Source organism: Bacteroides sp. AM16-24 (assembly GCF_003471885.1).
In the GTDB taxonomy this organism is placed as follows: Bacteria; Bacteroidota; Bacteroidia; order Bacteroidales; family Bacteroidaceae; genus Bacteroides.
Genome location: NZ_QRKI01000004.1, coordinates 1 through 57671, shown reverse-complemented (window position 1 = coordinate 57671; position 57671 = coordinate 1). Strand labels below are relative to the sequence as shown.

Below are 57671 nucleotides of genomic sequence, written 5' to 3'. Positions count from 1 at the left end.
ACTTCCGTTGTTGGAATCCTTATCAGCCCACGGGCCTTTTCCGCCTTTCAGAGCAATGGCATCATCGTTAACCGAGAGATAGCAATTCTTAACCAATACATTGCTACATACATCAATATCAATAGCGTCCGTGCTGGGAGCCTTGACCGGAGCTGCCGGAGAGAAGATGTATAAATTCAGCAATTTCACATTATTACATTTATAAATATGCGTTGTCCAGAACGGAGAATTGATGAGACGTACTCCTGAAATCTGTACATCATTGCTATTGGAAATGTGTACTAGGCGCGGACGCAACTCATCCATATTCGTGCATTTCGGAATAACGGAACGGCGCAACCAGAAAGATTTCCAATAGCGCAGACCGTTACCGTTGATGGTTCCCTTACCGGAAATGGTGAAACCATCTACTTTGTCGGCATTAACCAGTGCGGCAAAGTATTTGAGTGATTGCCCCTCTATGCGGGTATTGATTATAGGGAAGTTGCTGATATCATCGCTACCTTTCAGTACGGCTCCTTCTTCCAGATAAAGATGGGTTTTCGGTTTGAAGAAAAGCGCACCACTCAGGTAAGTACCTTTCGGAATGATGACTACGCCACCGCCTTTGGACGAAGCCTGGTCGATGACGGCTTGAATCTTTTCTGTTTGAATCAGGGTGCTATCATTTACAACGCTATAATCTGTAATCTTGTACTTGTCACCCAGTGTTTCAATACTTACGATTTCGTTTTGTCTGAACCAGTCGGGAATAGGAGTTCCGTCAGGGAAATTCTCTTGTGCGAAAGAGGACAGGCAGAAAAGTAAACTACATGCTAAAGTTACGAATTTCATGGTTTTAATCATTAGTTGGTTAATAGTGCTTGATCGGATAGATTTATCCGTTTGCAAAAATAGGGAATAAAATCCGGATATGATGGGAATGAAAAGGTTCAATTCCTAAGCTATTTGTCAGTTTATATAGGCTTTTTGACTCTCTCTTGTGGAAGGAGAAAAAGAGAAGAAGCAATCATCAGAAGTCAGCCTTTTCCGTGATACGGATGATCCGTCCGTCGGCGGGATGGGTAAATTCGATGGACTCGGCATGCAGGTAGAGGCGTTTATCCTTTCTTCCGTAAAGCTCGTCGCCTATGATAGGACAATGCAGACCTGACGGATGTGCGGCATGTACACGGAGCTGATGAGTGCGCCCTGTATGCGGATGAAAAGCTATGCGTGTGCATTTGTCCCTCCGCTCAAGAACCTGATAATGAGTGATGGCGGGTTTGCCATACTCCATGTCTACCACCTGCCGGGGACGATCCAGCGGATCCGGGCAAATGGGAAGCTCGATGGTTCCCTCGTCTTGGGGAATGATGCCGTCGAGCAGGGCTATATACATCTTTCGGATGGTGTGATTCTTGAACTGGGCTTGCAGGTGTTGATGCACCTTTTTATTCTTGGCAACGATTAAAAGTCCCGATGTAGCCATGTCCAGCCGGTGCACAATCATCGGCCCGTCGGCTTCCGGATAGAGTTGCCTTGCCAGACTATATACGGACTCCTTTTCACCCTTACCGGGCACGGAGAGCATTCCGGAAGGCTTGTTGACTACCAATAACCATTTGTCCTCATAGACTATTTTTAATTTCCCGTAGCCCTGTTCCGGAAGTTGTAGCATAGGATTTTCTTCTACTTCCAACCCTTGAAGCATGTGTTGCAAGATAGGCTCGCACTTACCTTTACAAGCGGGATAATAATAACCATGATGGCGGATTTCGGCTTTGGGAGAGTTGCCCCACCAGAACTCTGCCATAGCAATGGGCTTCCAGCCATGCAGATAGGCTTGTTGCAATAATTTAGGGGCGGCACATTCTCCGGCACCGGCGGGAGGAGTTTTGTGCACGGTTTGGCTGAATATATCACACAAGGTTTTCACCTCCTTCCGGTAGTTCAACATTCTGAATTGCCCGAATAATTGTTGTTGCAGGGCGGCAGAACGGCTTTTGCGTTCCACCTTCAACTCTTGAATTAGCTCTTCCCGGTTATTGATTTCCACTTGCAAAGCGGCTATCTTTTCTTTCCAGGAACGTTCCAGCCGTTTGTATTCCGCTTTTTGAAATTGGCTTTCGCGTATCAGGCGGGCTTCTTCTTCGGTAGTGAGTCCGGCTTCCTTTCTACGCAATTCTCTTTTCTCTTTCGCTTCTTTTAATTGTTGTTTGGCTATGTTCAGTGCTTCCCGGGCTTGTTGGTGGGTCCGGGTGAGCTCGGACAATAAAGAAGTGTATTCCTCGTCCTCTTCCAATTGCTTGATGCGCCGGTTGATGGCGGAGATGTTTTCCTCTTCGACTTTGAAGAAACCTTGCGGTTGCAACAAGTCATATACGGGCGGAACGAAGTAGGAGTGTTGGTTCTTCCCCGCCAATATGCCCGAAAACGCCGCCAGGTAACCAACCTCCCCATTTCCGGTCTGCACCACCAGCACTCCGAACATCTTCCCCCAACTTAGCTCTTCTTTCCATTCATGTTGCCGGTTGAGATAGTGTTGCACCTCTTCCGCCGCCATCACGCATAATGGATGGGGAGTGTAGCAGAAAGGATAAGTAAACCTTTCCGGAAGTGGAATATTTGCTATGGAAGTCTTGAAACGGTGCAACATAATGGCGCAAAGATACTCATTTTTGATGTTTCGGATTTGTCAGGTAATAGCATTGATGGTCATATACATGTCCGTCATAAGTCACTTCGGCCTGATGAAGCGTACCCTCATGCACAAAGCCCTGGCGTTTCAATACTTGTTGAGAGCGCTCGTTATGGGGGTAACAGTTAGCGGTGATAAGACTTAGTTTTAGCGTGCCGAAACCGTAGTTTAGTACCGCTTTTACCGCCTCCGTCATATAGCCTTTTCCCCATTGAGCCTCGTCGAGCCAATATCCCAGCATACGTACTTGCGGGTTTTCGCGTCTGGGGTCGGCGATGATGCCGATGGAGCCAATCAATTGCCCGTTGTCTTTCAGGGTAATGGCCCATACCCCTTTCTGGGATAAGAATACGGAACGAAGTACTTCCCGTGATTCCTCCAGGCTTGCGTGAGGTTGCCAACCCGCATTGTTCCCTATGTTGGGGTTTCGGCAACAGGCAAAGAGGGCCTCTGTATCGTTCTCCACGAAGGGGCGTAGTAGCAACCGTTCCGTTTCAATTGGGGCGTCGGGTTCTTCCGAAGTTTCTTCTTTCCGATAGACACATTCTACGCGGTTTCCGTCAGGATCAAGAATGACGCTTTCGAAATAACCATCGCCTGAAGTGCGCGGTTCTCCGGCTATGGTATAACCGTCTGCCCGGAGTTGTTCAGTAGTCTTGAGTACATCTTCTTTGCTTTGAAAGGCAAGGGCGAAGTGGGTGAGACCTAACCTGTTTTCTTCTATCAGAGTGTTTTGCACGTCCGTGCGGCTCATTAATTCTAATGACGGACCTTCATCAAAGTAGATGAAGTATGATTCGAAACCCTTCTTGGGATTGATGTATTTTTCGTTGCTTTTTCCGCTAAAATAGCGGATATAGAAGTTCCTTAATTCCTCCAGGCGGAAGGTCCAGATGGCGATGTGATGTACTCTCATGATTCCTTTTTCATGCAAATATAGTGATAATTCCCTGTAAAATCGTACCTTTGTGCCGTAATAAAAAGAAATGATGACATTTAAACAGATGAATATTTCGGAGCCGGTGTGCCGTGCGCTCCTCGAAAAAAACTATTCTACTCCTACACTTATCCAAGAACAAGCTATACCCGAAGCCCTGACTGGGCGTGATTTGTTGGGACTGGCGCAAACCGGAACCGGCAAAACCGCCGCTTTCGCCGTACCCATCATCGAGCAATTGCTTGCCGCTCCTATGCCCCAACGCAAAGGTGCCCCGCGTAGCATCCGTGCGCTTATCCTGACCCCAACCCGGGAGTTGGCGATTCAGATTGATGAATCGTTGGCGGACTATACACGCTATACGACCTTGCGCCACACGGTTATCTTCGGCGGAGTGAAACAAAAGTCGCAAACCGATGAACTTCGTGCCGGGACGGACATCCTGACGGCTACTCCCGGACGTTTGCTCGACCTGATGTCGCAAGGCTTTATCCGCCTCGACGATGTTCGCCACTTCGTTCTTGATGAGGCCGACCGTATGCTCGACATGGGATTTATCCATGACGTCAAACGCCTCTTGCCCAAGCTCCCGCCCAAGAAGCAAACCCTTTTCTTCTCGGCCACCATGCCCGATAGTATCGACCGTCTTGCCAAGAGTTTGTTGCACAATCCGGCGCGTGTGGAAGTAACTCCGGCATCCAGTGTTGTGGAGATTATCAGCCAGTCCGTCTACCGGGTAGAGAAACCTCAGAAGAAAGAATTATTGGCTCAATTGTTGCTCGGAGAGGCAGGCCATCAGGTGCTGGTTTTCTCCCGTACCAAGCATGGAGCGGATAACATTGCCCGCTACCTGTCTCGTCGTGGCATTGCTTGCGAAAGCATACATGGAGACAAGTCACAGAATGCCCGCCAACGTGCGTTGAGCAACTTTAAGGAAGGGCGCTCTAATGTGATTATTGCTACGGATATTGCTGCCCGGGGCATCGATATAAAAGGTCTGGACCTGGTTCTCAATTTTGATTTACCTGATGTTCCGGAGACCTACGTGCACCGTATCGGACGTACGGGACGTGCGGGTTGCGAAGGACGTGCCATTGCTTTTTGCTCAAGCGAAGAAGCCCCCATGTTACGTGAGATAGAGAAACTTACGGGTATAAAGCTGGTGCAACAAAAGCACAATTTGCCTTCTTTGGGAGAGCCTGCCGCTTCTCCTACTACTTCTTCTACCCAAAACATTGCACCCAAATCGCAAAGCCGCACTCAGGGAGGAAGACCTCAGAACAATAGGAGGCGGGAGGACAGAAAGAGACCGGTCGAACCAACCGGAAGCACTCAAAAGGCGGTGGTATCTGCCGAAAAGCCCAAGCGGAATAATAACCGTCCCGAAAGACCTCGACCTGTCCAGCAATCCGGGCAAAAGAAGTCGGGTTCAGGGAAGCCGGAGCCGTCACCTAAAAGTCCGGCAAAGTTGCGTTCGCGCTACGAAAACTATGATTGAAAGTTGTAGATGCTTTTGAAGTATTTGTAAAATAAAATAGGCTTCCCTTTATCTTGCTTTGTGTGAAAAGGAAAATATTTAATATTTAAAAACTTGGTAAAAAGTGCTCTATTGTCTTTAAAAGTTTGTATATTAGCGGCTTGAATGCTTGGAGGAAAAAACGAGAATTCGTTCCGAGTAGTCTAAACTTAAGGAACTAAAGATTATATGACCAAAAGCAAGGAAAGTTTAAGTGTATTTCTACTTCAGTTTTTAGAACGGTTGAATGGCCATGAATCTATTGAAAGGAAAATCACGAAGTCGTTGATAGACATTTGTAATTACTATGGATTCAAGAAAGGGTTTGTTTATCAAACGGATGGCTTCCGCTATTTCTTTTTGAAGGAAACCATCGGAAATGAAGGTGGCACCCTGAGGTCTCGTTTTGAAATGGGAGAGATGACTACACAACATTCTGGTCGTATAGAGGCTAAAAAGAGACCTTTCTATGCCAGTAAGGGTGAGAATATTTCTTTGTCTGATATTGATATTCTGGATTTTTATGGAGTGGATTCTTTGCTAATCAGGCAATTCGAAGATTCCGAAGGCAAGATTATCGGATTTATTGGGTTTGCGGATAGGGAAGAAACCTCGATACCTTTCGCGGAAGACGAGCTCCAGATGATTCATCTGATACTGGGCTCGCTCTCCAAGGAGATAGCGGTCAGGGAATATAAGGAAAGAGAAGTGCGGGCAAGCAACACGCTGGGTAGCATTATGAACAATATGGGAGTGGACATTTATGTGAACTCTTTCGATTCTCATGACATGCTATATGCCAATGCGTCTATGGCCGCCCCGTATGGCGGCATCAGGCATTTCGAAGGGAAGAAATGCTGGCAAGCGCTCTACACCGATAAAACGGGCGAGTGTGAGTTCTGCCCTAAAAGGCACTTGATTGATGAAAATGGCCAGCCCACCAGGGTTTACTCCTGGGACTATCAACGCCCGTTCGACAAATGCTGGTTTCGCGTGTTCAGTGCCGCATTCCCCTGGATAGACGGACAAATGGCGCACGTCATCACCAGTGTCGACATCGACCATCAGAAAAAGATAGAAGAAGAATTAAGGATAGCCAAGGAGAAGGCGGAGAATCTGGACCGCCTGAAGTCGGCTTTCTTGGCCAATATGAGTCATGAAATCCGTACTCCGTTGAATGCGATTGTCGGTTTTGCAAGTATGCTCGTTGAGGAAGATGACAAGAAAGAACGTCAGGGGTATATTGAAATCATGCAGGAGAACACAGAGCTGCTCTTGCAATTGATATCCGATATTCTGGATTTGTCGAAGATAGAGGCGGGGACGCTTGACTTCAATATGGGGTATCTGAACATCAAAGACTTTTGTGAAGACATACTTCGCGGTTATGAAATCAAGGAAGATAAACCCGTGCCCGTATTGCTGGCTTCTAATTTGCCCGATTATCGTATTTATACAGATAAGAAGCGTTTGATGCAGGTTGTCACCAACTTTATCAATAACGCCCTTAAGTTTACGAGCGAAGGGCAAATCACTCTTGAGTATCACTTTAAGGAGGATACCAATGAGATAGAATTCTCCGTAACAGATACGGGCATCGGTATTGCTCCGGATGCGGTGGGGCAGGTGTTCGACCGCTTTGTGAAACTTAATACTTTTTCCAAAGGCACCGGTCTGGGATTATCCATCTGCCGGAGTATTATCGAGCATCTTGGCGGCACTATCGGGCTTGAGTCTGAGGTAGGCGTCGGTAGCCGTTTCTGGTTTACGCATCCTTGTGCCGAGTCGGCATAATCAAAACTATTATTCATGAACTAAAAAATTAGTAGACCAATGAAGAACAAAACATGGAAATATTGGGTTGTTGCATCAGTTGCATTGTTGCTGGTAGGTTGTGGCGGCGGTGCAAAGAAACAAACTAATGAGGAAGTAAGTATGGATAGTACAACTATGGCATGTGACGGTTTGAAAACCTTACAACTGGATGGAGTGAAGGTCACCTGGATACAGGATAATGCAAAAGAGCGTCTTATGGAGAGGACGCTTTTCGCCGATGCCAGTGATGAGCTGATAGATAGCTTGAAGTTGGCGGATGGGATACCTTCGTCCATGAGCACTTTTCTGGTAGAAACGGATGGTGTCCGGATTTTGTTTGATACGGGAATGGGAGCGCCGGATAGCCGTTTATTGTCGGGGTTGGCCTCTTTGGGAGTAACCCCCGCTGATATCAAGTATCTGTATCTCACCCACTTCCACGGTGACCACATCGGAGGAATGATGAAGGGAGATAGCATTGTCTTCCCTAATGCCGAGGTGTATGCATCGAAAGTGGAGTATGATGCCTGGCTCAAAATGTCTTCCGAGAGGAATGCGCAAGTGGTGAAGACCATGAACGCTTATAAGGACCGTTTACACCTGTTTGAATTTGGTGAAACCTTGCCGGGGAATGTGGTTACCATGAATGCGGAAGGGCACACTCCCGGCCATACGGTATACCAGGCAGGCAAGCTATTGGTGATAGCCGATTTGATTCACGGGGCCGCTCTTCAATTGGAACATCCCGAAATCTGTGCTGCGTATGATATGGATAAGGATGCGGCGGTGAAGTCACGTAAACACTTCCTCCGGTATGCCAAGGAAAATGGATTGACAATGGCGGGAATGCATTTGCCGCCTCCGGGGTTTAAATAGTACTTTCCGGATGGGATATGATAGGGGGTGTTTCTTCACTCCCTTTTGACTTTTCCTCCGTTTTCGGGCGCTTGGCAGGGGAGGGCTTCTTCCCGTATTTGCGTTCTTTTTCCCAAGCGGCTTTTCTTGCTTCGTATGCTTCGTATTGCTTTTCTAAATAGTTGTCGGCCATGATTTTATTGTTTTAATTAGAGATTGTTCATCGTTGGGTGGGCAATGAAAACTCTTGCCAGTCATATTCCTCTCCGTTCTCGTCGGCTACGGCAATGCGGAAGATGACTTCTCCCGTCTTTATCCGTTCTCCGGCGCTGATGTTGGCGGTGTATTTCACGCCTTCGCGGGGAGCGATTTGTTCTATCATGACGGATGGCGAGATATAGATGTGCTTCATGCCCGTGACTTCCGCCACTACCGGCACCACGTTGAAGGCGGTCCTGTTTCCCTCGTTCATAATTTCGAAGACGACTTTGCAATTCTCACCCGCATTGATTACGTGGTCGCGGCTATCGTCGATGAAACGTATATTGCGTATCTTCAGGTTGTTGATGGCGGAGGGGCGCGCTTCCGGTCGGGAATTATAGGTGGGCTGGGTTCTCTCTACCCGGTAGCTGTATTCTTCCGTTTGTTTGGGGGCGGTGGCGGCATTGGCAATGGCGGCTCCGGCAATGGTTCCCACAATAGTGCCGATGGCAGAACCACGGTAACCTCCTCTCCATCCTCGGTTGTTCTCGCCTATCAGCCCGCCGATGGCGCCTCCTACATTGCCTCCGATGGCGGCTCCCGCCAATACGGCGCCCGGGTCACCCGCCGCCATGCGGTTGGTGCTACATCCGCTACACAATATGGCTAATTCCAATATTCCTATAAAATGCATGCTAATCAGTTTCTTCATATCAAAATCCTATTTAGTATGTATATGTGCATTAGAACTCTGTAAAGGTATGGATAAAATTTTGTTTGCTGAAATGCGGCTTCTTAATATTTCTATATTCATGGTAGATGTTGCGTTTATCATCCGATTTACGACTTTTCACCCTCAACCTTTTCCATTTCACTTAATTAATTTTACCTTTGTAGAAAGTAAGATACTTTGTTTCATTAACTCAAAACCGGTAAGTCATGAAATACAAATTATTAGTTCTTGATGTGGACGGAACCCTGCTCGATAGTGAAAAGAAAATCAGTAAGCGCACGTTGGCCGCCTTGTTGAAGGTGCAACAGATGGGCGTGCGTATCGTGCTGGCTTCCGGCAGACCGACGTATGGCCTTATGCCTATTGCCAAAACTCTGGAATTGGGCAATTACGGAGGCTTCATCCTCTCCTATAACGGCGGGCAGATTATCAATGCCCAAAACGGCGAACTCCTGTTTGAACGCCGGATAAACCCCGAAATGTTGCCTTATCTTGAAAAGAAATCCCGCAAAAACGGATTTGCCATCTTTACTTATCACGAAGACACCCTTATCACCGATACACCCGAAAATGAGCACATACGCCGCGAAGCAGAACTGAATGGACTGAAGATTGTGACGGAAACGGAGTTCTCGATAGCGGTGGACTTTGCCCCATGCAAGTGCATGCTGGTCAGCGATGACGAAGAAGCGCTGGTGGGCTTGGAAAACCACTGGCGCCGGAGATTGAACGGAGCGCTCGACGTGTTTCGTTCGGAACCCTATTTCCTCGAAGTGGTGCCCTGTTCCATTGATAAATCCAATACTCTGGGCGCTTTGCTTGAGAAACTGGGTGTCAGTTCGGAAGAAGTCATCGCCATTGGCGACGGAGTTTGCGATGTCTCCATGATACAATCTGCCGGGCTGGGCATTGCCATGGGAAACGCACAAGATTCTGTAAAGGTTTGTGCCGACCGGATTACCGCATCCAATGACGAAGACGGAGTGGCGGAGGCGGTAGAAAAGGCCATCCTTGCCGAAATCCGCCCCGCCGACGTACCCCTGGAACAACTCAACCAGCGTGCACGTCATGCTCTGATGGGAAATCTGGGCATACAATATACTTACGCTTCCGAAGACAGGGTAGAGGCCACCATGCCCGTGGACGAACGCACCCGCCAACCTTTCGGCATTCTGCACGGAGGAGCCAGCCTGGCACTGGCGGAGACGGTTGCCGGACTGGGCTCGATGATACTTTGCAAGCCGGACGAAATAGTGGTCGGCATGCAAGTCAGTGGAAACCATATTTCTTCGGCTCACGAAGGAGACACGGTAAGAGCGGTGGCGACTATCGTGCATAAAGGCCGTTCCTCACACGTCTGGAATGTAGATGTGTTCACTTCGACGGCTAAACTGGTATCTTCGGTGCGCGTGGTGAATAGCATATTGAAAAAAGGATAGGGATGGACGAATTAGTCAATGGGCAACAAGAACAATTTCAGGAGCTACCACCTGAACCCGGGAAGAAGAAAAGCACCGGGAAAATAGTAAAAAGAACTTTCGTAGGGGCTGGCTTGGCCCTGGCGGTCTACTTTGTGTACTCCATGTTTTGTGTGTTCATCTTGCCCGACCGCAACATTCAGCAAATCTACCTGGTGCCCGAAGATGCGGCATTCATCATTCAATCGTCGGCTCCGATTGATGATTGGGGAAAGTTCAGCAGGAGCGCCACGTGGCAATGCTTGAAGAATGCGAAAGCCTTTGAAGAGGTTGCAAAGAACGTCGAGACGCTTGACGAGGTGGTCCGTAGTAATAAAATGTTATTGTCGCTGGTTGGCAAGCGGGATATGCTGATTTCAATCCATAAGGTGCGTGCCACCGACTGGGATTTCCTGATTGTGCTGGATATGCAGAAAGCCTCCAAGTTGGATTTATTGAAAAGCCAGCTTGAAACGGTGCTGGTGATGGCTGGCAATCAGGTGACGAACCGCATGCATAGTGGCATAAATATCCTTGAGATGCATAATCCCGATACGCAGGATATTTTTTATTGTGCCTTTGTGGACAATCACTTTATAGGTTCCTATACCTCTTGGTTGGTGGAGTCTGCCATCAATTCGCGCAATACGCCTAAAATAGGGCTCGACCATTCTTTTATGGAAGCCCGGAAGTTGGTTTCCGGCAAAGGACTTGTCCAGGTATTTGTCAACTATGAATATCTGCCCCAGTTCATGACTATTTATCTGGGCACCCCGAACGAATATGTGGATATGTTCAGCAAGTCGATGAATTTTGCCGGACTTTATTTTGACATAGATAGACACCGGATGGAGGTGAAAGGCTACACCTTGTGCAAGGACACCGCCGACCCGTATGTGGCGGCTTTGTTAAATTCGGGTAAACATAAAATGAAAGCGCACGAAATTCTCTCCGCACGAACCGCCCTTTACACCAATATCGGCTTTAGTAATCCGGTGACTTTTATGAAAGAACTGGAAAATGCACTTTCCCTCCATGACAAGCAATTGTATGATTCTTATGAAAGCTCACGGAAGAAGATTGAAGGGCTGTTCGGCATATCTCTGGAAGAGAATTTCCTGAGTTGGATGTCGGGAGAGTTTGCCATCACGCAATCCGAGCCGGGCTTGCTGGGGCATGACCCCGAACTTATCCTGGCTATTGGGGCTAAGAACATGAAAGATGCCCGTGAAAACATGGAGTTTATTGAAAAGAAAATCAGGCGCCGCACCCCGCTCCGGATTAAAACGGTTGATTATAAAGGCTTCGATATCAATTATGTAGAGATGAAAGGCTTCTTCCGTTTGTTCTTCGGCGGATTGTTTGATAAATTCGAGAAGCCATACTATACGTATGTGGACGATTATGTGGTGTTTAGCAATAAGGCTTCATCCCTGCTCTCGTTTGTGGAAGATTATGAGCAGAAGAATTTGTTGAAGGACAATCCGGGATTTAAGAAAGCGTTTTCGTATTTGAATTCAAGTTCCACGGTTTTCTTGTATACGGATGTGCAGAAGTTTTACTCTCAGTTGAAGCCGATGGTGAATGCGCTCACTTGGAAGCAAATGCAGGCTGATAAGGAGATTTTGTATTCGTTTCCTTATTGGACCATGCAGATTACGGGAGAGGGCCGGTCGGCCTCCCTGCGATATGTGATGGATTATAGTCCGTACACCCCCCAAGCGGTTACGGCGGTTGATGCCGACGAAGAAGATGAAGCAACGGGGGAAGACTCCATACTGAATGAAGAAGCTGATACCGAGAAGGAAATGATGAGCGAACTGGAGCGTTTCTACGTCGAGAAGTTTGAAGGCAATGTCCTGAGGGAATTCTATCCGGAGGGCGCGTTGAAGAGTGAAGCGGAAGTGAAGGAAGGGAAGCGTCACGGGCGCTATCGCGAATATTATGAGAATGGTAAATTGAAACTCCGCGGCAAGTATTCCAAAAACCAACCTAAGGGGACATGGAAATATTATACGGAAGAAGGGGAGTTTGAAAGGAAGGAAAAATATTGATAAAACTATGTTAGCATATACCTATTTCGAACACGGAAAGTTCGGACTATTAGAGAAGCCGGTTCCCCGGCTCGAAGACGCCGGAGACGCCATCGTCCGCGTGACGCTCGGTAGCATCTGCACCAGCGACCTGCACATCAAGCACGGTAGCGTGCCTCGCGCCGTGCCCGGAACAACGGTTGGCCACGAAATGGTGGGCATTGTAGAGCAAGTAGGCCCCGACGTCACCTCCGTCCGCCCCGGCGACAGGGTCACGGTGAACGTGGAAACCTTCTGCGGCAAGTGCTTCTTTTGCCGGCACGGCTATGTGAACAATTGCACCGACCCCCACGGCGGTTGGGCATTGGGATGCTGCATCGACGGCGGTCAGGCGGAATACGTGCGCGTGCCCTATGCCAACCAAGGCCTGAACCGCATACCGGACACGGTGAGCGACGAACAGGCCTTGTTTGTAGGCGATGTGCTTGCCACGGGCTTTTGGGCTACCCGTATCTCGGAGATTACCGAAGAAGACACGGTGCTCATCATCGGCGCCGGGCCTACGGGAATCTGCACCTTGCTCTGCGCCCTCTTGAAACACCCCAAACGCTTGATTATCTGCGAAAAATCCCCTGAACGGATTCGTTTTGTCCGCCAACACTATCCGCACGTGCTGGTGACCGCCCCGGAAGATTGCCGAGAGTTTGTCCGTAGAAATAGCGACCACGGCGGAGCGGACGTGGTGCTGGAAGTGGCCGGAACCGAAGATACTTTTCGTCTGGCATGGGAGTGCGCCCGCCCCAATGCCATTGTTACTATCGTGGCCCTTTACGACCGTCCTCAGATATTTCCCCTGCCCGACATGTACGGAAAGAACCTGACATTCAAGACCGGCGGAGTGGATGGTTGCGATTGTGCCGAAATCCTTCGCCTCATTGAAGAGGGAAAGATTGATACCACCCCGCTCATCACGCACCGATTCCCGTTGAATGAAATAGAAGAGGCCTACCGCATCTTTGAAAACAAGCTGGAGGGAGTGGGAAAGATAATTATTAATTGTTAATTATTAAATATTAATTGCCGTGCGGTGTGGGGGCATTTAAGTCTTACAGGCTCAGCTATTATGCCGCATGGTAATTAATATTTAATAGTTAATATTTGAAATTTAAAAAGAATGTCTATTATTGAAATATCCTCTTTGACGCATCCCGGAGTAGAAGTGTTCAGCACCCTCACCGAAGCCCAGTTGCGCAACCGCCTTGAGCCCGACAAGGGACTCTTTATAGCCGAAAGCCCGAAGGTTATCAACGTAGCTTTGAATGCCGGATATGAACCTCTGGCCCTCTTGTGCGAGCAGAAACACATCACCGGTGATGCGGCCGATATAATCAGGCGTTGCGGCAACGTGCCCGTCTATACGGGCGACAGGGAACTGCTTGCCACGCTCACCGGCTACGTTCTGACGCGCGGCGTGCTCTGTGCCATGCGCCGCCCCGTGCTTCGGAGCGTGGAAGAAATCTGCCGGGGTGCCCGGCGCATCGTAGTCATCGACGGCGTGGTAGATTCCACCAACATTGGCGCCATCTTCCGCTCGGCGGCGGCACTGGGGATGGATGCCGTATTGCTGACACGTAACTCTTGCGACCCTTTGAACCGCCGTGCGGTGCGGGTGTCCATGGGTTCGGTTTTCTTTGTGCCGTGGACTTGGCTGGATGGCCCTCTCACCACTTTGTCGCGCTACGGCTTCCGCACCGCCGCCATGGCGCTCACGGACGATTCCATCTCTATTGATAACCCCGTCTTAGCCACCGAACCCCGACTGGCCATCGTGATGGGCACCGAAGGCGACGGGCTTCCGCACGAAACGATTGCCGAAGCCGACTACGTAGTCCGTATTCCGATGTCGCACGGGATTGATTCGCTCAATGTGGCGGCCGCGGCGGCGGTAGCGTTCTGGCAACTTCGTGTGCCGGAGGAGTTGAAAGACTGAGTTCCGTACACTTGAACAGGATGCCGGGAAAAACGAAAAAAAGATGGCCGGAACTTAATCCCGACCATCTTCCTTTTACAGACACGCCATGCAACTCGTGACGCCCAGCGTAGTGCCGATGGCGGTGAGTATGGTGACGAGTGCCTGTATCACCAATTTCCATACATTCAGTTTCTTGTTAGTTTCCATAATGAGATTCGTGTTTTGAAGTTGTGTTTTCTCTTCTTCCTTTCTTATCAAGTTTTATCCCAAAGGATTTTCTTCTATGCCGCCATCTCCGCCGCTTGAGCTTCCTCCGCCCGATTTAGTAGCCTCGTATCCTGCCAGTTCCGATAGGCGGCACTTCTTGCGCAATTCCTGATTGCTCCACGTCTTGGTGTTGCGTACATTCAGGTGAACGCTGTCCACGAGTGCGGTGTTCCAGTCCTCGCGTTTCTCCGTGCCCCGTCCCGAAATGCCCAGGGAGAACAGACCCAGTTCGCCCAGGCGTACCGACTTTCCGTCCAGCACCAATTCCTGCAGGCAGGCGAGCATGTCGATGAGTACGCCGTGGATGACGCCTCGCGAGTAGGGCGAGTTGTGCTCGGCCATGTGGGTGACGAAGTCTTCGAATGCTACCGTACGGTCCTGTACGGCGCGTGCGTACCACTTCTGTGCCTCGGAGGGCTTCTGCGGGTTCTTCACCTGAGCCATGCGATACTTTAAAGTTCCGATAGTTGTTGCCATGTTTCTTTTAGTGTTTTAGTGATTAATTTGTTTTTGTTTCTGAGAACAATGCAAAGATACGCCACTCACATCCGGTTGTCAAAAAAGGGTGGGGGATAAGGTGTGAAAATCTGTTAAGGAAGTCGCTGGGCCGGTTCCCTTTTGCTGGGATATGGATAAAATGTGGTAAGGTGGTAAGGTGATAAGGTGATAAGGTGGTAAGATGGTAAGATGGTAAGGTGATAAGGTGGTAGTGGGATAACATTCTGTGATATATAGCGCAGCCACTTTATCATCTTACCACTTTATCATCTTACCATACTATCATCTTATCATCTTATCATCTTATCATCTTACCATATTATCATCTTATCACCTTATCATTCTTTATAGCGCAGCTACTTTACCGCCTTATCACTTTTTTTATAAATCATTTATTTCCGCCAAGGACAACCCGGTGGCTTGCATGATTTGCTCAGGACTCAATCCGATAGATTTCAGGTTCAGGGCTATCTCATGGTTTCTTTTCTCTATCCCTTTCTCTATCCCCTCTTCATACCCTTCCTTATGTCCCAGCTTCCGTTGTCCGCTGGCAATGGCAAGGTTGTCGCGATAAATCTTGATGCTTTCATCATACTTCATGCGCTCCTCCTTGCTCAATGCGGAGATATCGACGATTTTTTCAAGCTCGTCGAACACTGATTTCTGTGCCTTGAAAGGCATTCGTTTTAGCGTTTCCATATTCTTAAGTACATAAATCCATCGTTCAAAATCAGTCTCGCATTCGTCCTCTTCCTTCAGGAAGGAAGGGAGCTCTAAAAAGATGAAACGCATCTTGTCTATAAAAAGTTCGTGCGTTTCCTTGTCCGCCAATATAACATCCTTGCGAAAGCGTCCCTTCTCCGTTCCCAGGTAGAAATTCATGAAGAAGACGCCGTATACGGCTTTTATCTCATACTGCCATTTCGTTCCGCGCTCGCCCTGACGCACTACCGCTTGGGACAGGTAATACAAGGAGCGTTCCTTGAAGCGGTCTTGGTATTTGTTCTGCATCTCCACTATGATATTTTCACCGGTCTCGGTGGTGCAGTAGATATCGTATATCAGTCCGCGGTCGCCATCGTAAATGGGCATTTGTTCCTTGTCCAGAAATGTGATGTCCTTTATCTGTTTTTCTCCTTTCAGCAGGTCGTTCAGGAAGTCAATCAGCAGGCCTTTTGTTACCGACTGTCCGAAAATTTTCTTAAACCCTATGTCTGTAAAAGGATTAATGAATTTGCTCATTGCTTTGTTCGCTTTTGTTTTGGTTATTACAAAGGTAAGGTTTTATTTGAGAAGACAGAGCGTTATTGCAGAAAATAACGGCTTTTGCCATTTTATTCTTTTCTGACCGCCTTATCACTCTTTTTCCTCTTTTCGGCTATGAATAAGAATTTCTTTTGATGTGCTTGCCCTGAAAAAAACATAGAGATGTTTCTTGCAAAACTATGTTTTACACAACGTAAAGCATAGTTCACCACAGAGGGTCCTCTGTGTCCTCTGTGGTGAATCCCTCCGTGACGTGTGACGATTGTGACAGATGACAAATCAAGGAGTGTGCGAACAGAAATATCTTATATTATATATTTATATATAATATAAAGTTTAGTAAGACGTTTACTCAGCTTTTCCCGGATTGTCATTTGTCACAATCGTCACACGTCACGGGGAGCAAAGCTTGTATCTTTTGCCGTTTCTCTCTCTTGTTTTTTTTGACTTTCCATGAGTTTTTTCCCTGAAAAGCATTATCTTTGCAAAAAATATATACGCCCTCCCGCAAAAAGGATAGCTATACATAAGAAAAATAGAATACGGGTTTTTATCCTGATCCCGATAATCAGAAAATAGACGATACATCAATGGTGACATTTTCAATATACACCTACCCTTTTTCCTCCGTAGCGGAGGCGGAGGGTGTGACATTCTTTCCGGACGAGACCGACCTCCGGAGCCGCTATGAAATGAGGCACAGGGCTTTTAGACGAATTTCTCCTATCCCAACATGCCGGAGATTAGCGACCGTATCCGTCACTTCGAAGAGATAGCCCGCGAAACGAACAGCGAACCGGAACTGATTCTGAAAGAGCAGCACCGGGAGAATCTGTTGCTTTCGCCCGACAACCTGTTCATTATCCGTGCCATCGAGGCCTGTGCGGCAAGTGGAAAAACCATCCTCATCACTCCCCGCGCGGGAAGACAGGCGCAGGTGAATGTACTGAAACAAGTGAGTGAGGAAGCGCTGGACGCTCTTTTCGAGGATTTTGAACCGTCCTGATTTATTCGACTCGAAATATACGTTGGTGCTTGAATTCATGAAGAATATAAAATTGGTGTACGATGCTTGAAGATGCTTTCCATTTATTTCCCACGGGCGTGCGCGACGGACTTTTGAACGTATGCCTCTCACACTCCCTGTTTTGCAATCTTTACGAAGCGTTGGCCGCTTGCGAGGATCGCACGGGGTTGGCGCCCGAAGAAGTGTGGAGCGAGGCTTTGCGCATGGCTCAGAGGCTGGGGCAATCGCCTCGTCCCGACTTTTCCATCAAGCACGATTATGCCCATCTGGTATTCCGATACCGGACCTTCGTTGCGGGTGGGGGAGTGGAGATGCACCGGAGTGATGCACAGGCCGATGCCACGAGGTGTGCGGTGTTCACTACACTGCTCTATATGCTTGCCGCCACTTCGTCCGTCGATGATAACCCGTATGCCCGTTTGTGTGTATTTATCGTAAGGAGGCTGAGGGAAGAACCGCTCTATCAGGACTTGTGCCGCGACATACGCCGGGGTGAGAGCGAGGAGGAGGCCGACGGGCATTTTGTTCCGCCAACGGACTACACCAAGTGCACGGCGGCGGTGGAGGATACCCTCGTCGCCGTGCAGGAAGGGGAGTGGATGCAGGTGGGCGAACTGGTGCAGGAGGCCGTCGGGAGTCATTCGCCACAGGTCTGCACGTCGGTGATGCATGTGCTTACGGGATACAACAGGAAGCACGGGCATCGATATCAGGCGCACATCGACCGCCTGCACGAGGCCATCGACCGCATGGTGGAAGAGCAAAACTCAGCGCGGATTGTGGAGAACAACGGAACCATCAACCATATAGAAAACAATCAGGGCCCGGTGAACGGTGATGTGAAGGAGCAACGGTTCTTGATGGGGAACCGAATGAGCGGAAAGCAGATTGGAGCGAAATGTTGATGAGATGATGGAAATGATTAATAACTATAAATATTAAAAAAAAATGATTATGACAGACCTTTACGATTTTTACAAGAAACTTGATTATGATTTTTCCGTTTACGAGGGTGACGAAGAATTGTTCGGATTGCATGGTGGTGGTTTTGGTGGCGAGCATCCGCTGAGCATCAAAGATTTTAATGTTTTGGAATTGAATGCCGCGCGCGATGTAATTGTGTGCCATCTCGGCCAGCCCATAAAATCATTCAACGAGAAAGTATTTTCTTATGGTTTGAAGCATGTGGTAGAAAGGGTGCTTGCCCGAAATACGAATAACCGGATTAATTATGTGAGCAATGGTACATTGATTCTTGCCATGGTTAGTGCAGGCTTCCGAATTAAACGGTTTGGAAATTCACCCAATTGCTGTTTTAATGTTTCACAGAGAAGCGTAACCCGGCTTTGCAAAACTTTCGGCAATATAGGTTGAGACTATGAACGAGGAACAAGCCTCTGCGCAGATAGCTTTCAACTTCGGCCCGGTGAACGGGAATGTGGAGAAACAGGAAATACACCTCGACAAGCCGGTGGATAAGGGTGATAAGAGTGATAATGTGGTGGGTGATAAGGGCGATGATGTGGCAGGTGGGAGGGGTGTGCTCTCCGTGAAGCAACTCATCATCCTTTTTATGGAGATGCTGGACGTCACGCTGGATGCTTCCGGCATCAACCAAAGTGCATTGGCCAAGCTCATAGCGCAAGTGTCCGGCTACGCCGAGAACACGGTAAGGCCCAAAATAGCGAAAGGGGTGGATTATGACGCGAAGCAGACCCGGCAGGATGCTGAACGGATTGCCGCACTCCTGGACGGAATAAAACCCGAACTGGCGGAAAAGATACGGAATAATGTGAGAGAATAGTTTTTCGGAAACAGAAATTATGCTTACCTTTGTAGGAAGCAGAAGATTCAAAATAGAGAAGTTATGGTACAGAAAGACAGATATATACGATTTGATTGGGCGGTGAAGCGCTTGCTACGCAACAAAGCCAACTTCGGCGTGCTCGAAGGCTTCCTCACCGTGTTGCTGGGCGAGCCTATCCGCATCGTCGAGATACTGGAAAGCGAGGGCAACCAGCAACGTGAAAACGATAAGTTCAACCGTGTGGACATCAAGGCGCGCAATAGTAAGGATGAAATCATCATCGTCGAGGTGCAGAACACGCGCGAGATATACTATCTGGAGCGCATCCTCTTCGGCGTTGCCAAGGCCATCACGGAGCATATCGAGCTGGGAGAACTTTACTCCCAAGTGAAGAAGGTGTACTCCATCAGCATTCTCTATTTCGACATCGGCAAGGGGAACGATTACCTGTACCACGGTCAGAACTCCTTTGTGGGAGTGCATACGGGCGATTTTCTGGAGGTCACCACCAAGGAGAAGGACGCCATCGTGCGCAAGCTGCCTGCCGAAATCTTTCCCGAATATTTCCTGATTCGTGTGAATGAGTTCAATAAGGTGGCCGTCACCCCGCTTGAGGAGTGGATAGAGTATCTGAAAACCGGTATCATCCGCCCGGATACGAAAGCTCCCGGACTGGAAGAAGCACGCCGCAAACTGATTTATTACAATATGGACAGGGCGGAACAACTGGCGTATGACGAACATATCAATGCCGTGATGATTCAGAATGATGTGCTGAGTACGGCGGCGGATGAAGGAAGAGAGGAAGGAAGAGAGGAAGGAAGACAAGAAGGATGGCAGAAAGGTATGCAGGAAGGCAGGCAGAAAGGTATGCAGGAAGGCAGACAGGAAGGGCTGGCAGAAGGCAGAGCGGAAGAGAAAATAGAGAATGCCCGTACGATGAAATCCCTGAATATCCCCTCCGAGGTCATCCACCAGGTGACGGGGCTGTCTATCAAAGACATAGAAGAATTATAAAAAGCAAGATACTATTTATTTTTCGTCCCGCCTGATTTTCGTGTTGAAAAGCAGGCGGGACGTTTTTTTTGTGTCGGCACAGTGCCGACACACCCCCTTTATCTTTGCCCCTGTAATCGCGAAACAAGCGCGGTTGCGGGGGCATTCTATTGTATGCCTTCAATCTCAAAAAAGAAATATGTTATGGAAACATTTGTAACCATCATCGAGCAACGCGGCCTCCAAAGCCGCCAGTATCAGGACAATCAAGGACAGCCGCGCACCTTCCATTCGCGCGGATTCGTGCTCAGCACAGGCATCGATGAGTTTTATGCCGAAATGACGGGCGACCAGGCTCTGCAATGCCCCGAGTACGACAAGAGTTCATTGCATTGCTTTCAGGGCAATATCCGCCAACGCCGCTTCACCGACAAGAACGGGACGGAGAGGTTCGAGAACCAAATCTACATCACGAAGCTGGTGTAAAATCAGCTACAGGCTACGAGTGCCTGTCTGATAAGAAAGGAATGAAATTAAAACCGAATAAAAACTTACAAAAACAGAACGAAATGGAAATTAGATTGCAGATTTCAGACGGCGCATATCAGCGCATGATGGCTCATGGTGGCCGCGTACAGGGCACCATCGGGCTGGTGAACCCACAAGAGGGAAACTTCAACGAGCACATGCGCCGCGCCGCGACGGCCTCGACCGAATACATCCGTCTGGCTCACGGCCGGGCCAGCGTCGACGAGAAAAAAGCGCGACTCACGCTCACCATCGACCTTGACGAGGCAAACATCCTGCCCGCCAAAGTGATGAAGGAAGAGGCCGGAAGGGCGGCGAACTTCGTGGAGGATTTTCGGGAATGCTTCGGATGGTAAGGGGGGTGACTCGTCTCCTGAATTAATATTTAATAATTAAAGAAAAGAACCGATGTTTGGAATATCAAATAGCGTAAAAAGTCGGGAGGTGCGTGAGTGTACCCCCGATTTGTTCCGCCGGGTGGTGCGGAGCGAACGGGTGGCGCGTATCTGTGCCGAAATAGAAGATGCACTGGAAAAAGTGCGTCGGGGTGAAATGTCGAAAGAAGATTTCGAGGTTTCCAAAGCGGAGTTGAAGAAACAACTCCCCATCTTTACGCCCCACGCCACCTTCAGGAACGGACGACGCCTGAACGCCGAAGCCATACCCAGCGGACTGAGCATGTACGACATAGACCACATTGACAATCCGCGCGGATTGTTTGAAGAACGCATAGCGGCACACGTCGCGGAGTGGGGCGTGGTGCTGGCACACGTCACGCCCAGCACCGAAGGGTTGCGCCTGTTTTTCGTGATGCCCGAAGGGGCCTCGTTGACGGAAGCGCAGAAGTGGATGTCCGGGCAATTGGGCGACAAGGAGTATGACCAGAGCGTGAAGGATTATGCCCGTAGCTCGTTTGCCGTGCCGGAAAATTATATTCTGTATATGGACGAGGAGGGGTTGTTCAAGAAAAGGGAATCAGCCATGAGGGAAGCAGTTACCAGTTACCAGCTACAAGCTACGAGTGCTATGCAGGCTGATAGCGCAGCACTTGTAGCTGGTAGCTCGTCACTCGTAGCTGATTCACTCGTAGCTGATAACTTCAAAGGCATCCCTTATGCGGACATCATCTCCGAGTGGTTCCGCCTCTCGGGTGGCGAACCGGTGCAGGGCGAGCGCAACGACAAACTCCACCGTCTGGCGTCTCATCTGCGCTACATTGCCGACAATGACGAAGTGCTGATGCTCAGCACGATGCCCCGCTACGGATTGTCGGAAGAAGAGATGCGGGGGCTGATTCATTCCGCCTGCACCGCCAAGTTCTACTCCATGCCGAAGGTGATGCAAGAGGCGGTGAGGAGGGTTGGTAGCTCGTCGCTCGTAGCTGATTCACTCGTAGCCGCTTCCCTCCCCCCGGCTCTCCCTAAGCGCCTGCCCGCCCTCGTCAAACTCCTCCTGAGCCGCACCCCCGACCTCTATCGCCCTGCCGTGGCGCACGCCGTCTTTCCCGCGCTTGCCGCCCATCTGTGGAGGGTACGCTTCCGCTACATCGACAATGTGGAGCATGAAGCCACCCTGATGAACGTGCTCATGGCAGGCACCGGCGCGGGCAAGGATTGCATCTCCGAACCCATCAACCGCATCATGGCCGACGTGCGCCGCCGCGACGAAGACAACCTGCAACGCGAGCGCGAGTGGAAGAACGAGGTGAACTCGAAAGGTGCCAACAAGGATAAGCGTGCGCGTCCCGAAGGGCTGGTCATCCAAGAGATTGACGCCGACATGACCAACCCCGCTTTCGTGATGCGCACCGCCGAGGCGGACGGCCACTTCCTCTACACGAAGCTGAACGAAATAGACCAGTTCGATGCTTTGCGCGGTTCGGGCCACGGCGGACAACAATTTCAAATCATGTGCCTTGCCTTCGACCCCGGAAACCGCTATGGACAAACCCGCGTAGGGGCGATGAGCGTGACCGAGAAAGTAACCATCCGCTTCAACTGGAACGCCGCCACCACCATCCAGAAGGGGAAGCGCTACTTCTCGCACGTGCTGACCGACGGCCCTATCTCGCGCATCAACTTCTGCACCATCCCCGAACGTGAGATTGGAGCCGAGATGCCCGTCTATGGTTCATACGATGCCAATTTCAACGAGGAACTTCGTCCCTACATCGAGAACCTGACGCGTGCCACGGGGCTGGTGGATTGTCCGCAAGCCTATAAATTGGCGGTGAAGTTGAAGGAAGAGAATGCGAAGTTTGCCCGTCTCTCGCAAAGCCGGGTGTACGAAAATCTGAGTTTCCGTGCCAACGTCATCGCTTACCTCAAGGCGTGCGTGCTCTACGTGGCGAATGGTTACCGGTGGGACAAGACGATGGAGGAATTCGTTCGCTGGAGCCTCCAGTACGACCTGTGGTGTAAGATGGAATTCTTCGGCTCGGCCATCGAGGAGGCGCAGACGATGGGTGCGGAGACGGGGCGTCGCACACCGGGACGCCGGAGTTTGTTGGAATTGCTTCCTGAGGAGTTCACTCTGGCCGATGCCGTGCGCGTGCGCCAAGCCGAGGGTATGAATGCGGAAGGCACGGGGGCGATGCTACGCCAATGGGTGCACCGCCGTTACGTGACAATTGTGACAAATGACAAATACAAGAGAATTAAAAAATGAAAGAATGGAAAACAAATTAATTCAATTTAAATCAAGCTTATGGAACTGACATTGACACGCATCGCCAAGCGTAAGACTTATACAATAGGTCATTTGGCCATAGATGATAACCCCTTTTGTGACACTCTGGAACCTACGTGGCGCGATATCGGGTGGGGGCGGAAAGGCCGGAAGGTGGCCGGTCGCACCGCCATCCCCGAGGGGCGTTATCCGGTAGTCGTCACGTTTTCGCCGAAATTCCAGAAGTGGCTTCCGCTACTCATTCACGTGCCCCTGTTCACGGGCATTCGCATCCATGCGGGCAATACGGCGAACGATACCGAAGGGTGTATCCTCGTGGGGCAGAATCTCAAACCGGGCATGGTGCTCAACTCAAATATCTGGACGCACCGGCTCGTGAAGGCCATCACGGAGGCACGAGGAAGGGATGAGGCGATATGGATAAACGTGAGGTGATAAAACTTCTTTCAACCTATCATATAATAAACAAAAGTGTATTCTTTTGCATATTATATGATAGGTTGACGCGTGTGGCGAAGAGTGCAATGGTTTCTTTTGTTTCGCATTTGCACATCTAAAATATTATTTCCCGATGCAGCATATTTACATCACTGATTATCAGTGACTATTCATTTTAATCGGTACAACCTCCGTTTTTACAAGTACACAGAATGTGGGGACAAATGCAAATTGTTGTATTTCATTGTTTTGCATATACGTGTTGTACCGCTTTCTTTCAGCCTTTTTGTGAAATGTCTACTATCAGATTCAATGTGTTGAACGATAGGGCATTTCCGCATGGATGTTACAGAACGCTTGCTGAATACAAAGGTAGTGCTTTTCTTGGAATTTCTGCGGTTTATGGTGGAATTTTTGCGTTCCGATTATTTAGGGTACTCGATTCGTTGGAAAAAGTGTAGCAAAACCGAGTTATTCGCTTGAAAAAGTGTTTGTATGCCATAAATGGTACACTTCTATTCGAGGAAAACCATTATATCCTATCGGGTATAATTCTGTGTTTTACAGAAATATTATACCTGAAATGGTATAAATTAATAGACTTGACTGAACTCCATAATGTCGAGTATCTGATATAGTATTCCGTCAATGTCGGAATGCCAGCTTTGATGGAAATGACCATAATACCAATGGCTCACCGGGTGGTTGTTGATTTTAAGATGATGAAGAAGCATATCCATTACTTCTCTTTCAAGTTGTACATCCCCAAGAAGTAATGAATCGTTCTCAGCCCATTGGTTAAGGTTGCTTTTTGAGAATAGCTCACAATGTGATGGCGCAGTATGTGTGACAACTGTATCAATCAAGAAATCTACACAGATGGTATTCATCTTATCAGCGTCGTAAATAGGAGCTTCATTCTTCCAATATAAATTGCGAGGAATATCATTTTCTTGCGACTCATTGGAGTGAACACGATATTTCCGTTTGTTCCATTCATTTATGCGATAAATACGGTCAATAGAAATAGCTCCGCCTACACAAAGGATGGTATGATTACAGGCTTGGAGAATAGTATAATCAGGAACAGCGATGAAGCGTTTGTAATTGAATGTTGTTCCATCGAAATAAGCTGGATTATCATGATTGCCACGCACAAATACAATCCAATTGTTGGCTTGGTTCATTCGCTTGGCATTTCGTCTAACCATTTGCTCATAGTATTCTTTCTTTTCAAAGCCAAAGCCACAATCCCCAGCTACAATCAATAGAGTGTCCTTCAACTTGTATTGAATGCAGAGTTTGAACACCAATTGATTTAAGTCTCCATGAATATCACCGGAAACAATAATTGTCTTGGCTTCGGGAAAAGATAGTGAGAACGTGTTGCTATGGTTCATTTTATGTTTCTGTTGATAGAATTAATCCTTACCAAACAATCCCTTCTCTTTCCACAATTTGATTTCCTTATCAAAATCAGAAAGATACTCTGTGTCTTGAATCAAGCGGAATTTGTCGTATTCAGCGTATGCTTTTTCTTTCGCTTGTTCTGCGGAAATAGTTCCGGCATCATTCAAGGTGTCATATTTGTATAAAGCCAAGAACTCGTCTAATTGTTTTTTCCAATCTGCCATCGTAGTAATAATCTGCCGTTCTGCACGAAGTTCTGCAAAATCAAGGAATGCAGTTGATAGACGATTTAAGGCTGAGACTTCCTTGTCGGACAAGTAGTTTTTAGCAACAATTGTGTCTGACTTTTGAACTCTGCCATCAGGTGCATTTTTCCAAGTGGTAAGTCCCATGTGGGGCATTTCGGCATCTGCTCTTGAAAATACGATTTCGGCTGCCGTTTGATGGGTGACAGCCCAATGCATCATATTCTGTACCATCTTGAAAAACAGTTGAGTTGTTTCGGATTTGGGGTCATAATCGGCACTACATTCGGCATATACATCAGTGATTTTCTGATAATATCGGCGTTCCGAAGTCCGTATTTCTCGGATGCGTTCTAATAAATCATCAAAATAATCTTTGCCAAAATGCTTGCCCTGTTTCAATCGTTCATCATCTAACACGAATCCTTTGACTATCATTTCTTTCAGAACAGATGTAGCCCAAATTCTAAATTGAGTGGCTTGGTAACTGTTCACACGATAGCCTACGGCAATAATTGCATCCATATTATAGAACAATGGTGTACGTTCTACATCTCGTTCTCCTTCTGATTGAACTATCCCAATTTTTCGGATAGTTGCCTCTTTGGTAAGCTCTCCTGATTCGTAAATCTGCCCAAGATGATAGTTGATGGTGCGCACATCTACTCCAAACAAATCAGCCATACGTTTTTGTGACATCCAAAATGTTTCATTGTTGAAGATGACCTCAATTCGTGTTTCTCCTTGCTTTGTTTTATAGAGTAAAATATTGGATGATAGACTGTTGTTTAGAAATTCAGAAGTAGGGGCTTCCTGTCTGAAATATTCTCTTGCCATTTGCACTTGTGGTTTCTTCCCATCAGCATTTTCCGCAATTATCAGACAAGCTATACGTGATAGATGTATATTCTCCACTTTCCGAAAAGAGCCAGAACCTAATCTGACCATTTCAACCGTATGGTTAAAAAGCTCTGCTGTATTAAGTCCTTTATGGTTGACTATCGCAATGGCTTTGTTTATTGTGCGTGTGAATTTTTGATAGGTACTATAACCTAACGCAACGCACAAATCACGAGAAGTCCAATACTCAGAACCGCTTTCGTCCTGCTTTTTTATCTGCTCAAAATCGGAGCGGATAGGGGATATACTACTTTCTTTCATCATCCTTATTACATTTTAGAATTGCGAAAACTTACTTATATAAATCCGGTCTCAATTCCTTATCATGCTTCCTGACAATTTCTTCCATAAGAGAGCCTTTCGGAACTATTTCATAGGAATAGGATCTTTCAAATGCTTGTCGTCCGGCATCTGTCATAAGCCCTCGGTCTTCAAGATTTATATAGCGTTCTTTGTTTAACTCAGTCCAATGACTTCTTTTGCAACGAGGTGAAATCCGTTGTGCAAGGCGTCCGTCCGGTAATTTCTTTATTGTTGAATCAATCCACCCAAAACACAACGCTTCTTCAACGACCTCAATGTATGGAATACATTTGTATGTAGGCTGTTTAGAGCGAGAAGTGATAACCCAACACGATTTCGCTTGGTTGTGGTTAGCCTCCAGCCAATCTCTCAGCTCAATGCGGTCTGTGAAGTCCTGTAGATTGATAATTTCCATATTTGTCCGTAGTTCAATGATATATGATTATCCTAATTGCTTTTGTAAACAGAATCCAAAGTGTTTTCTTTACGGTTGAACCGAAACTGATTGTATATAAACCTGATACTCGAATTAAGCATGATATTAATTGAGCGCAAATAGGTGTCATAATGTTCCTGTTATTGTCAGTTCAAATACAATTAAGGTTGTTCATAGGAATAATCATTGTCTAAAAATAGGAGTAAAAATATTTTATTCTGCAATATTAAACATTAATGTGAATATCGTATTCGTCTTTTTTATCTTGAATCTTTTTAACTTCATTAATCCAAAAGCTAATATTATTAATGAAACTATCCCATCTAACCATATGTATATAACTGACATAGCCACGGTAAACATTATCACCAATATTACAATTTGAATATGTTTTCTCTATTTGATTAAACATATTCGCACGTAAGACTTTGAATAGTTTATTTGTATGCCATAACGTACATCCTGACTGACAACACATCTTCGGTTCGAGCATATAATCATACCCACCATTAATATCAGGAAGAACAACAGCCAGTATACCATTTCTTCTGCTAGTTCTGTCATTTCGAGTAGTCTCTCTTAGAGAATAAGACACTTCCCAAGGAATCCATTGTTCATCTTCGCTTTTATTTAACTCTTTCATATTAGGAGAGATGAGTACAATGGTAATGCTACTATCAAAAATTTTATTTCTTAATTTTGACTCCACAGTGGAGTCTTTAAAATTGGATAGGTCTTCACCATCTAGTTCTCCTTTATTAATATGATCATCTTCTTCAAGCTTATCCTGTAATTCATCAACATAGTGACGAACTTTAGTTGATTCGTACCAAGGAGTCCTTTCAAGATGCTTTACAGAAGTATCACCATATTTATATGATATAAAAATCTTATGTCCCATAGCTATTTATAAATTAAGTAAATCTTTAAATAATGAAGAATATGCCAAGTTTATACATAATTCAGGTTCTTTACCATCAAAATATTTGTCATAAATGATTTTGGCGGCACCTCCAGTGCTAGCTAAAGGAAATGCTTTTGCTTCTGGATGTAACTGAGTAAACATTGCATATTCATTTTCTATACCTTCCATACCTCCAATAAAGATTCCAGCATAAAATTCATTATCGCCAAGCATATGTTTTCTCATCTCTTCTATACTCAAATCTTTATCACCCATATCATTGGTCTTTATAATATGAGCAACACTTTCATTCTCTAAAGGAAAGAACTGTTCAAAATACGTAGATTGATACAAAGTTACACTGCTCTGTATATCTAATCCCGAATGCTGCAAAACACTAGCTATAAGTGGCGTTATTGAAGGATGGCCTCCCCAAATCAGTTTATACTTAGGCAATGCCACACTAGCTAAGGCTAATACGGAATCACGTATTGCGATTGTATCCGCTGTTTTGAAATATCTTTCATCTCTTCCTAACATAGGAATACTTGCTGACAAGAATATGTTTAATTGTTTTTGAGCCATAATTCAAAATCTTTTTTCTTGATAGTTTTAACCTCTAATGATTCATTTAACCATTCTAGATGTTCTACCCATTTCTTACGAATACGCAAATCATCATATATAAGGAATAATTCGATTTTCTCGTTATCAAGCAATTTTCTAAAGCGTAGAGAATCGAAACAGTCATAAGATTGTGGAATTCCTATCGCCGGAATAAACAATCTAATTATATCATCTTTCAAAGTCTCTACAAGATAGCGATACTCTTGTATAAGTTGTCTCCCTTGTTTGCGAGCTTCTTCAACAAATTCTCCCACAAGATTGTCTTGTCTAGCAGCAAGGTTTCTAGCTCTAACGGATTCTACTGCATTTACGATATTCTCAATACATTCTTCAGTAATGCAACAAGATCCATTATGGAAGTCCTCATTCATAAACATTTTTTGTGTTAATTGAATAGGTTCGCATAATAAATTGTGTATGTCTGGGGTGCAATCAGGCCAGATAATTTCAACTACTCCAATTTGTTTCTGATTTGCTGATATAATTTCCTCATTGCACCACTTGCTGTTCTTAAAATCATTGGTGTATAGTTGGATTAATACATCGCAATCCGTCATTCGATGATGTAATTCTTCTTGAAAATTTTTAGCAGGATTGATAGAATATGTATCCAGAAATACATCGTAATTATTGCGGACAAAAGCATCAAATAATTGGTTGGCTACAGCAGAAGAGTCCGTCCGGCGATAACTAATAAATAGCTTCCGGTTTTCTCTCAATAACCTCATTGATTCAAATGCATAATTAATATATTTTTCAATATGATCAGCAATGTATTGTCTTCCATTCATTACATGAATGATTTTAGGAACTTCTGCTTCAAAATTATCGCCAAAATATATTGGCAAAATAGCATCCCCATTATCAAGGAGAACTTTTAATATATCGATATCTTTTTCTGAATGATTTAAATTGCCAAAATAGAATACGAAAGATGGCTGTTTATTCGAATATTTTCTCTCAAAAGTTTCATTATAGATTATCTCAAACATATTGTCTCTCAAACCTATACTATGAATCTTGTCAAAAAAACGAACTTTTATTGTATTGCAAGCATTATTATTAATATCTCCTAGAAAGATAAGTTGGTATTTATATGTCATAATAATTATTGTTAGTTATAAGTAGCTATGATACAATCCAATCGTACAAATTTTTGATACAATAATTCCCGTCTTTATCATTGTAGCAATAGTAGTATCCTCTAGGTATTAGATTCCCGTTTGAATATCTTTCTGTTCCAGAATAATATTGAATAGTTGGATATATTTGCATATATTCAGAACCTTTCCAGTTATTATCGTTCTGAGCTATAGGGAATAAAGCTATTTTCCCTAAATCAAATTTTTGCGCATCTCCGTAACCTAACTCCCAATTACACCATTTTGAATCAATAGCACCGTTTGTGGCGACTAGTATAAATTTATCGTATTTTTGGATTTGCTGTTTGATTATGGCTGCTGTGGTTCCAGATGTTTTTGGGGGCATAGAATTATCAAGCCAATCAACATAGATACTGGCATGTAATTCTTCTAAAATGTAGGCAACTCGTTTGAGTTGGCTAATTTCATCGTGTTTATGGGAAAGAAATACGGATGCTTGTTGACCAGTTGAAAAAAATCTAGTTTGCCGATGAGCTTCGGAGAGGACATCAGCAGCAAGAGTAAGTTCCTTTAGCTTATTTTCTGTTAGAATCATGGCTCTTTTTAATGTTTGTCTTATATAGGATACAAAAATACGAAATAATTCTGATTATCGAATATAATTCGCTATATTTGCACTATAAAATCGTATCAAAGAATGAAACTGAATAGAATAAAGACTGTATTGTCCGAAAAAGGTATCTCTCAGACATGGTTAGCTAAACAACTGGATAAGAGTTTCAGTATGGTAAATGCCTATGCTTGTAATAGGATTCAGCCTAATTTAGAGACCTTACAACAGATTGCAGAGATATTGCAAGTGGATTTGAAAGATTTAATAACCGATAAAAAAGAACGGTTGAAATAGAACTTAATTAGGTTAGGAGGTTATAGTTCATTTGTACCTTATTGCAAATGTGCTGATAAACTTCCGATAATATACAATATTAAGAACATGACTCCTGAAGAAAAAGCAAGAATAAAGATAGACCAGTGGTTTGCTGATGCAGGTTGGGAAGTGGTTGATAGGGAAGACTACGAGCCGACTTGTACTGCTGTCGCCATAAGAGAAGGCTTGTTGAAAGGGAATCTTGAAGCTGACTATTTCCTATTTATTAACGGGAAAGCAGTGGGAATACTTGAAGCAAAACGAGAAGAAACAGATGCTTTTGCTTCAAAAGTTTGCGACCAAGCAACTTTATATGCAAGAAGTGTCCCTAATATCTATCAGGCGTATCAAAAGCCATTGCCTTTTATCTTTACTTCAAATGGTAAAGAACTATACTTTTGTGATTTTCGTGAACAAGATTCATATTTCAGACAAATAATGGCAATCCCTACGCCACATGAGTTGGTCAAGAAATTGGGAATTGAAGATACATTTGCCGGACTACCTACATTGAAAAAGAAAGGGCTTCGTGATTGTCAATACGAAGCGGTAACAGAACTTGAAAAGAGTTTCCGCAGTGGGCGAAATCGGGCATTGATGGTTCTTGCTACTGGTGCAGGTAAAACATATACGGCTTGTCTCGCAACTTATAGGATGCTTTCTTATACTCCTATGCGCAGAGTGCTGTTTCTCGTTGACCGGAATAATCTTGGGAAACAGGCAGAGGGAGAATTTGGAACCTTCCGCCTGACGGAGAATGGAGATGCGTTCAATACAATCTTTACGGTTAATCGGCTTCGCTCTTCTTCTATTCCATCTGATAGTAATGTGGTTATTTCTACTATACAGCGTTTGTTCTCATTCTTGAAAGGAGACATTATTGAAGATAATGAGGAGGATGACGGCAACGAGCCGATGGAAGAAGTAATCTTGCCACCCAATCCCAACTTGCCCCACGACTACTTTGATATGATTATCATAGACGAGTGCCACCGCTCTATTTATGGAAACTGGCGTAAGGTATTGGAATATTTTGATACGGCAAGATTGGTTGGTTTGACTGCAACCCCGATTGAAGAAACTGAGAAATTCTTCAACTACAATATCATTGTCAACTATACCTTGGAAAAGAGTATTGTTGATGGTGTGAATGTGGATTGCAGGGTATATAGAATAAAAACGCAAGTCACGGAATCAGGAGGAGCTATATTAGAAGGCGAGAAATTCAAAGAAGAAACAAAATATACCGGAGAGGTTAAGACTAAAAATAGTAAAGAAACAAAATTCTATACCAATAAAGAGCTTAATCGAAGTATCATCAACCCGGCACAGATAAAGTTAATCCTTTCGACTTATCGTGATGTGGTTTATACCGAATTGTTCAACGATCCACAGCGAGAACCGAATATAGATTATTTGCCCAAAACATTGATATTCGCTCTCAATGAAACTCACGCCACCAATATCGTACAGATAGCCAAAGAGGTATTCGGGCGCACAGACGACCGCTTTGTTCAGAAAATCACCTATTCGGCTGGCGACAGCAACGAACTGATACGGCAATTCCGAAATGACAAAGATTTCCGTATAGCCGTGACTTGTACGTTGGTTGCCACAGGTACAGATGTCAAACCGCTGGAAGTGGTCATGTTCATGCGCGATGTAGAATCATTGCCTTTGTATATTCAGATGAAAGGGCGTGGTGTGCGCACCATTGGTGATGAGCAATTGCGAAATGTTACGCCCAATGCATTCAGTAAAGATTGTTTCTACTTAGTGGATGCGGTAGGTGTGACGGAAAGCATGAAGACGGTGAAGCCTATAGATGGCAGTCCCACAACAAAGACTATCACTCTAAAGGAACTGTTGGAACGTATCAGCCACGGTTATATTCCTGATGAATATCTCAAACGGCTTGCAGCCACGCTTGCCCGAATATACTATAAGGCTGATGAATCGCAAAAGAAAGAATTTGCCCGTTTGTCTCATCATGACATGAAGGAGCTTTCAGCGAAAATATACGCTGTGTTGGAAAAAGGTACCCTCCCTCCGTTTGTTAGTACAGACGATTCTAATAACGAGCGTAAGGGATTGGTATCCCCTCTTGCCAACCATGCCGACGCACGAAGATATTTACTCATTCTTGCTGCCGGGTTTGTCAATACGTTGATGCCTGGCGAAGATGCGCTTATCTCAAAAGGATTCTCCGTTGAAGAGGCTAAAGACACAACAGAGGCGTTTGAAGATTTTTGCAAAAAGTATTACGATGAGATAGAGGCATTGCGCATTATCCACAGCAACACGGGTGAACCGATAACTTATTCAATGTTGAAAGATTTGGAGAATAAACTTAAAATGGCAAACAACCATTTTAGCCCTAAACAAATTTGGAACTCGTATGCCATTCTTTCTCCAAACAAGGTAAAGCATTCTACTACTAAAGAAGAGAGCGATGCTTTGACCAATATCATACAACTGGTACGCTTTGCTTTCCGCCAAATCGAGAGACTGGACAGTGTAGTCACCACATCCAAACAATATTTCAACTTGTGGTTGGGGCAAACCCAGCGTGAAATAACCGATAAGCAACGTGAAGTTGTCAGTCGTATTGTGGATTATATCGCTTCTAACGGGGCTTGTACAGTCAGAGATATTCGTGAAGATGATGCAACCCATGCAGCCCAAATGATTCGAGCGTTTGGTAATATGCAAAAAGCAGACGAAGCACTTCATTCACTTTATAAATTTGTAGTTTTAAGAAACGCAGCATAAGAAAATGGCAACAAATAATACAACGGAGCAATCGCTCACTAAAAAAGTATGGAGTCTGGCAACAACTCTTGCCGGGCAAGGTATCGGATTCACCGATTATATCACCCAGCTGACCTATCTCTTATTCTTGAAGATGGATGCAGAGAATGTAGAAATGTTCGGAGAGGAATCGGCTATCCCTACAGGCTATCAATGGAATGATTTGATTGCTCTTGATGGTTTGGATTTGGTGAAGCAATATGAAGAAACTCTTAAACTGCTTAGTGAGCAGGATAATCTGATAGGAACGATTTATACGAAGGCGCAGAATAAGATAGACAAGCCTGTTTATCTGAAAAAGGTTATCACCATGATTGATGAAGAGCAATGGCTCATCATGGACGGTGATGTGAAAGGTGCTATCTACGAAAGCATTCTTGAAAAGAACGGACAAGATAAGAAAAGCGGTGCCGGACAATATTTCACACCTCGCCCACTGATTCAGGCAATGGTGGATTGCATCAATCCGCAAATGGGCGAAACCGTTTGCGACCCTGCTTGTGGTACAGGCGGTTTCCTGCTTGCTGCTTACGATTATATGAAAGTGCAGTCTGCAAGTAAAGAAAAACGTGATTTTTTGCGTGACAAAGCTTTGCATGGTGTGGACAATACGCCTTTGGTCGTAACACTTGCTTCCATGAATCTTTATTTGCATGGCATTGGCACAGACCGCAGTCCTATTGTGTGTGAGGATTCTTTGGAAAAAGAGCCTTCTACGCTTGTGGATGTAATACTTGCCAATCCTCCTTTCGGTACTCGCCCGGCTGGTTCTGTGGACATCAACCGCCCAGATTTCTATGTCGAGACCAAGAATAACCAGTTGAACTTCCTCCAGCACATGATGCTTATGCTCAAAACCGGAGGACGTGCTGCTGTGGTACTTCCTGACAATGTCCTTTTTGAAGCCGGAGCTGGTGAGACTATCCGCAAACGCCTGTTGCAAGATTTCAATCTGCATACTATCTTGCGCTTGCCTACAGGTATTTTCTATGCGCAAGGCGTAAAAGCTAACGTGTTGTTTTTCAGTAAAGGACAACCAACTAAAGAAATATGGTTTTACGATTACCGTACTGATGTAAAGCACACCCTTGCCACCAATAAGCTGGAACGCCATCATTTGGATGATTTTATTTCTTGTTATAATAATCGAGTTGAGACCTACGATGCCGAAAATAATCCACAAGGGCGTTGGCGAAAGTACCCGATAGAAGATATACTGGTACGTGACAAGACAAGTCTTGACATCACTTGGATAAAACAAGGTGGTGAAGCGGACAACCGTTCACTGGCGGAACTGATGGCAGACATCAAGGATAAAAGCCAAACGATAAGTTCGGCTGTAGCTGAACTTGAAAAATTGCTCGCAAACATAAATGAAGATTGAGCGTATGGAGAACAATAAGGTAGCCATATCAATGGAGCAACAGTTTGGAGAAGTCATAGACATCATTCTCCAACATAAAGGTCGTGCATCAAGAGCTGTAAACAATGAACTGTTGTTCACGGCTTGGTATGTAGGTGGGTATGTATCAGCCAAATTAAAAAGTGAGGAATGGGGAAGCAAGGTGGTAACGCAGTTGTCCGAATATATCCGCTCTCAACGTCCAGATATTAAAGGATATAGCCGGAGAAGCATTTACAATATGGTGATGTTCTATGATGAATATTCATCGGAAACATTCTGTGCTACAGTGGAGAAGTATCTGAATCTTGAATTTGTGCGGCCAACAACTGCACAAATAGAAGCGAGCCAACCAACACAAGAAACGGCTGTAATTGTGCAGACGGCATCTGCACAATTAGTCCAGCCGACATCTGGACAAATGCCTCAGATATTAGAACTGACAACGTTGTCTAATCATATTGAGATTCTTTGCCGATGCAAAAGTACAGAAGAACGGATGTTCTATATTCTCTATGCCAATAAAGAGCATCTGTCTTTTAAGGAAATGCAGCGTTGCATTTCCAATCAAACATATACAGCTCTGTTGAGCAGCAAGGACAATATGTCAAAAGGATTACTCAATGCTTACCCCAATGCCCCTATAATGTTCAAAGACACATTGTTTGTCGATTTCCTGAACTTGCCCAAAAAACATAGCGAATCCAAACTAAGAAAAGGCTTGGTAGAACACATGAAGCAGTTTATTCTTGAACTTGGCAAGGATTTCATATTCATGGATCAAGAATACCGTCTCAATATCGGTGCATCTACATTCAAGGCTGATTTACTGTTCTTCCATCGTGGATTACAGGCATTGGTAGCTGTGGAACTGAAAAAGACAAAATTTCATCCGCGCGACCTCGGTCAGTTGGAATTTTATTTGGAAGCACTCGATAGGGATGTAAAGCGTTCCAATGAGAACCCCTCTATTGGCATTATCCTTTGTCCGGAAGCAGATAAGGTGGTAGTGGAATATGCCATGAGCAGAAGCATGAGTCCTACGATGATAGCAGAATACAAACGCATCCTTATTCCGCAGGAACGTATGCAACAGCAACTAAATGAATTTTGCAACCTTTTCTTAGATAAAGACTGATCGGTATGGATACAAAGAAATTACGTCAAAAGATACTCGACCTTGCCATTCGTGGCAAACTCGTTCCGCAAGACCCAAACGATGAGCCTGCATCTGTTCTCCTTGAACGAATCAAGGCTGAAAAAGAACGATTGATAAAAGAGGGGAAAATCAAGAAGAGCAAGAAGTCGGCAAAAACTTCCGATACGCCCCATTATCAGAACGTACCGTTTGAAATACCAGACAATTGGGTATCTGTTCCTGTATCGGAACTATTTTATCTTAATCCCAAATCAGAAATAGCAGATAATATACACATTGGATTTATTCCGATGGCGTGTGTTGATGATGGATTTTCTGGAAATCACTATTTTGAAAAACGTATATGGAAAGAAGTAAAAAAAGGATATTGCCATTTTCAGAATGGCGATATAGGTATTGCAAAAATATCTCCATGCTTTGAAAATCTCAAATCAACAATCTTTCAAGGACTTCCCAATAATTGTGGCGCAGGAACTACCGAATTGGTTATTTTACGCCCAATAAATATCTATGCAAAATTTTATCTATATCTTTTTAAATCACAATGGTATATAGATGAAGGTACAAAATATTTTAAAGGAGTAGTAGGACAACAGAGGGTTCACAAAGGTATTTTTACTGATTTGCATATCCCATTACCACCTCTTGTCGAACAACAACGTATTGTAACAGAGATTGAGAAATGGTTTGCCTTGATTGACCAGATAGAACAGGGTAAGGTCAATTTACAGACAACAATCAAGCAAATCAAGAGCAAAATCCTTGACCTTGCTATTCACGGCAAACTCGTACCACAAGACCCAAATGATGAGCCATCCATCGAACTGTTGCAACGTATAAATCCCGACTTCACTCCTTGTGATAACGGGCATTATCCATTTGATGTGCCAAATGAATGGAAATGGTGTAAGATGAATGATTTGTGTTCGTTTTTGTCAAGGGGAAAATCTCCCAAATATTCGGAAGACGATAAGACATATCCCGTATTCGCACAAAAATGCAATCTAAAGGAAGGAGGTATTTCATTAGAACAGGCAAAGTTTTTAGACCCTTCAACAATAAATAAATGGGACTCAAAATATAAATTACAAACAGGTGATGTTCTTGTTAATTCAACAGGAACAGGAACTGTTGGAAGAACCAGACTATTTGATGAAAGTTGTTTAGGTAAATATCCTTTTGTGGTTCCAGATTCTCATGTATCAGTTGTAAGAACATATGAAGAAATCAATTCTGAATATGTATTTGCTTATATGTCTTCTCAACTTATTCAACAATACATAGAAGATAATTTGGCAGGAAGTACAAATCAAAAAGAATTATATATTGGTGTATTGGAGAATTTATATTTTCCACTTCCTCCTATCAAAGAACAACAGCGCATCGTTCAAAAGATAGAGAAACTATTCTCTATTTTGGATAACATTCAAAATGCCTTTAGAAGTGTATTCGTTTACACTTCTAAAGGCTGATGAGACTTTACCAGTTCACTACTTTATCCACAATCTTCTGCTGTTCGCTGGCAGTTCTGCGAAGATAGATACGTGTTGTTTCTATGCTTTCATGTCCCATAAGGTCGGCAAGTAGAGCAAGGTCATTGAAACGGTCAAGAAAGTTTTTTGCAAAACGGTGACGGAATGAATGGGGGTAAACGACCTCCTTGTTCATTCCGTATTTTTCGGCAAAATGTTTGAGTTGCGAGGCTATCCCACGAGTAGTAATACGTTGCCCGAAACGGTTCAGAAAGATATAGCCGGAAGTAAGTCCTATTTCTTTAAGCCATTTCGCAGCCTCTGTGCGCAAATTCTTCGGGATATACAAACGGCGTATCTTTCCTCCCTTGCTGTATAGGTCAAGATGCCCGATTTGTACATGTTCTGCTTTGATATGAAGCAGTTCACTGACACGCGCCCCTGTAGCAGCCATAAACCACACGATAAAATACCATTCATCATAACCGTCCGTTTTAAGTTGCGCTTTGAGAAATTTGTAATCGGCATCACTGATTACATTTTCCAAAAAGTTCTTCTGCTGTACCTTTACGAACTTCACTTTCAGTTTCTCCTGTTTTGTAAATTCCAGATACTTGTTGATACCTTGCAGCCGAAGATTTACTGTCTGTGGCTTAAAGTTCTCCACCAAGTACCCCTTGTATGCCAAGAGATTCTTTTTATTCACTTCCCCATAATGACAGAGGAAATACTGCACCGTCCACACATACGAGGTGACGGTGTTCTTGGCAAGATTAGTCTTTGCCAAATGATTTTTGAATTTTGTTACCATACTACATTGATTTAGAATGAATATGGTAATAATATAATAGAACGTATCGGGCATTATGCGCAGTTGCCTGATTCGTGGAGCGCAGTACCTATGCAAATGCTATGTTATTTGACCGATGGAGAAAAGCAGAACGGTATAGAAAGAATAAACCATGATGTGAAATATTTGCGTGGAGAGCGTGATGCCAAGACTTTGACTTCAGGCAAATATGTGGCAGCAAATTCTCTTTTGATTTTAGTAGATGGCGAGAACTCTGGTGAGGTTTTTAGGACTCCGATTGACGGCTACCAAGGTAGTACTTTCAAACAGTTGCTTATCAACGAAAATATGAACGAAGAATATGTACTACAAGTTATCAACTTGCATAGGAAAGTCTTGAGAGAAAGTAAGGTTGGTTCTGCCATTCCTCACTTGAATAAAAAGCTATTCAAAGCGATAGAAGTACCTATTCCGCCTTACAATGAGCAACAAAGAATTGTAGAGGCTATAAATAAGGCTTTTATGTCTTTGAACTTAATAATGGAGAGCTTATAGGCTCTCCATTATTAAGTTCAAAGTGGTAAAAAACGTTTCTATTTGGTCTATGATTCGCCTCTGTTCATAGAGTGGAGGTAAGCATATAGACATCAATAAAAATTTATTAAGAATTAAGTTGTGCAAACCCGTAGTTTGTGTTTGCATCAATCTCATAGCCCCAGTCTGATATTTTGCCAGAATACAGTAATACAAGTACTTACTTAATACGGTATCATTATACCGTATTCTTAACACCATTGTAAAATTACTGAATGAAAAAACGCCACTTTTGCCTTCATAGAGGATTGTTCTTCCAACAGGATTATTATCGCTACCACCTGATTTTTCTACAATCAAATCACCGTTCTCTAAATGACGTTTAGCAAAAGTTCTTTGTTCAACATCAATATACTCTATATTTGAATAATCTAACTTAAAGTCCTTGGTGAAATTTGCATTGCGTATAACCCCCACATTAACAAATGGTTCTTTCTTCCCTTTCCACAATCCATTAATGTTTTCGCATAAATCTTTGAGTGCAACAGCGCACCATCCATCAGGCAACTGCGCATAATGCCCGTTATCACAAGGTGTGAAGTCGGGATTTATGCGCTTCAAGAGTTTGATGGCTGGCTCGTCATTCGGGTCTTGCGGTACGAGTTTGCCGTGAATGGCGAGGTCGAGGATTTTGCTTTTGGTTTGTTTGATTGTGTTTTGCAAATCAGCTTTGCCTTGCTCTATTTGGTCAATTAAAGCAAGCCATTTATCTATTTCCATTACAATACGCTGTTGCTCGGAAAGGGGAGGTAATGGTACCATTCCTTTGCATGCATCATTTGTACTCAATCTCGGCATTTTTACACCATAACCACATTGCTGAGTATAATCAAGGAAATATGCAGACCGCAGCACATGACATAAATAATGTGTTGAAATATCACAATATGAATTGAATGGAATAATTTCAGTTGTGCAGTATCCTGCTTTGGGAGCAACCAATACCTTATTCAGGTATGTGCGCAATTTGGAATATAACACATCGCCTTTTTTGAATTTATGGCGCACTCCTTTGATGTTTCTTTCTTTTTTCGATAGTTTCTGAATGATAGAAGCTGTATCTTTTTCTAAATCTTCAAGTTCTAATATCCATTCATTATCAGCAATATCTGTTACAGAAACATTATAGCAGTCGCCATAATTGCTTATTTCTTCGAGTGTTGTCCACACCCAATTGTCTGGTATTTCAAACGGTACGTTCTGATAATGGGGCGTATCGGAAATAGTTAAGGAGAGGAAAAATCCCCTCCTTAACCTTAGAGTACGTATCAGACATTCAAATCTTTCATCGCCAATCCATAGTTTTCTTGTCCGAACAGGTCTTTATGGATGAGCTTCAAACCGAGCGTCTGATAATACTTGTAGTCATCACCTTCGGTACAGAGGTATCTGTAGCCGTAGCGTGGCATGTACTCCTTGAAGAAACGAGCCAAGTCTTTCAGGCTTTCGGCTTGGTTCTTCTTAAAGTTGCTGCGCACGATGATGATGCTCCAGTCAGGAAAGTTGCCTCTTCCACAACTGTACTCCCAGAAGCGGATGTAGCAGTCTAAATCACGCTCACGGATGTCCACGCAAAAGCCGTTGGCATTTTGCATCACGCTACAACTGTTTCTGTAGCCGAACTTCTCACACAAGTAGAGATTGAAATCAAGAATCAAATCTTTCTGTTCCATAAATAATTGAATTTAAAAAGTTAATAAATAGTGGATTATAAACGAAAGCCTCGCTTGCGCTTAGCCTTTTTCTTTTTCATCAGGCGATTGAACTCAGCTTCTTCTGCGACAGTAGCATCGTAGGATGAACTGCCGTTCAACAGACCAAGACCGATGCTTGAACCATTGTCGGAATGGGAAACGCTTTGCTGCACTTCTTCATTTTTATGCGTGAATCCTTGTTTATGGAATTCAAATGAAGGCGCACAAGCATTCTGTTCCAATCGGTTGTCGATATTCAAGTAGCTGAACTCACGGCTGACTTTTGAGCCGGAGAAAGAAAAGCCGTCATACTCAAACTTGACTCCTTGTATTTCTCTTGTAGTCCGGCTGACCTTGAATTTCATATCAATGTCACGGTCGGCAAGGGCTTCTTTCAGTTCATTCCAACTTTGAGCTTTGGGCAGTTCTTCTTTCAGTGCTTTGTATATTTCATGTTTTGCTCGGTCGTATGGGCGCAAGCGTTCCTCCTTGATATGGTCTTTGCCATTGGCAAAGTGCAATCGGTATTTTGCCGTCAGCATCTTGCACGCCTTTTCATTTCTGCGGAAGTCGTTTTTGTCGCTAATCGTCTTACCGTCATTATCCACCCGATTGAAAACGATGTGGCAATGCGGATGCTCACGGTCGATATGCTTGGCGATGATGTACTGCGTGTTTTCGATGCCCATCAGTTTCATGTAGTCGTGGGCGATTTGCAACATCAACGCATCATCAGACTTCAAGCGTTCGCCATCTTCAGGAGAGAAATTGAGCGAGGTGTGTCCGACAATATTCTTTACCTTGTCATTGAGCAATGCTTGTAATTCAAATTGCTCTGCCATCCGTTCAGGCGTACCATCCACTCCGACTGCTTCCAGTAATTTGGATTTCTCCTCTTTGAGGACATAGCGGACACAACCGCCGAACGATGTCCCTTTGGTTTGTTTACCTATCATCTTTCAGTTGTTTTATAAGTTGGTTAATACGTTGCGCCATCTCCTCACATCTTTTGGAAACGGCAAAGAAACCGTAGGTATTTGCCTGCTTCGCCAACTGGTTGAGGTTGGTGCTTTCACCTATCAACTGACGGATGATATGGATATGTTCTTTCGTGATTCGTTCACGTACCGTCCCATTCTCGATGAGCGAACGGATGACTGCGCTTTGGGTCTGCTTGCTCCGTCTGCAAAGCGCACCGAGCCATGCGAATTGGTCGTATGACAGTCGGAGAGTTATCGTATGTTTCTTTTCCATTTTGAATTGCTTTTAGTGAATAATTTGTGACCATCGGGAGCCGTCTCCTCAGACTTTTTGAGGAGCAAGTGGTCGGGAAATGTAATACACCGACATTAACTTGCTACAGTAAAAAAGTCTCGATTTCTCTCCCTTTACTCAAAGTCTGAATCCTCGTTTTTTAGGTGGTGAAACCTTCGGTTGAGGGATGCTTCGTTGTACGCTGATGAGCTTCAAATCGAATGTCTCTATCAGTGTTTTCAAATTCGGATTCCTATTAATCATCTGCTGGAGTATGGCTTCATCGGGGCGTACCTTTAACAGATAATCGGCTATGTCGTAACCCTCCTTCCGTTCGTTTTCGGTTGCTTTGGTTTCTAGATAATCGAACAGTTGCACATCAATTCCATAGCTTTTCATCAACCCGATTTTGCTTTGCCAATAGTCGGTCGCTCCCAAATCAGGAAATAACACAACGCTTCTTCCGGCAAGAACGGATAGGCTGTTGGCATTGAAACAACCGTTCTTTCCACCCGATGCAATCCATAGAAATTGGGGTAGGTAGTAGGAAGCAATGATTGCCGTTTTCTCGCTTTCGACCAGTGCGATAGGACGTTTTTTATCTTTTGGAAGCAGATGCTCACCGAAGAAACATTGCTTTAAATTGTAATCCCCCTTGTGTAATACGGAGTGTACCCACGTGACATGATTGTATGGTTCTTTTATCCGCCTGCCTGTCGTTGTATTGTAAAGCATTATCTTACCTGTACGGACTCTGTTCTGATAATCCGTTTGCCAAAATACAGTTGCGCCATCCCAATGTTTGGAAGTACCAACTTTGTATTTCTCCATCAGCTTCAATGTCTCTGCCTCTCCGAATTGAGCCGATAAGAATTGAAACAGTTTGTTGTCGGGATAGCGTTGCAACGACTGGTTGACTATATCCAAATCAATGTAGGAGGTGACTTTCGGCTCGACTTCTTTAATGGGCGTATAGTTCCGAAAGGTATCTTCGGACAACTTTTCCTTCTCAGACGGATTCCGCTCAAAGTAATCACGGGGCGTGAAGTGGTAACCACATTTCTGTTCGTGGTCGCAACGACCCACGTAATCAGGAAACTGTATCTGTTTCTCTGTATCAATGTACTTGGAGAAACATCTTTTACGGTGGCAGTTCGGGCAAGTATGCCGGGTACTGACACCTTTGTAGGGTTCTAATATGAATCTATGTGTACTCATTGTTTGTTTCTTTTTTAGTGTGTCACTTTTGTCGTTATTGTCGTTTTCGCTTGGAAAGTGTCAAAACCGACAAAAATGTCACGGGTTAATCTTTGAATATTCTCCATGCTTCTCTTTGCGGAACAGTGTTCCGATATTGTCATTGAGAAAGCGTTGAAATGTCCGTTCCTTCATTCCGTTTTGCTCTGCTACCTGTATAGCTTGAGCTGTCGTAAAGGACGGAGGCAGCAGATTGACTATCGCCTGTTGCTGGCTGTTGAGGGCATTCTCATTCAGAATATTTTGTACGCTTAATGCTGATTCCTTGAAATATTCAGTCAGTTTAATGGCTCTCTCCACCGTCAGCAGGTCGATACACGTCTTGTCGCACTCACCGCAAGTCCATCGCGCCAGTTGGATAATCAGACAAAAGCGGATGATGTATATCTCCAGCTTGCAATAGATACTTACGATGGTGTCGTTCGTTTCCCGGTCGCACCATTCTGAGAAATGGTGCTGCCACTCGTAAAGCCGTTTCTTGGCATCCTCTGAGAAAAAGAGGATTTGTGGCTCAATCTCTCCATGTTCATTGAGATGGCACTCCGATTGTATCAGCTTATCTATGACGGTATTCCATTCTTGTTCAATATCTTCTGGTAGTTCTTTGTCATTCCACCGTGCTTTCTGTTGCAGGTTGGGCATTACGAACAGGATGCGGTCAATAAATCCATTGTTGGAACGTTCACCTTTAGCCAACTCATTCAAAATTTTCTTTTGGATAGTACCAATGACCGATATATACGGACGCTTGATGAAGATGGAACTCTTGGCATTCTTTCTGTCGGACATGGTGGTCTTGGCACTGAATACCGATAGCCAAAATTGTTCCTCCGAACCGTTGTTATAGCGGTTGAAATTCTTGAACCAAGCGGATAATTCATCAGCCCATAAGCATAGCCCACGTTTGTTCTGCGCATGAATGAGGCTCAACCCTTCGGGCGTTACATCCGAAACCAAGAAGCGTTTGCGGATAGGCTCTTGCGGAAATTGCTCTCCACCACTTTCCGCACGTTCCTTGCGACTCATGCTCATCAGTTCATCGTACTTGGCAAGAGCCTTTTCAAATTCCTGATTCTGTCGGTAGTCATAATCAAGAAACGGCTTCATTGCAAAACTGAGCGGATGACTTTTGTTCGCTCCCGGTCTTCCAATCAATGCCATATACAGGATGGGGCTTTCCATCCAACCTTGCTTGATTTGGGCAAGATGCGTGTTACCTATGCCGACCGCTATTGCCGTAAGGATGGCAGCGGCAATGTAGTCGGTAGGGTAGTTATGGCATTCGTGAACCTCACTGATGATGCGTTGGATTTTTGTCGGGAATATGCTGACAGGAAAATCAGTGCCAGCCAATCGCATACTTAAATCAACCGCTTCGTCAATGATGGATGCCGGATTAATAGAGGATGTATCCATAGTTCTACTCATTAAAACTTCATGGATGATTTGGACTTATGACGGACACCGCCTTGCATATTTGCCAGCATCTCCTCGTAAGTCTGTTCTGCACTCTTTCTACGCCCGTTCTCAATCCAAGCAAGAAGTTCGTCCTCATAGAAATAGAGTTTCTTTCCTTTCTTGTAAGCCGGAAGCAGCCCTTTGCGTACCAATGTATAGATGGTAGGCTTTGCTTTTCGGATGATACGGCAAGCATCCTCTATTTCTACCAACACATGTTTGTCAGATGGCTGTGGCTGGAGTTCCGCTACCATCTTTTTCAACTCGATGACCTGTTCGGTCAGATAACCCACCGCTTCGGGCAGTTTATCAAATGTTACTGTTTCTTTTTGCATACGCCAATCGTTTTTAATTGTTCGACGGCAAAGGAAACAGGTGTTTCAATGGTGGAATCATTCACCAAAATATAACTGATGAATAACTTTTTGATGGTGGTTGACAGTAATATGTGATGAAGTAAACGATAATGGTGTTGTGGGAAGCTGTCAAATTGACATTATGCTTGCCGTATAGATGCCAATTTTGGCATATTATACCTTATTATTGTAAATGGTACGTAATATGCTATTGTATATAAATACAGAATGATTAAAGTTGGGACAAGACCGATGGGTACGTTTTATGTAAAGTACACATACGTGTTCCACACGCAGGGTTTGGCTGACGTGTGAAGAGTGATTCCAATTCTCCAAACATCGGATAATAATTTAACAAGCTTTATTGTCCAGAGTGTAACGAGAAGAAGAGCAATCTTAGGTTCTAATAATGTGCAATCTGTCATACTTGATAGTCTGTGCAAAGTTACGAATTTCATTCTATCAAAGAGTAGCGTTGTCTATTACGTAAGTAAGAAGCAACATCAGGCATGTGTCCATCAATAGGTATGCTACGACCAACTTTAATCTTTCTTTAATATGAAAACTATGCAGATAGAGTGGCTTAAGTTTAAAAAATATCCCCATATAGGTAAACCGCTAGTTAGTTCAAAAGATAGGGCTTGGGTGGAAAATTATGTTATAGATTCTCAAAATATAGTTCGACATAAGTTTGTTCCATTATTACATAGAGTGCTGACTCAGAGAAAATTTAGACCAGATGAATCTGCTCCCAAAAATTCAAGTGGAAAACGAATACGAACAAATAAAGGTAAAAAAGAGCGTCATATATATTATCCTTCACATCTTGATTCAATTATATATAGCTACTATAATGATATTTTGACGAAAGCATATGAAAAATATTTATCTGACAAGGATTATGCTTCTGTTCCGGTAGCGTATCGTAAGATTCCTAAAAACGATTTGTTGGAGGGTAACAAATGTAATATTGAGTTTGCTGCTGATGCGTTTCAATTTATTAGAAATAATAGGCATCGCAGGTTATCAGTAATTGTTGCTGATGTTACATCTTTCTTTGATAATCTTGACCACAGATTATTGCACAAGCAATGGAAAAAGGTTTTGAATGTTGAAGATTTACCAGCAGATCATTATAAAATTTACAAAAATCTTGTTGATTATAAATATGTTAATGAAAATGAGTTGTTTAAGAGGTTTCAGCATAAATTGATAGTTGAACGCCATAAACCCAATGATGCAAGTAGCATAGAGCTAAAACGTAAATACGTTAGTAAGATATATCATTTGCGGCATGAGAATGTTGTAGCATATTGTTATGCTGATGAATTTTTCAGAGAGGCTACTGACCTAATCAGAGTAGATAAACCATTTAACCAACAAATTAGAGAGAAACAAGGTAAACACAATAAAAGAGGAATACCACAAGGGACACCACTTAGTGCAACACTAGCTAATATTTATATGCTTGATTTTGATGCAAAGATTTATGAAGAAGCATCAAAACCGTATAAGAATGTGTATTATCAAAGATATAGTGATGATTTAATTCTTATTTGTAATCAGGAAGATGAAAAATATTTCTACGACCTAATACGTGAAGAGGTCGAATATAAAGCGCATTTGGAAATTCAGGAATCAAAGACTCATGTTTATCGTTATGAGTTAGACCATAACAATGCTTTGATAGGGGGGATTGTTAAAGATGGAGTTGTACATACCAATAAGCAGTTAGAGTATTTAGGGTTTGTATTTGAAGGAGATAAGGTTAAAGTCAAAGCCTCCGGATTCTCTAAATTTTATAGGAACATGAAACGTTCTTTTAGAAGAGGTATTCACTTCGCAAAACAGGCACATATTCCATCAAACTCATTATTTGAAAGACGCTTATATAAAAGATTTACACATTTGGGGTCAAAACGAAGGTTAAAATGGATGGCAGATTGTAGTAGTCCGACAGGGTATAAACGAACTACATTTTATGATTGGGGTAATTTTATTAGTTATTTAAATAAAGCAAATGCTGTTATGAAGGAAATAAATCAGGGTGATAATATCGTTAAACAATATAGGAAAGTTTGGAAAAAATTCCATATGTTAAAAAAACAAGCATATAAAGAGATTGCGACTCGTAAGCCATAGTAACTATTGTCTCATTTGGCTAATATCTTTCTATCCAGTTTAATCTTACACTCTGATTCTGTGTGCGACATTTTACGTTCAATGGTAGATATTTCCGAACCACGGAGGGTGTGAGCAAATACCCTCTTTATGAATGTAGCAGTCTGTAAACGTGGCTTGTCAAATGCTTTGCCGATATTCCATCCAAAGTGCATGATGTCAATGGTCTTTAACTGAGAATCAACCTTTATCGGTTCAACTTTAGGCAAAGAATCTGATAGGTAGTATTCTGTCACATATCCACACAAGCGATTAAGTGCAGCTTCATCAAGATAGAGAACTAAGGTTTGTTTCGTGTAAGCAATGACCTTAGCAAGTTTTTCTTGTGATGCTCGTTCTTTTTCAGCCATAGCGTTAGCACGGGAAATCTCATATTCTGATGGTTGATTAGGCACCTCAATAGGGATGTTGCTAATAGAGACTGGAGGCACTTCCTCCTTTGGAAGTTCTACCATGTTTTCATTGGATTCTGAAAGCGAGGGAATAGAAACTTCTTCTGTGGTGTCAGATGTAGTTTCGATTTCTGGTTCAGATACAGAAACGATAGGTTCTGTATCTATGGTGCTTTCAATAAGTTCCTGATGCACTATTGAGGGTTCAACTGCCACTGCCTTATTGCGGTAGCACTCAAATCTCGTAAAGCATCTTTCTATTGTTGGGGAAAGGAGTTGTCTGAATACCATTTGTAGATTGAGGTAGATAGCTCCTATGACAATAGAGCATACTACAAGAATAAGATAGCTGCTAAACTCGTCCCAACCATAGTGAAGTACGGTCTGACGGGCTAAAACACCAATGATAATGATTGTACCAAAAACAATCAGATGCAATGTTATCTGTTCTATCTTTTTCTGCTCCATAGTGAGTTGTATTAATCGTTTGTGTGCAAATATATAGGATTAATTTTTGAGAAAATCCATAGTTTTGCTTGTCAATGGGCTTTTGACGATATATTTCATCACTTTTCATCATGTTACATACTTAATAATAAGCGTATTGCAAATTTCTTGTTTTTAGATGAAAAATAGTTGGAGCAACAGACTTGTGTATCTCAAAAATAAAAATTATCTGCATCATTTTGGGTAAACAATGCAGATAATCAATAGGGTATAGAGGTATAGTTTATTGTCAATACAATGTATGGTTTGTACCTTTGTTGAGATATAACAGGATGTTGTAATCTTGATTATGAGTAACTTTGTTTATTAACCATCTCCTGAATGCTGCAGAATGTCCAGTGTCTATTTGATAGGATAGGGCTATGATCATGTTGAGATTATACACATCGGCACTATTCCCATTTTCCAACTTTATACATTGGCAGATGTCATACTTCTTTAAGGCATTGGCTTTCAATATTGCTTTTAAACGGGAATTGATTGATCCAACTGTTGTATAGAACAAGTCGGCAATCTCCCAAACGGTCATCCATACTTCTCCATCAGAAATATGGATGCCATGTCCGTTGTTTGTTATGATTCCTCGTTTCATAGCTGTAATTTATTTCAGTGAAATCTTATTGGCTGTCTCTCGTTTCTTTACATTTACCAAATCTGCGTAGATTTGAGTAGTGGAAACGTTCTTGTGGGTTAGCATCTTTGAGACTGTGTAAATATCTGTGCCTAAAGAGATTTGGATAACTGCGTAGGAGTGACGAAATCCGTGGAAGGTTATCGGCTTCGTTATTCCTGCCTTTTTGAGCCAGTTCTTCAGCGGATAATTAATCATACTTCGTTTCAACCCTTTGAAAACCTTACCAGTGTCGGGCGTACCGCATAGTTCATAGGCTTCGTAGCTGATGGGGAGTGTCGCTTCTGTTTGGGTTTTCTGTGTTCTGATACGCAAGCAATAGCCTTGGTCGGGAGCAATGGCAAAATCTTCCCATTGAAGATTGAGAATATCGCTGATGCGTAAACCTGTCAGACAAGCAAATAAAGAAGCGGCTTTTAGAACGGGGATGTCACAAGGAGTGGCGGCAAGTTGCTTCACTTCGTCCAGTGTCAGATATTCTTTCTTCACATCTTGTGGTTCAATCTTGTCAAGATAGTCATTGATATTCTCCCGAAACCATTTGTCCCGATAGGCAATCTTCAACAATCCTCTGAAAGTGGAGTAGTAGCCGGATGCCGAATTGAGAGATATGGGGCGATTGCTGTGTTTGAGCTGCTTGGCGTTCAACAGGTATTCACGGAACTTCTTGCACAAGTCCACATTCACCTCACCAAAGGTACATTGCCCTTTGACAAAGTTGTAGAAATGCTGATAGACAAACGTCCATTTCTGGTCTTTGTTTCGGCACATCTTTTTGAAGTAGGCGAGAAAGTCGGCTTTCTGTTTGGTCTTGTCTAAGAAGCCGAACTCTTCATTGATGAGCGATTGCACTCTGATACAACGGATAGCCTCTGCCTTGTTCAGCATATCGTTGTTGAATTCCCGTTCCATTTCATTTTTAGGATGGGCATAGATGTATATGCCGAGATATTCCCGACGGCTCATCTGCATCGTCTCAGGGTTACGAACTGCCGGATAATAATCCAGATACAAGGAGATGCGATTATTCCGAATCGCTCTTTGACGAACTGTTACTTTTGTACACGTGTGTGTCATACTGATTAATATTTAGAGTTTTACATTTGTTTGGTGCAAAGGAATAGAGTGATTCAATGGTGACAACATTCACCGAAAAATAACTTATTCAATCTTTGGGGCTTCAAGCAATTTATCCAGTTCGGTTTTGGATATAAGCGTGTATTTGCCTTTCTTGACCTTAGGGATATTATGATATTTCGCATAATGATAGAGTTGGTCACGGGTAAGATTGAACTTTTCCATTGCTTCGGCTACCGTATAGTATTGAGGTTCTTCGGGTTCCGCAATGCCTTTCGCTATATCCACGTGCTTCTTGGAATAGTACACCATGATACCCTCTTTCTTTTTCGGGATGGCATTCTTAGAAACGAAAGTGTAGATAGCGGATAAGGTCATGCCGAATTTTTCCTGTATTTCTTGTGTGCTATACCATTCTGTAATGTCGGGATCCGGGGCTTTCTTAGCGAAGTAAGCATCCACGTGCTTCTTGCTCCAGTAGGTCTTGCCACGATTGAAAGTGCGAGGTATGTTGTTTTTCTTGGCTACCGCAAATATCCATGATTCATTTACATGATATTTCTCTTTGACTTCGGCTGTGGTGTAGAAATCGGTGATAGGAATAGTGTCCTTCGGATGTCGTTGTTCATAAGGACGAGCTTCTACCATCCGGTCAATATCTTTTTTACGGATAAAAGACAACCTGCTACTGATGCGGAATGCTTGCAGCTTTCCGGCATATACCATTTTATATACGGCTTGTTTACTCAGCCCTAATAAAGTCGCAGCTTCTTTGAACGATAGATATTCTTTATCCTTGAAATCGGATATGGGTTGTTCACTGATGATCGTTTGGACTTTGGTTTCTACTTCTTGTATTCTCTTCTGCCGTACCGTTTCTTTGTATGCAAGATTATTGCACCGATGAGAACAGAAGCGTGTTGTTAGCTTTTGGGCATAAAATGTTGTGCCACACCACTCGCATACCTTTTTGATTTTCATTTTACTTGTTGCCATATTCGTTACTTTTTAGAGGTTTATTTCTCTTGTTATTTCTCCATTTTGTTCAACTATCGTCAATCATAGTCAACCACAGTCAACTTTCTCCACGACCTTTCCGACCTAAAATCGGAGAGTAACAAGCGAGTAACAAATACGGTACAAAAATGAGCTGAAAAAGCCCTATAAACGATAACCATCGCTTATAAGGCTAAAAAGAAAGGCGCTCAAAATGAACGCCTTAATAATCATTGATGATATATGCTAATCGCTGGTAATCACTACCTACTTACCGATGCAAAAATGTTCAAATATATTTCTCAACACCATGTCATTCGTCACCTCTCCCGCAATGTCATTTAAATGGAAAATGCATTCCCTGATGTCCTGAGACACGAAATCCCCGGATAGATTGCTTCTTAATCCCTCTTGTACACGCTTTATCGCTTCCAAAGCATGCGTAAGAGCCTCGTAATGACGAACGTTTGTAACGATTACATCGTTCTGTGTCACCGATGGAAGATTAGCGGCACTTACCAATATTTGTTGTAATTCATCGATGTTTGTCCTCCGTTTGGCAGATAGAGCAATAGATTGCACATTGTCCGGAAAACCGGCAGGGACGACGCTTGAAGCATCGGTCACTAAATCTGCCTTATTGAATACAAGAATCAAGTGTTTCCCTTCGCAACGCGGAAGTATCTGTTTGGACAATTGGTTGATTTGCGAAACGGCATCCGTTGCATCTACCATCCAGAGCACAATTTCGGCTTGTTCTAGCTTCTGGAACGTGCGTTCTATGCCCAGACTTTCAATGGTGTCATTCGTCTCCCGGATGCCCGCCGTGTCAATAAAACGAAACGTGACTCCACCCATGTTTATGGTGTCCTCTATGACATCCCGCGTGGTGCCGTGAATGTCGCTCACAATGGCCTTGTCTTCGTTCAACAACGCATTGAGCAGGGTAGATTTCCCGGCATTTGTCTCACCGATAATGGCTACGGGAACTCCATTCTTTATTACATTTCCTACGCTGAACGAGTGTACAAGGCGGGAGATGACCGCCTCAATGTTATCCGCCAATTGGCAAAGCTCGGTCCTGTCGGCAAACTCCAACTCTTCATGGTCGCTAAAGTCCAGCTCCAACTCAATAAGCGATGTGAAGTGGAGTAACTGGTTGCGCAGGTCCGCCAACTCTTTGCTGAACCCTCCACGGATCTGGCTCATGGCAAGGCGGTGGGTGGCGACGGACGACGAAGCTATCAGGTCCGCCACGGCCTCCGCCTGACTCAGGTCCATCTTCCCGTTCAGGAAGGCGCGCTGGGTGTATTCGCCCGGCTGGGCCATGCGGCAACCCTGATGGATGAGTAGCTGCATCACCCGTTGCAAGATATAGCTGGAGCCGTGGCAGGTGATTTCCGTGCAATCTTCTCCCGTATAAGAGTGCGGGGCGCGAAAGAGGCTGACAAGTACTTCGTCAATAATTTCCCCGCCATCATATATCCGTCCGAAAGTCAGTGTGTAAGGTCTGCTTTCGGTTAGGGTCTTACCCGATTTTGCCGGAGTAAAGATGCGGCTGGTTATGCTGATAGCATCCGGTCCTGAGACACGTATGCTCCCGATTGCTCCCCCTTGAGCCGTGGCTATAGCACAGATAGTATCCTGGTTCATCATATATTTTCGTTATTTGGATTGCAAAGATAGACTTTTCGGGGTAAACTTAAATTCTGTCCAGTACGATTTTTATCAATGTGTCAATCGTATTCTTGTAGCCCGTATTAGCCTCTTTTATCAAACGGTTGGCAATCACCATGCATACCGTGGTCGCTTTGTGTCCCATCAGGCGGCTCAAACCTGCCAGTGCGGAGCTTTCCATCTCGAAATTGGTGATACGATAACCGTTATACTCGAAGTTCTCGATTTTCTCATTCTGTTTCGGGTCGGCCAGCGGAATGCGCAACTCGCGCCCTTGCGGACCAAAGAAACCACCGGCGGCAATGGTTACGCCACGCACCATGTCATCGGCGGCAATGCGTTCAATCAATTCGGCATTGGCGTCAATCACGTAAGGAGCGGGGGCACACATGTTTCCCGACCATCCCATGTGGTTGAGGAAGGCGCGTTCAAATTGCAGGTCGCACACTTCATTGCGTCCCGAATAGAAGTTCAGCAAGCCATCAAAACCGATGGATTTTTGCGAGCAGATAAATGTACCTACAGGGGTATTGGGTTGAAGACCGCCACAAGTGCCGATACGCACCAGTTCCAGTTGGCGGAGTTGGGGCTTCTCTTCCCGCGTGTTGAAATCAATGTTTGCCAGAGCGTCCAACTCATTCATCACGATGTCGATGTTATCGCAACCGATGCCCGTGGAAACCACCGTGATTCGCTTGCCTTTATAGGTACCGGTAATGGTTTTGAACTCGCGGCTTTCTACTTCACACTCTTTATTCTCAAGGTGCGAGCCTACTAATGCCACCCGTCCCGGGTCGCCCACCAGGATTACTTTGTCTGCCAGCCATTCCGGCTTTACGTGTAGGTGGAATACGGAACCGTCATCATTGATGATGAGTTCGGAAGATGCAAAATACTTTTTCATATGCTGGATTTTATGGGTTAATATGTTCGTAAAAAAGAAACGCCGGAACGGGATTACTGTTCACCGGCTCCGACGTTTTCGGGGATAATATTTTTACCGGATTATTTACTCAATGGCTGGTTTGAGTTATTACCTGTAGGCTTGGCTATGTTTTCGCGCATGGAAGTATCGGCTTCGATGTTCTTCATCCGATAATAATCCATGATACCCAAATTACCGCTACGGAATGCTTCTGCCATAGCCTTAGGCACTTCTGCTTCTGCCTCAATCACTTTTGCACGGGCTTCCTGAGCTTTCGCCTTCATTTCCTGCTCGCTGGCCACGGCCATTGCGCGACGTTCCTCAGCCTTGGCTTGGGCAATGTTCTTATCCGCATTTGCCTGGTCAATCTGCAATGCCGCACCGATGTTCTTACCTATGTCGATATCAGCAATATCAATGGACAAGATTTCGAATGCCGTACCGGCATCCAACCCTTTGCGGAGCACCAATTTAGAGATTGAATCCGGGTTTTCCAATACCGACTTATGATTCTCGGACGAACCGATGGAAGATACGATACCTTCGCCCACACGTGCCAGAATAGTGTCTTCACCGGCACCACCCACCAACTGGCGGATATTGGCGCGCACCGTCACACGAGCCTTTGCTATCAACTGGATACCATCCTTAGCCACGGCCGTCACGGGAGGAGTGTCAATCACCTTCGGGTTTACCGACATCTGAACCGCTTCGAACACGTCACGTCCGGCAAGGTCGATGGCGGTGGCCATCTGGAAGGACAATTCGATGTTCGCTTTGGAGGCGGAAACCAATGCATGAACCACTCTTTCCACGTGTCCGCCGGCAAGGTAGTGAGCCTCCAGCTCGTCGCGGGTGATGTTGCTCAGTCCGGCTTTGTGCGCTTCAATCATGCCCGGCACGATGATGTAGGGGGGCACGTTACGAATACGCATTAGAAACAATTGCACCAATGAAATCCTGACTCCCGAAACTTTGGCGGACAACCATAGGAAGAAAGGAACATAGTGGAAGAACAGTACGATGAAGATAATGCCTCCTATCACAAGAAAGGCAGTTAAGTACATAGAGTCTACGTTCATGATTTATACGATATTTAAGTGTGAATACTAATCTTTTATCTTTTCTACCATAATCACACCGTCTGTGATGCGGCTTACGATGATAGGAGTCTTCTCATTCAGGAAGCCATCCATCGACTTCACTTCCACGATGTTGCCGTTAAATTCAGCGTTTCCAATCAATGCCAGACGTGTGAAAGCTACTCCCGTGTCACCGACTTTCACTTGGTCTTCGGCCGTACGGTCTACTTTGGATGTGATGTTCTTTTTTAGCGCAATCTTGTCCAGCGTTTTGGAGCGCATGAACAGGACCAGCGAACCTATGCAGGCTATTGCCGATATGCCGAGCGTGATGAACCCGCCCGTGGTGCCCAGATAGGTGAAAGCGTAGTAGTTGGCAAAGATGATGCAACCACCTGCCAGGAATCCAGCTACGCTGATGCCCGGGATGACGAACAGTTCTACCAGGAACAGGACGACCGCCGCAATGATGAGTACGATGATGATGAGTATGTCCATAATTTTTTTATTTAAAGGATTGTTTTTCTGTATTACGCACTTCAATGGCAGCCTTCTCCAATTCAACTGATAATTGTTGTATCTGTTTTTCCAGGTCGAGTATGGCGGGAGCCAGTTTGGCTTTATCGTTTTCTTTGGTGCGGGAGTATAGGGAACGTTGCTCTTCTAATTTTTTTTGCTGCTCTTTGAAAGCCTTTTCTAATTGGAGGTATTTGCCGAACAGGTTTTTGGCCTGAGGAGATTTGAAATCACTTTGTTGATAATAAGTATTCTGGTCATCGATTACAAACTCAAACTCATGACTTTTCTTGGTTTGTGGCTTTTCATTGAATGCGGCTTGTAGTCGATGTTTGGCATCGGTTACGGCATCCTGATCCGTCCACGTTTCTCTCAGAGAGTGAATCCGGGCAAGTCCGATTGCTTTTTTCGGGTCCATTGCTTCATAGTTATATACTCGTTTGGAAGAATTTGGAATGAATACATAGATACAAACCTTTCCTTCCGGCTGGTAGCGGTCGGAAGCAAACCATCCGAGATTATTATATTCGTCGATAACAAACATATAGTCATTATAGGGAGAGTTGAACGGCATACCCACATTTTCCGGAGTGAGGTAGGTGTTCGTATTGGTATTGTAACGGGTGACGAATATGTCGTAACCACCTATCGAATTTTCACCATCAGCGGCATAATAGATAGTGATGCCATCTGTCAATACATACGGATAGTTGGCATTGATGGAATCATTTATACTACCGGGTAGTAAGCTACCCTTACCCCATTCACCCTGCATTTTGTTACGCGAGAGGATGCTGAGTTTACCGTCCGGTTGGCGCTCACCATAATAAATCTTATTGCTGAGTTCCGTTTCATATACGGTAGCTTCAACTTCTGCCTCATCCTTGAAGAAATCGTTGTACATGAATAGTTTGCCGGACTCAGGACTGATTTTATAAGCTTCCAGAAAACGACCTTTGTCTATTACGATGCTATCGATAATGCAAACTTCTTCAACCCCTTTCAACATACGGAAATTGGCTTTACTTTTCTCCAATAGCTTTTCGGCTTCTGCGGTCGGCCTTTTCCGTTTGGCTAGGTCGCTGATGTAGTCTTCGTAACATTTGATGGCATCTTCAAAGCGATACAGGTCATTGTAATTTTGCGCCAGATAGAGTTGTCCGCTGGGCACCCGTCTTTTTACGGCGGTTTCCAGATATTTCAAAGCTACTTCTGGTTCTCCTGTTTCCAGGCAACATACGCCGTACCATAAGTTATAATTTCCATTTGCCGGTTGTGTCTTTACGAGTTTCTGGAAAATCGGTTTGGCTTTCTCGTATTGCCCTTGGTGGTAGAAAGCTCTCGCTTCCTCCAATGTCTGTGCTGATACACCGACTAATGTGAGACAAAATAGAAGGAGTAAAATATATCTCTTTTTCATACTAGTTATCCAATTTACAAATTCGAATGTTCAAAAATACAAATTAATCGGGAATAATGCTGATTTCCGTTATTCTATTATGTTAATTCTTCTTTAAATCATTCTTTTCTCTTACTTTTGCAACCGCAAAGAATAAAGACTACAAGCTACATGAGCTACGAGCTACAAGTAGCTGCGTAACGTCCGCATGGAACTTGTAGTTTGTAACATGTAACTCGTAGCAGAATCATTATGGCTCAATTCACTGAAGAAGAGAAAACCGTCCGCCGCATTGAAAAGCGGTTTAGTAAAGGGCTGGTAGAATATGGTCTGATAGAGGATGGGGATAAGATCCTTATCGGACTCTCGGGCGGCAAAGATTCTTTGGCGTTAGTGGAGTTATTGGCAAGACGCGCCCGAATTTTTAAGCCCAGGTTTGCGGTGATTGCCGTCCATGTGGTGATGAAGAATATTCCGTATCAGAGTGACCTGGCATATCTTCGTGAGTATGTAGAGTCATGGGGAATTCCTTTTGTATTGTATGAAACGGAATTTGATGCAAGTACAGATACACGCAAATCACCTTGTTTCCTTTGTGCATGGAATAGGCGCAAGGCCTTGTTCACGGTGGCTAAGGAACAGGGATGCAACAAGATAGCATTGGGACATCATATGGATGATATTCTGGAAACGCTATTGATGAATATCACTTTTCAAGGGGCATTCAGTTCTATGCCGCCCCGCCTGGTAATGAAGAAATTTGATATGACGATTATTCGGCCGATGTGTTTGGTACATGAGGCTGATTTGCTGGAACTGGCCCAAATAAGAGGGTATCGTAAGCAGGTGAAGAATTGTCCTTATGAGGCGCAATCTCACCGTAGCAATATGAAAGATATCCTACATCAGTTGGAAGCTATGAACCCGGAAGCTCGCTATAGTCTTTGGGGAAGTATGGTAAATGTTCAGGAGGAACTTCTTCCTCAGAAAATTGATAATTTAGATTAATCACCCTTTAAATATTTATCATTGAAATGAAAGGTCTTTATACGATTCTGCTTTTAATAGTGTCTAATGTCTTTATGACTTTTGCATGGTATGGCCATCTGAAGTTGCAAGATATGAAAGTGATTACGAACTGGCCGCTTTATGCCATAATCTTATTTTCATGGAGCATCGCCCTTGCGGAATATTTTTGTTTGGTTCCGGCCAATCGTATCGGGTTTATAGGTAATGGCGGTCCTTTCTCGCTGATACAATTAAAGATTATTCAGGAAGTAATTACACTCATCATTTTTACGGTGTTTACTACGGTTCTTTTCAAGGGCGAAAGTCTGCATTGGAACCATTTTGCGGCATTCATTTGTCTGGTACTTGCGGTGTATTTTGTATTCTATAAATAGATAATTTATTTAAATGCTGAATTCAACTTGCAAATGCAACAGAATTCTGATTAATAATTTGTTTAAAT

57 protein-coding genes (1 of these 57 running past the window's edge) are annotated in these 57671 nt (G+C 44.1%); 25 read left to right on the top strand and 32 right to left on the bottom strand.

Annotated features, from left to right (window positions below):
• From DW182_RS06450 to DW182_RS06440, 3 genes are all read right to left on the bottom strand, one after another.
• Positions 1-834: the 5' portion of a glycoside hydrolase family 28 protein gene (locus DW182_RS06450; RefSeq protein ID WP_118295160.1), read on the bottom strand. 465 nt of this gene lie to the left of the window's left edge; 834 of the gene's 1299 nt are visible here — the first part of the coding sequence; the start codon lies at positions 832-834; its stop codon lies beyond the left edge, outside the window.
• A 178-nt stretch (positions 835-1012) separates the two neighbouring features.
• Positions 1013-2638 (bottom strand): RluA family pseudouridine synthase, encoded by a 1626-nt coding sequence (locus tag DW182_RS06445; RefSeq protein ID WP_118295024.1) that lies wholly within the window; start codon positions 2636-2638, stop codon positions 1013-1015.
• Between the two features lie 16 nt (positions 2639-2654).
• Entirely contained in the window at positions 2655-3596 is a 942-nt protein-coding gene (locus DW182_RS06440) for a GNAT family N-acetyltransferase (protein WP_118295023.1), read from the bottom strand.
• 73 nt (positions 3597-3669) lie between these two features.
• Between DW182_RS06440 and DW182_RS06435 the strand changes: the two genes are divergently transcribed.
• From DW182_RS06435 to DW182_RS06425, 3 genes are all read left to right on the top strand, one after another.
• Positions 3670-5115, top strand: coding sequence for a DEAD/DEAH box helicase (locus tag DW182_RS06435; RefSeq protein WP_118295159.1), 1446 nt, complete (start codon positions 3670-3672; stop codon positions 5113-5115).
• Between the two features lie 207 nt (positions 5116-5322).
• Entirely contained in the window at positions 5323-6927 is a 1605-nt protein-coding gene (locus DW182_RS06430; RefSeq protein WP_118295022.1) for a HAMP domain-containing sensor histidine kinase, read from the top strand.
• A gap of 39 nt (positions 6928-6966) precedes the next feature.
• Positions 6967-7824, top strand: coding sequence for an MBL fold metallo-hydrolase (locus DW182_RS06425; RefSeq protein ID WP_118295021.1), 858 nt, complete (start codon positions 6967-6969; stop codon positions 7822-7824).
• On the opposite strand, the gene DW182_RS06420 is transcribed toward DW182_RS06425, so the two are convergent.
• Both DW182_RS06420 and DW182_RS06415 read right to left on the bottom strand, forming a co-directional pair.
• Positions 7817-7996 (bottom strand): hypothetical protein, encoded by a 180-nt coding sequence (locus DW182_RS06420; protein WP_117706544.1) that lies wholly within the window; start codon positions 7994-7996, stop codon positions 7817-7819. The genes DW182_RS06425 and DW182_RS06420 overlap by 8 nt on opposite strands.
• A gap of 27 nt (positions 7997-8023) precedes the next feature.
• On the bottom strand, positions 8024-8716 hold the full coding sequence (locus DW182_RS06415) for a glycine zipper family protein (protein ID WP_118295020.1): 693 nt from the start codon (positions 8714-8716) through the stop codon (positions 8024-8026).
• Positions 8717-8943: 227 nt separating this feature from the next.
• Between DW182_RS06415 and DW182_RS06410 the strand changes: the two genes are divergently transcribed.
• From DW182_RS06410 to DW182_RS06395, 4 genes are all read left to right on the top strand, one after another.
• Positions 8944-10176 (top strand): Cof-type HAD-IIB family hydrolase, encoded by a 1233-nt coding sequence (locus DW182_RS06410; protein WP_009128791.1) that lies wholly within the window; start codon positions 8944-8946, stop codon positions 10174-10176.
• A gap of 2 nt (positions 10177-10178) precedes the next feature.
• Complete coding sequence (locus DW182_RS06405; protein ID WP_118295019.1) at positions 10179-12248, top strand: toxin-antitoxin system YwqK family antitoxin; 2070 nt, start codon at positions 10179-10181, stop codon at positions 12246-12248.
• 7 nt (positions 12249-12255) lie between these two features.
• Entirely contained in the window at positions 12256-13290 is a 1035-nt protein-coding gene (locus DW182_RS06400) for an alcohol dehydrogenase (protein WP_118295158.1), read from the top strand.
• A gap of 111 nt (positions 13291-13401) precedes the next feature.
• Positions 13402-14217: an RNA methyltransferase gene (locus tag DW182_RS06395; RefSeq protein ID WP_118295018.1), complete on the top strand. Its 816-nt coding sequence runs from the start codon at positions 13402-13404 to the stop codon at positions 14215-14217.
• Positions 14218-14292: 75 nt separating this feature from the next.
• Here DW182_RS06395 and DW182_RS22115 read toward each other — a convergent pair whose 3' ends face one another.
• From DW182_RS22115 to DW182_RS06385, 3 genes are all read right to left on the bottom strand, one after another.
• Positions 14293-14406: a smalltalk protein gene (locus DW182_RS22115; RefSeq protein ID WP_158580790.1), complete on the bottom strand. Its 114-nt coding sequence runs from the start codon at positions 14404-14406 to the stop codon at positions 14293-14295.
• Positions 14407-14460: 54 nt separating this feature from the next.
• Positions 14461-14910, bottom strand: coding sequence for a DNA-binding protein (locus DW182_RS06390; protein ID WP_233564104.1), 450 nt, complete (start codon positions 14908-14910; stop codon positions 14461-14463).
• 435 nt (positions 14911-15345) lie between these two features.
• Positions 15346-16206, bottom strand: coding sequence for an Rpn family recombination-promoting nuclease/putative transposase (locus DW182_RS06385; protein WP_118295017.1), 861 nt, complete (start codon positions 16204-16206; stop codon positions 15346-15348).
• Positions 16207-16963: 757 nt separating this feature from the next.
• Here DW182_RS06385 and DW182_RS06375 point away from each other — a divergent pair.
• The 9 genes from DW182_RS06375 (at position 16964) to DW182_RS06335 (ending at position 23711) form a co-directional block, all read left to right on the top strand.
• Positions 16964-17236 (top strand): hypothetical protein, encoded by a 273-nt coding sequence (locus DW182_RS06375; RefSeq protein WP_118295015.1) that lies wholly within the window; start codon positions 16964-16966, stop codon positions 17234-17236.
• 62 nt (positions 17237-17298) lie between these two features.
• Positions 17299-18162, top strand: a complete 864-nt coding sequence (locus DW182_RS06370) for a hypothetical protein (protein WP_118295014.1) — start codon at positions 17299-17301, stop codon at positions 18160-18162.
• Positions 18163-18211: 49 nt separating this feature from the next.
• The gene (locus DW182_RS06365; protein ID WP_158580789.1) at positions 18212-18631 is read left to right on the top strand and encodes a hypothetical protein; all 420 of its coding nucleotides are present in this window, start codon (positions 18212-18214) and stop codon (positions 18629-18631) included.
• 4 nt (positions 18632-18635) lie between these two features.
• Positions 18636-19061 (top strand): hypothetical protein, encoded by a 426-nt coding sequence (locus DW182_RS06360; RefSeq protein ID WP_118295012.1) that lies wholly within the window; start codon positions 18636-18638, stop codon positions 19059-19061.
• Between the two features lie 63 nt (positions 19062-19124).
• Entirely contained in the window at positions 19125-20081 is a 957-nt protein-coding gene (locus DW182_RS06355) for an Rpn family recombination-promoting nuclease/putative transposase (RefSeq protein ID WP_118295011.1), read from the top strand.
• Positions 20082-20264: 183 nt separating this feature from the next.
• Positions 20265-20546: a hypothetical protein gene (locus DW182_RS06350; RefSeq protein WP_117988107.1), complete on the top strand. Its 282-nt coding sequence runs from the start codon at positions 20265-20267 to the stop codon at positions 20544-20546.
• A gap of 41 nt (positions 20547-20587) precedes the next feature.
• On the top strand, positions 20588-20944 hold the full coding sequence (locus DW182_RS06345; RefSeq protein ID WP_233564091.1) for a hypothetical protein: 357 nt from the start codon (positions 20588-20590) through the stop codon (positions 20942-20944).
• 52 nt (positions 20945-20996) lie between these two features.
• Positions 20997-23255: a BT4734/BF3469 family protein gene (locus DW182_RS06340; protein WP_118295010.1), complete on the top strand. Its 2259-nt coding sequence runs from the start codon at positions 20997-20999 to the stop codon at positions 23253-23255.
• 39 nt (positions 23256-23294) lie between these two features.
• Positions 23295-23711: a DUF5675 family protein gene (locus tag DW182_RS06335; protein ID WP_118295009.1), complete on the top strand. Its 417-nt coding sequence runs from the start codon at positions 23295-23297 to the stop codon at positions 23709-23711.
• A 596-nt stretch (positions 23712-24307) separates the two neighbouring features.
• Here the strand turns inward: DW182_RS06335 and DW182_RS06325 are convergent.
• From DW182_RS06325 to DW182_RS06295, 7 genes are all read right to left on the bottom strand, one after another.
• Complete coding sequence (locus tag DW182_RS06325; RefSeq protein ID WP_118295007.1) at positions 24308-25114, bottom strand: metallophosphoesterase family protein; 807 nt, start codon at positions 25112-25114, stop codon at positions 24308-24310.
• A 21-nt stretch (positions 25115-25135) separates the two neighbouring features.
• Positions 25136-26533: a RhuM family protein gene (gene rhuM / locus DW182_RS06320; RefSeq protein WP_008760285.1), complete on the bottom strand. Its 1398-nt coding sequence runs from the start codon at positions 26531-26533 to the stop codon at positions 25136-25138.
• A 28-nt stretch (positions 26534-26561) separates the two neighbouring features.
• Positions 26562-26987: a YdeI family protein gene (locus tag DW182_RS06315; RefSeq protein WP_008760286.1), complete on the bottom strand. Its 426-nt coding sequence runs from the start codon at positions 26985-26987 to the stop codon at positions 26562-26564.
• A 247-nt stretch (positions 26988-27234) separates the two neighbouring features.
• Positions 27235-27909, bottom strand: coding sequence for a TIR domain-containing protein (locus DW182_RS06310; protein ID WP_008760287.1), 675 nt, complete (start codon positions 27907-27909; stop codon positions 27235-27237).
• A gap of 6 nt (positions 27910-27915) precedes the next feature.
• Positions 27916-28497: a hypothetical protein gene (locus DW182_RS06305; RefSeq protein WP_008760288.1), complete on the bottom strand. Its 582-nt coding sequence runs from the start codon at positions 28495-28497 to the stop codon at positions 27916-27918.
• Positions 28479-29642: a toll/interleukin-1 receptor domain-containing protein gene (locus DW182_RS06300; protein ID WP_016662501.1), complete on the bottom strand. Its 1164-nt coding sequence runs from the start codon at positions 29640-29642 to the stop codon at positions 28479-28481. The genes DW182_RS06305 and DW182_RS06300 overlap by 19 nt, the downstream gene beginning before the upstream one ends.
• Positions 29643-29667: 25 nt before the next feature.
• A complete protein-coding gene (locus tag DW182_RS06295; protein ID WP_118295006.1) occupies positions 29668-30237 on the bottom strand; it encodes a TIR domain-containing protein in 570 nt (189 codons plus the stop codon).
• 102 nt (positions 30238-30339) lie between these two features.
• Between DW182_RS06295 and DW182_RS06290 the strand changes: the two genes are divergently transcribed.
• The 5 genes from DW182_RS06290 (at position 30340) to DW182_RS06270 (ending at position 37414) form a co-directional block, all read left to right on the top strand.
• On the top strand, positions 30340-30549 hold the full coding sequence (locus DW182_RS06290; protein WP_008760291.1) for a helix-turn-helix domain-containing protein: 210 nt from the start codon (positions 30340-30342) through the stop codon (positions 30547-30549).
• 87 nt (positions 30550-30636) lie between these two features.
• Complete coding sequence (locus DW182_RS06285) at positions 30637-33342, top strand: DEAD/DEAH box helicase family protein (RefSeq protein ID WP_008760292.1); 2706 nt, start codon at positions 30637-30639, stop codon at positions 33340-33342.
• A 4-nt stretch (positions 33343-33346) separates the two neighbouring features.
• On the top strand, positions 33347-34765 hold the full coding sequence (locus DW182_RS06280; RefSeq protein WP_008760293.1) for a class I SAM-dependent DNA methyltransferase: 1419 nt from the start codon (positions 33347-33349) through the stop codon (positions 34763-34765).
• Between the two features lie 4 nt (positions 34766-34769).
• Positions 34770-35921 (top strand): YhcG family protein, encoded by a 1152-nt coding sequence (locus DW182_RS06275; protein ID WP_008760294.1) that lies wholly within the window; start codon positions 34770-34772, stop codon positions 35919-35921.
• A gap of 5 nt (positions 35922-35926) precedes the next feature.
• A complete protein-coding gene (locus tag DW182_RS06270; RefSeq protein WP_118295005.1) occupies positions 35927-37414 on the top strand; it encodes a restriction endonuclease subunit S in 1488 nt (495 codons plus the stop codon).
• Between the two features lie 7 nt (positions 37415-37421).
• On the opposite strand, the gene DW182_RS06265 is transcribed toward DW182_RS06270, so the two are convergent.
• The gene (locus tag DW182_RS06265) at positions 37422-38225 is read right to left on the bottom strand and encodes a tyrosine-type recombinase/integrase (protein WP_016662496.1); all 804 of its coding nucleotides are present in this window, start codon (positions 38223-38225) and stop codon (positions 37422-37424) included.
• 90 nt (positions 38226-38315) lie between these two features.
• Here DW182_RS06265 and DW182_RS06260 point away from each other — a divergent pair, with 90 nt between their 5' ends.
• Entirely contained in the window at positions 38316-38759 is a 444-nt protein-coding gene (locus tag DW182_RS06260) for a restriction endonuclease subunit S (RefSeq protein ID WP_081641863.1), read from the top strand.
• Here DW182_RS06260 and DW182_RS06255 read toward each other — a convergent pair.
• The 7 genes from DW182_RS06255 to DW182_RS06225 all read right to left on the bottom strand — a co-directional run bounded on the left by DW182_RS06255 (position 38754) and on the right by DW182_RS06225 (position 44796).
• Positions 38754-40070, bottom strand: a complete 1317-nt coding sequence (locus tag DW182_RS06255) for a restriction endonuclease subunit S (protein WP_117986191.1) — start codon at positions 40068-40070, stop codon at positions 38754-38756. The two genes, DW182_RS06260 and DW182_RS06255, sit on opposite strands and share 6 nt — an antisense overlap.
• The gene (locus DW182_RS06250; RefSeq protein ID WP_008760300.1) at positions 40067-40471 is read right to left on the bottom strand and encodes a hypothetical protein; all 405 of its coding nucleotides are present in this window, start codon (positions 40469-40471) and stop codon (positions 40067-40069) included. The genes DW182_RS06255 and DW182_RS06250 overlap by 4 nt, the downstream gene beginning before the upstream one ends.
• A gap of 35 nt (positions 40472-40506) precedes the next feature.
• Positions 40507-41448 carry a relaxase/mobilization nuclease domain-containing protein gene (locus DW182_RS06245; RefSeq protein WP_008760301.1) on the bottom strand — a complete coding sequence of 314 codons (942 nt, stop codon included), beginning with the start codon at positions 41446-41448 and terminating at the stop codon, positions 40507-40509.
• Positions 41438-41746 carry a MobC family plasmid mobilization relaxosome protein gene (locus tag DW182_RS06240; protein WP_008760302.1) on the bottom strand — a complete coding sequence of 103 codons (309 nt, stop codon included), beginning with the start codon at positions 41744-41746 and terminating at the stop codon, positions 41438-41440. The genes DW182_RS06245 and DW182_RS06240 overlap by 11 nt, the downstream gene beginning before the upstream one ends.
• A gap of 138 nt (positions 41747-41884) precedes the next feature.
• Entirely contained in the window at positions 41885-42964 is a 1080-nt protein-coding gene (locus tag DW182_RS06235; protein ID WP_032850135.1) for a DUF6371 domain-containing protein, read from the bottom strand.
• A gap of 78 nt (positions 42965-43042) precedes the next feature.
• On the bottom strand, positions 43043-44419 hold the full coding sequence (locus tag DW182_RS06230; protein WP_118295004.1) for a DUF3987 domain-containing protein: 1377 nt from the start codon (positions 44417-44419) through the stop codon (positions 43043-43045).
• A gap of 11 nt (positions 44420-44430) precedes the next feature.
• Positions 44431-44796: a helix-turn-helix domain-containing protein gene (locus tag DW182_RS06225; RefSeq protein ID WP_008760305.1), complete on the bottom strand. Its 366-nt coding sequence runs from the start codon at positions 44794-44796 to the stop codon at positions 44431-44433.
• Between the two features lie 579 nt (positions 44797-45375).
• Here DW182_RS06225 and DW182_RS06220 point away from each other — a divergent pair.
• The gene (locus tag DW182_RS06220) at positions 45376-46959 is read left to right on the top strand and encodes a reverse transcriptase/maturase family protein (RefSeq protein WP_118295003.1); all 1584 of its coding nucleotides are present in this window, start codon (positions 45376-45378) and stop codon (positions 46957-46959) included.
• 11 nt (positions 46960-46970) lie between these two features.
• Here the strand turns inward: DW182_RS06220 and DW182_RS06215 are convergent, their stop codons facing one another.
• The 9 genes from DW182_RS06215 to DW182_RS06175 all read right to left on the bottom strand — a co-directional run bounded on the left by DW182_RS06215 (position 46971) and on the right by DW182_RS06175 (position 56221).
• Complete coding sequence (locus tag DW182_RS06215; protein ID WP_118295002.1) at positions 46971-47858, bottom strand: mobilization protein; 888 nt, start codon at positions 47856-47858, stop codon at positions 46971-46973.
• Between the two features lie 268 nt (positions 47859-48126).
• Positions 48127-48489: a lipofamily protein gene (locus tag DW182_RS06210; RefSeq protein WP_118295001.1), complete on the bottom strand. Its 363-nt coding sequence runs from the start codon at positions 48487-48489 to the stop codon at positions 48127-48129.
• A gap of 9 nt (positions 48490-48498) precedes the next feature.
• The gene (locus DW182_RS06205) at positions 48499-49605 is read right to left on the bottom strand and encodes a site-specific integrase (protein ID WP_118295000.1); all 1107 of its coding nucleotides are present in this window, start codon (positions 49603-49605) and stop codon (positions 48499-48501) included.
• Positions 49606-49689: 84 nt separating this feature from the next.
• Positions 49690-50601: a helix-turn-helix domain-containing protein gene (locus DW182_RS06200; protein ID WP_118294999.1), complete on the bottom strand. Its 912-nt coding sequence runs from the start codon at positions 50599-50601 to the stop codon at positions 49690-49692.
• A 267-nt stretch (positions 50602-50868) separates the two neighbouring features.
• On the bottom strand, positions 50869-52254 hold the full coding sequence (mnmE, locus tag DW182_RS06195; RefSeq protein ID WP_118295155.1) for a tRNA uridine-5-carboxymethylaminomethyl(34) synthesis GTPase MnmE: 1386 nt from the start codon (positions 52252-52254) through the stop codon (positions 50869-50871).
• A gap of 49 nt (positions 52255-52303) precedes the next feature.
• Entirely contained in the window at positions 52304-53182 is an 879-nt protein-coding gene (locus tag DW182_RS06190; protein WP_025835063.1) for a nucleoside phosphorylase, read from the bottom strand.
• Between the two features lie 101 nt (positions 53183-53283).
• Positions 53284-54285 (bottom strand): flotillin-like protein FloA, encoded by a 1002-nt coding sequence (floA, locus tag DW182_RS06185; protein WP_073315059.1) that lies wholly within the window; start codon positions 54283-54285, stop codon positions 53284-53286.
• 27 nt (positions 54286-54312) lie between these two features.
• Positions 54313-54783, bottom strand: a complete 471-nt coding sequence (locus tag DW182_RS06180) for an NfeD family protein (RefSeq protein ID WP_117691499.1) — start codon at positions 54781-54783, stop codon at positions 54313-54315.
• Positions 54784-54790: 7 nt separating this feature from the next.
• On the bottom strand, positions 54791-56221 hold the full coding sequence (locus DW182_RS06175; RefSeq protein WP_118294998.1) for a M48 family metallopeptidase: 1431 nt from the start codon (positions 56219-56221) through the stop codon (positions 54791-54793).
• 231 nt (positions 56222-56452) lie between these two features.
• Here DW182_RS06175 and DW182_RS06170 point away from each other — a divergent pair, with 231 nt between their 5' ends.
• Both DW182_RS06170 and DW182_RS06165 read left to right on the top strand, forming a co-directional pair.
• A complete protein-coding gene (locus tag DW182_RS06170; protein ID WP_117691497.1) occupies positions 56453-57208 on the top strand; it encodes a tRNA 2-thiocytidine biosynthesis TtcA family protein in 756 nt (251 codons plus the stop codon).
• A gap of 26 nt (positions 57209-57234) precedes the next feature.
• Positions 57235-57603, top strand: coding sequence for a DMT family protein (locus tag DW182_RS06165; protein WP_022392402.1), 369 nt, complete (start codon positions 57235-57237; stop codon positions 57601-57603).
• The last annotated feature ends 68 nt before the right edge of the window (positions 57604-57671 follow it).

What these genes read in the sequence shown, in the direction of transcription:
- DW182_RS06440 (WP_118295023.1), bottom strand. Translation starts at nt 3,596, where the DNA reads ATGAGAGTACATCACATCGCCATCTGGACCTTCCGCCTGGAGGAATTA.
- DW182_RS06305 (WP_008760288.1), bottom strand. Translation starts at nt 28,497, where the DNA reads ATGGCTCAAAAACAATTAAACATATTCTTGTCAGCAAGTATTCCTATG.
- DW182_RS06425 (WP_118295021.1), top strand. Translation starts at nt 6,967, where the DNA reads ATGAAGAACAAAACATGGAAATATTGGGTTGTTGCATCAGTTGCATTG.
- DW182_RS06215 (WP_118295002.1), bottom strand. Translation starts at nt 47,858, where the DNA reads ATGGAGCAGAAAAAGATAGAACAGATAACATTGCATCTGATTGTTTTT.
- DW182_RS06265 (WP_016662496.1), bottom strand. Translation starts at nt 38,225, where the DNA reads ATGGTAACAAAATTCAAAAATCATTTGGCAAAGACTAATCTTGCCAAG.
- DW182_RS06350 (WP_117988107.1), top strand. Translation starts at nt 20,265, where the DNA reads ATGGAAACATTTGTAACCATCATCGAGCAACGCGGCCTCCAAAGCCGC.
- DW182_RS06270 (WP_118295005.1), top strand. Translation starts at nt 35,927, where the DNA reads ATGGATACAAAGAAATTACGTCAAAAGATACTCGACCTTGCCATTCGT.
- DW182_RS06360 (WP_118295012.1), top strand. Translation starts at nt 18,636, where the DNA reads ATGAACGAGGAACAAGCCTCTGCGCAGATAGCTTTCAACTTCGGCCCG.
- DW182_RS06200 (WP_118294999.1), bottom strand. Translation starts at nt 50,601, where the DNA reads ATGGCAACAAGTAAAATGAAAATCAAAAAGGTATGCGAGTGGTGTGGC.
- DW182_RS06335 (WP_118295009.1), top strand. Translation starts at nt 23,295, where the DNA reads ATGGAACTGACATTGACACGCATCGCCAAGCGTAAGACTTATACAATA.
- DW182_RS06290 (WP_008760291.1), top strand. Translation starts at nt 30,340, where the DNA reads ATGAAACTGAATAGAATAAAGACTGTATTGTCCGAAAAAGGTATCTCT.
- DW182_RS06340 (WP_118295010.1), top strand. Translation starts at nt 20,997, where the DNA reads ATGTTTGGAATATCAAATAGCGTAAAAAGTCGGGAGGTGCGTGAGTGT.
- mnmE (WP_118295155.1), bottom strand. Translation starts at nt 52,254, where the DNA reads ATGAACCAGGATACTATCTGTGCTATAGCCACGGCTCAAGGGGGAGCA.
- DW182_RS06365 (WP_158580789.1), top strand. Translation starts at nt 18,212, where the DNA reads ATGACAGACCTTTACGATTTTTACAAGAAACTTGATTATGATTTTTCC.
- DW182_RS06400 (WP_118295158.1), top strand. Translation starts at nt 12,256, where the DNA reads ATGTTAGCATATACCTATTTCGAACACGGAAAGTTCGGACTATTAGAG.
- DW182_RS06415 (WP_118295020.1), bottom strand. Translation starts at nt 8,716, where the DNA reads ATGAAGAAACTGATTAGCATGCATTTTATAGGAATATTGGAATTAGCC.
- DW182_RS06240 (WP_008760302.1), bottom strand. Translation starts at nt 41,746, where the DNA reads ATGGAAAAGAAACATACGATAACTCTCCGACTGTCATACGACCAATTC.
- DW182_RS06260 (WP_081641863.1), top strand. Translation starts at nt 38,316, where the DNA reads ATGCAAATGCTATGTTATTTGACCGATGGAGAAAAGCAGAACGGTATA.
- DW182_RS06405 (WP_118295019.1), top strand. Translation starts at nt 10,179, where the DNA reads ATGGACGAATTAGTCAATGGGCAACAAGAACAATTTCAGGAGCTACCA.
- DW182_RS06205 (WP_118295000.1), bottom strand. Translation starts at nt 49,605, where the DNA reads ATGACACACACGTGTACAAAAGTAACAGTTCGTCAAAGAGCGATTCGG.
- DW182_RS06280 (WP_008760293.1), top strand. Translation starts at nt 33,347, where the DNA reads ATGGCAACAAATAATACAACGGAGCAATCGCTCACTAAAAAAGTATGG.
- DW182_RS06235 (WP_032850135.1), bottom strand. Translation starts at nt 42,964, where the DNA reads ATGAGTACACATAGATTCATATTAGAACCCTACAAAGGTGTCAGTACC.
- DW182_RS06225 (WP_008760305.1), bottom strand. Translation starts at nt 44,796, where the DNA reads ATGCAAAAAGAAACAGTAACATTTGATAAACTGCCCGAAGCGGTGGGT.
- DW182_RS06230 (WP_118295004.1), bottom strand. Translation starts at nt 44,419, where the DNA reads ATGGATACATCCTCTATTAATCCGGCATCCATCATTGACGAAGCGGTT.
- DW182_RS06370 (WP_118295014.1), top strand. Translation starts at nt 17,299, where the DNA reads ATGCTTGAAGATGCTTTCCATTTATTTCCCACGGGCGTGCGCGACGGA.
- floA (WP_073315059.1), bottom strand. Translation starts at nt 54,285, where the DNA reads ATGAACGTAGACTCTATGTACTTAACTGCCTTTCTTGTGATAGGAGGC.
- DW182_RS22115 (WP_158580790.1), bottom strand. Translation starts at nt 14,406, where the DNA reads ATGGAAACTAACAAGAAACTGAATGTATGGAAATTGGTGATACAGGCA.
- DW182_RS06250 (WP_008760300.1), bottom strand. Translation starts at nt 40,471, where the DNA reads ATGGAACAGAAAGATTTGATTCTTGATTTCAATCTCTACTTGTGTGAG.
- DW182_RS06310 (WP_008760287.1), bottom strand. Translation starts at nt 27,909, where the DNA reads ATGGGACATAAGATTTTTATATCATATAAATATGGTGATACTTCTGTA.
- DW182_RS06300 (WP_016662501.1), bottom strand. Translation starts at nt 29,642, where the DNA reads ATGACATATAAATACCAACTTATCTTTCTAGGAGATATTAATAATAAT.
- DW182_RS06325 (WP_118295007.1), bottom strand. Translation starts at nt 25,114, where the DNA reads ATGAACCATAGCAACACGTTCTCACTATCTTTTCCCGAAGCCAAGACA.
- DW182_RS06445 (WP_118295024.1), bottom strand. Translation starts at nt 2,638, where the DNA reads ATGTTGCACCGTTTCAAGACTTCCATAGCAAATATTCCACTTCCGGAA.
- DW182_RS06220 (WP_118295003.1), top strand. Translation starts at nt 45,376, where the DNA reads ATGAAAACTATGCAGATAGAGTGGCTTAAGTTTAAAAAATATCCCCAT.
- DW182_RS06295 (WP_118295006.1), bottom strand. Translation starts at nt 30,237, where the DNA reads ATGATTCTAACAGAAAATAAGCTAAAGGAACTTACTCTTGCTGCTGAT.
- DW182_RS06410 (WP_009128791.1), top strand. Translation starts at nt 8,944, where the DNA reads ATGAAATACAAATTATTAGTTCTTGATGTGGACGGAACCCTGCTCGAT.
- DW182_RS06390 (WP_233564104.1), bottom strand. Translation starts at nt 14,910, where the DNA reads ATGGCTCAGGTGAAGAACCCGCAGAAGCCCTCCGAGGCACAGAAGTGG.
- DW182_RS06175 (WP_118294998.1), bottom strand. Translation starts at nt 56,221, where the DNA reads ATGAAAAAGAGATATATTTTACTCCTTCTATTTTGTCTCACATTAGTC.
- DW182_RS06245 (WP_008760301.1), bottom strand. Translation starts at nt 41,448, where the DNA reads ATGATAGGTAAACAAACCAAAGGGACATCGTTCGGCGGTTGTGTCCGC.
- rhuM (WP_008760285.1), bottom strand. Translation starts at nt 26,533, where the DNA reads ATGATGAAAGAAAGTAGTATATCCCCTATCCGCTCCGATTTTGAGCAG.
- DW182_RS06375 (WP_118295015.1), top strand. Translation starts at nt 16,964, where the DNA reads ATGCCGGAGATTAGCGACCGTATCCGTCACTTCGAAGAGATAGCCCGC.
- DW182_RS06435 (WP_118295159.1), top strand. Translation starts at nt 3,670, where the DNA reads ATGACATTTAAACAGATGAATATTTCGGAGCCGGTGTGCCGTGCGCTC.
- DW182_RS06430 (WP_118295022.1), top strand. Translation starts at nt 5,323, where the DNA reads ATGACCAAAAGCAAGGAAAGTTTAAGTGTATTTCTACTTCAGTTTTTA.
- DW182_RS06355 (WP_118295011.1), top strand. Translation starts at nt 19,125, where the DNA reads ATGGTACAGAAAGACAGATATATACGATTTGATTGGGCGGTGAAGCGC.
- DW182_RS06285 (WP_008760292.1), top strand. Translation starts at nt 30,637, where the DNA reads ATGACTCCTGAAGAAAAAGCAAGAATAAAGATAGACCAGTGGTTTGCT.
- DW182_RS06345 (WP_233564091.1), top strand. Translation starts at nt 20,588, where the DNA reads ATGAAATTAAAACCGAATAAAAACTTACAAAAACAGAACGAAATGGAA.
- DW182_RS06385 (WP_118295017.1), bottom strand. Translation starts at nt 16,206, where the DNA reads ATGAGCAAATTCATTAATCCTTTTACAGACATAGGGTTTAAGAAAATT.
- DW182_RS06275 (WP_008760294.1), top strand. Translation starts at nt 34,770, where the DNA reads ATGGAGAACAATAAGGTAGCCATATCAATGGAGCAACAGTTTGGAGAA.
- DW182_RS06165 (WP_022392402.1), top strand. Translation starts at nt 57,235, where the DNA reads ATGAAAGGTCTTTATACGATTCTGCTTTTAATAGTGTCTAATGTCTTT.
- DW182_RS06395 (WP_118295018.1), top strand. Translation starts at nt 13,402, where the DNA reads ATGTCTATTATTGAAATATCCTCTTTGACGCATCCCGGAGTAGAAGTG.
- DW182_RS06420 (WP_117706544.1), bottom strand. Translation starts at nt 7,996, where the DNA reads ATGGCCGACAACTATTTAGAAAAGCAATACGAAGCATACGAAGCAAGA.
- DW182_RS06180 (WP_117691499.1), bottom strand. Translation starts at nt 54,783, where the DNA reads ATGGACATACTCATCATCATCGTACTCATCATTGCGGCGGTCGTCCTG.
- DW182_RS06190 (WP_025835063.1), bottom strand. Translation starts at nt 53,182, where the DNA reads ATGAAAAAGTATTTTGCATCTTCCGAACTCATCATCAATGATGACGGT.
- DW182_RS06315 (WP_008760286.1), bottom strand. Translation starts at nt 26,987, where the DNA reads ATGGAAATTATCAATCTACAGGACTTCACAGACCGCATTGAGCTGAGA.
- DW182_RS06210 (WP_118295001.1), bottom strand. Translation starts at nt 48,489, where the DNA reads ATGAAACGAGGAATCATAACAAACAACGGACATGGCATCCATATTTCT.
- DW182_RS06170 (WP_117691497.1), top strand. Translation starts at nt 56,453, where the DNA reads ATGGCTCAATTCACTGAAGAAGAGAAAACCGTCCGCCGCATTGAAAAG.